Here is a 46,743-nt window from a genome sequence, read left to right on the forward strand (position 1 = left end):
CCGGCGATGGAGAGCAGCACCAACGCGAAGCCGGTGAGGGGCGGCACGGCGGCCGACTTTATGTCGTCGATCGATTTACGCATGCCGCCATTTTAGCCGAAAAGAGCCCCCGTAATGTGGAGGCCCCATGGGCGCGGGCGAGAACCCCCAACGAGGCAGGCGGAAACAAGGACAGGGAAACGCTTTTGCGGGACCGTGCAGATTTGGAGGGATATTTTGGCAGAAATCTTCAGTTCTTTGTCTTCTTAGCGGTGAGTTCACCTTTTTGGGCGGCTGACAAGAGCCGAATTCAGGTGTGGCGAATTATGCGACCTGGGGTTTCGTCGTCTGCTCTTCTTGAGGTCAAGGTGAACTTGCTTCTGCAACGAGCTAAGAAGACAAAGAACTGAAGATTTCTGCCAAAATCGCAGCGGAAAATTGCACGGAGCCCAACGAGACGAGACAAAACAGCAAATTGGCAAAGGAACAGCAAGAAATGCTTCGAAAGCGGAGGCGTGACCAAAACGTAAGGCACGTGCAAGGGTTGCGAAAGAGCGCCTCCCTATCCTTTTCAGCATAGGAATCCTACGATCTTGCGAGGTGCGCTCATGAGAAGATCCGCGAAGGTGGCCGTCGCCTTAGCCGTTGCCAGCCTCACCTGCCTGCTGATTGCCCGGCAGGTCCCCAAATTGGAGAAGGCGGCCGAAGCTCGCCCCTAGCTGGCGCCGCGGCCTTGGCCGCGGCGCCATAACGCTTCTTACCTCAGCTCCCTCTTGCCCGCTTCGGCTATCGGTCGAGGAGCAGCGCGTCGAAGTCGAGCTCCATCGGCCCCTCGACGCGGCAGACGTACTCGCCCTCGTCGTCGAGGTCGACCAGCACGTGGCTGCGGTCGCGCACCTCGCCGGAGATCACCTTCTCGGCGATGCAGTCGACCACCTGGCGCTGGATCAGGCGCTTCAGCGGGCGGGCGCCGTAGACTGGGTCGTACCCGTCGATCGACAGGTGCTCCATGGCCGCCGGCGTCACGTCGAGCGTGATGCGGCGGGTCGCCAGGCGCTCGCGCACCTCGTCGAGCTGCAGGTTCACGATGCTCTCGATGTTCGCGATGTTGAGCGCGTTGAACGTGATCACGTCGTCGATGCGGTTCAGGAACTCGGGCCTGAACGTGGTGCGCAGCGTGTCCTGCAGGCGGTTGGTGAAGTCCATCATGCGCTTGGCCGCGGCCTCCGGCGTCATGCTCGCCATCTGCTCGACCATCTCGCCCATGGTCTGGTTCTCCTGCGCGGCCTGCTCCTGGATGATCTGGCTGCCGATGTTCGAGGTCATGATGATGATGGTGTTCTTGAAGTTCACCACGCGGCCCTGCCCGTCGGTCAGACGCCCGTCGTCGAGCACCTGCAGCAGCACGTTGAACACGTCCGGGTGCGCCTTCTCGATCTCGTCGAGCAGCACCACCGAGTACGGGTGGCGCCGCACGGCCTCGGTGAGCTGACCGCCCTCGTCATAGCCCACGTACCCCGGAGGCGCGCCGATCAGGCGCTGCACCGAGAACTTCTCCATGTACTCGGACATGTCGATGCGCACCATGGCCTTCTCGGAGTCGAACAGGTACTCCGCGAGCGCCTTGGCGAGCTCGGTCTTGCCCACGCCGGTGGGGCCGAGGAACATGAACGAGCCGATGGGCTGGTTGGGGTCGGACAACCCCGCGCGGTTGCGGCGGATGGCGCCGGCCACCACGCTCACGGCCTCGTCCTGGCCCACGACGCGCTGCTTGAGCACGTCCTCCAGATCGACGAGCTTCTCCATCTCGCCCTGCATCATCTTGGTCACGGGGATGCCCGTCCAGCTCGACACCACGGAGGCGATCTCCTCCTCGGAGACCTCCTCCTTTAGGATGGCGCCGTCCTGCTGCTTGGCCTTGAGCGCCTGCTCGGCCTCGACGAGCTGGGACTGCAGGCCGGGGATGCGCGCGAAGCGCAGCTCCGACGCGCGGGCCAGGTCGCCCTCGCGCGTGGCGCGCTCCTCCTCGAGCTGCGCGGCCTCGAGCTCGGCCTTCAGGTTCTGCACGCCCGCGATGACGTCCTTCTCGTTCTGCCAGAGCGCCTTCTGGTGGTCGAGCGCCTCGCGCGCGTTCGCGATGTCGCGGCGCAGCCGCTCCAGGCGCTCGGCCGAGGCGGCGTCGGTCTCCTTCATGAGCGCCTGCTCCTCGATCTGCATCTGGATGAGCTTGCGCTCGGCGGCGTCGACCTCCTCGGGCATCGAGTCGATCTCGATGCGCAGGCGGGAGGCCGCCTCGTCCATGAGGTCGATGGCCTTGTCGGGCAGGAAGCGGTCGGTGATGTAGCGGTCCGACAGCTCGGCCGCCGCCACGATGGCGCCGTCGGTGATGCGCACGCCGTGGTGGATCTCGTACTTCTCCTTCAGGCCGCGCAGGATGGCGATGGTGTCCTCGACGGACGGCTCGCTGATGAGCACGGGCTGGAAGCGCCGCTCGAGCGCGGCGTCCTTCTCCACGTACTTGCGGTACTCGTCGAGCGTGGTGGCGCCGATGGCGTGCAGCTCGCCGCGCGCCAGCGCCGGCTTGAGCATGTTGCCCGCGTCGAGCGAGCTGTCGCCGCCCGCGCCCGCGCCCACGATGGTGTGCAGCTCGTCGATGAACAGGATGACGTTGCCGCCCGCCTCCTTCACCTCGCGCAGCACGGCTTTCAGGCGGTCTTCGAACTCGCCGCGGTACTTCGCGCCCGCCATCATGGCGCCCAGGTCGAGCGACACGATGTCGCGGTCGCGCAGGCTCGAGGGCACGTCGCCCGCCACGATGCGCTGCGCGAGCCCCTCCACGATGGCCGTCTTGCCCGTGCCGGGCTCGCCGATGAGCACCGGGTTGTTCTTGGTGCGGCGCGACAGCACCTGGATGGTGCGGCGAATCTCCTCGGAGCGGCCGATCACCGGGTCGAGCTTGCCCTCGCGGGCCTGCTGCGTGAGGTTCTGGCCGTACTGCTCGAGCGCCTCGAACTGGGTCTTGTCGGTCTGCGAGGTGACGCGCGTGTTGCCGCGCAGGTCCTCGTAGGCGCTCTCGATGTTCTTGCGCGTGACGCCCGCCGCAGTGAGCACGCGGCCCGCCGCGCCCTTGTCCTCCGACAGCGCGATGAGCAGATGCTCGCTCGTGGCGTAGCTGTCGCCGAGCTTCTCGGCGATCTTCACCGCGTTGTCGACCACGCGCATGAGGTCGTTGCCGGGGATGGCCATGGGCATGGCGTTGCCCGAGGCCTTGGCCATCTTGCCGATCTCGTCCTCCACGTTGCGCGCGAGCTGCGCCGGGTCGGCGCCGATGCGCTTGATGATGGCCGCGATGTTGTTCTCACCCGCGTCGAGCAGCGCCTTCAGCAGGTGGATGGGCTCGATGACGGCGGCCTCGGCGTCACCGGCCACGCCCATGGCGCCTTGGAACGCCTCCTGGGCGGTCAACGCCAGTTTGTCTAGTCTCATGGTTCCTCCTTAGGGAAGACGGCGCGCGGCAAAGGCGCCGCAGCGCCACGTGCTCCGCCGACGCCGACTTGGCGGCGCCCGCGGTTAGGGAAGGTAGCGCAGCGCGGCCGGCAGGTCCGACACGCGCACCAGGCTGTTCACGCTCTCGCGCGTCTCCAGCTCGTGCACGCGGTCGGCCAGGCGGCGCACGCGCTTGTGCAGGTCGTCGAGCTCCTGGTCGCGCTCGTCAAGGCGCCCCTGCAGATCGAGGATGCGAATGACGCCCGCCAGGTTGATGCCCTCGCTCGTCAGCTCGTTGATGAGCTCGAGGCGCTCGATGTCGGCCTGGGAGTACATGCGCGTGTTGCCGCTCGTGCGCTGGGGCGTGACCAGGCCCTTCTGCTCGTAGGCGCGCAGGGTCTGCGGGTGCACGCCCGCGAGCTCCGCGGCCACGCTGATCATGTACAGCGGGCGGTTGCGATCGTTTACTGCCATGTCCTCACGTCTTCCGTCGTGGCGGCCAGAAACGCCTCCATGGCCGCCTTCTGATTCTCGTTCATGTGCGCGGGCACCTTCACCTCGACCTCGATCTTCAGGTCGCCGAACGCGCCCTTGCGCTTCACGTCGGGGGCGCCCTTGCCCCTGATGGTGAGCATCGTGCCGTCCTGCGTGCCGGCGGGGACCTTCACGCGCACCTTCGCGCCGTCGGGCGCGGGCACCACGATCGACGCGCCGAGCGCGGCCTCGGCCACCGTGACGGGAAGCTTCACCACCACGTCGGCCTTGTCGCGGCGGTAGTAGGGGTGCGCGGCGATCTTGGTGGTGACGAGAAGGTCGCCCGGCTCGCCGCCGTTCTGGCTGAGGCCGCCCTTGCCCTTGAAGCGCAGGCGGCCGCCGTCGACCGCGCCGGCCGGGACCTTCACCGTGATGGTGTCGGAGGCGGACTTGCCGGGGATGCGCACGGTCACGCGCTTCTCGACGCCCTTGAACGCCTCGTCGAAGGTCACGTTGAGGGTGACGTTCATGTCCTGCCCGCGGCGCGGCCTCTGCTGGCCGCCGCCGAAGTCCCAGCTCGTCCCGAACGCGCCCTCGCCGTGGCGGATGCTCTCGAGGATGTCGGCCCAGCTGCCGCCGAAGCCCTGGCCGCCGCTGCCGCCGAAGATGTCCTCGACGGAGAAGCCCTGGCCGCCGGCCGCGCCGCCCCATCCGCGCGGGATCTGGTTCTCACTCGCGGTGCCGTACTGGTCGTACAGGGCGCGCTTCTTGTCGTCACTCAAGACCTCGTAGGCCTCGTTAATCTCCTTGAACTTGGCTTCGTCGCCGCCCGCGTCGGGATGGTGCGTGCGCGCGAGCTTGCGAAACGCCTTCTTGATCTCGTCAGCCGAGGCGGTGCGAGGCACGCCGAGCGTCTTGTAGTAGTCAGGCGTAGCCGCCATGCCTTCCACCTTTCTTTCTTCTGGTTCTGCAACGAGGGCGGACCAAAAGCCCGCCCTCGAAAGCTGTCATTGTCGGTAATGCCTCGGCGCTCCCGAGCGCAGCGTCGCCGCTACTCCTCTTCGGAGGGCTTCTCCCGCTTCGGGCCGCCCGTGGTGACCGTCACCATGGCGGGGCGGAGCACCTTGGCGCCCATCCGGTAGCCCTTCTGGTACACCTGCGCGACCGTCTCGTCGGGGACCGTCTCGTCGGGGACGGTAGCGACCGCCTGCGCCTCGAGCGCGTCGAACGCCTCGCCCGCGGGGTCGATGATCTCCACACCGCCCTTCACCAGCGTGTCGACGAGCTTGGCGTGCACGGCCTCCACGCCGCCGAGCAGGCCCACCTCGCCGTTGTCGTTGGCGTAGGCGATGGTGCGCTCGAAGTCGTCGAGCACGGGGAGCAGGCTCGTGACCAGCTTCTCAGTGGCGCGCGCCTTCTCGGCCTCGCGCTGCTCGTTGGTGCGACGGCGGTACGTGTCCCACTCGGCGTGCAGGCGCACGTACTTGTCCTTCCACTCGGCGACTTCCGCCTTGGCCTGGGCGACGATCTCGGACTCCGCGTCCACGCCCGCCACCGCGGCGTCGGCCTCGGCGGCGAGCTCGGGGTCGATCACCTCGGCTTCGACAGCCTCGGCCTCGTCGACGGCGCCGGCTTCGTCGGCCTGGGCGGCCTGGCCGGCCGGGTCAGCCGACCCGGCCGCGCCAGCGCCGTTGGCATCGGGCGTCGAGGGGGTCTCGCCCATGCCCGCGTTGTCCTCGGCGGAAGCGTCCACAACTTTGTCCTTGTCGGGCGTGGTCATGGCAGCTACTTCCTCTCGTTGTCGTCGTCGACTACCTCATAGTCGGCCTCGATGGTGTCGTCGTTCGCGGCAGCCGCGCCCGCGCCCGGAGCGCCCGCGCCAGCGGCGGCGTCAGCGCCCTGCGTGGAGTACACAACCTCGGCCAGCTTGTAGCCCGCCTGCTGCAGCTTCTCGGTGGCAGCCTTGATCGGCTCGACGTCGGTGCCCTCGAGCGCCGTCTTCGCCTCGGCGATGGCGGCCTCGGCCTGCGACTTCGCGTCGGCCGGCACCTTGTCGCCCAGCTCGTCGAGCGTCTGCTGCGTGGCGTTCACCAACGCGTCGGCGTTGTTGCGGATCTCGACCTCTTCCTTGCGGGCCGCGTCCTCGGCGGCATGCGACTCGGCGTCCTTCACCATGCGGTCGACTTCGTCGTCAGACAGCGCGGTGGAGCCGGAGATGGTGATCTGCTGCTGCTTGCCCGTGCCCAGGTCCTTCGCGGACACGTTCACGATGCCGTTGGCGTCGATGTCGAACGTGACCTCGATCTGCGGGACGCCGCGGCGCGCCGCCGGGATGCCGTTGAGCTGGAAGCGGCCGAGCGTCTTGTTGCCCGCGGCCATCTCGCGCTCGCCCTGCAGGACGTGGACCTCGACGGAGGGCTGGTTGTCAGCGGCCGTGGAGAAGATCTCGGTCTTGCGGGTGGGGATGGTGGTGTTGCGCTCGATCATCTTGGTCATGACGCCGCCCATGGTCTCGACGCCCAGCGACAGCGGGGTGACGTCGAGCAGCAGGATGCCCTGGACGTCGCCGGCGAGCACGCCGCCCTGGACGGCAGCGCCCATGGCCACGACCTCGTCGGGGTTCACCGACATGTTCGGGTTCTTGCCGGTCATGGTCTTCACGAGCTCCTGCACGGCGGGCATGCGGGTGGAGCCGCCGACGAGGATGACCTCGTCGATCTCGCCCGTCTTGAGGCCCGCGTCGCGCAGCGCCTGCTCAACCGGCTTCTTGCAGCGATCCAGCAGGTCGCGCGTGATGCGCTCGAACTCGGCGCGCGTCAGCGTGAGGTCGAGGTGCTTCGGGCCCGAGGCGTCCGCGGTGATGAAAGGCAGGTTGATGCTCGTCTGCGAGGTGGAGGACAGCTCCATCTTCGCCTTCTCGGCCGCCTCCTTCAGGCGCTGAAGGGCCATCTTGTCGGCGCGCAGGTCAATGCCGTTCTCGGCCTTGAACTTGTCAGCCATCCAGTCGATGACGCGCTGGTCCCAGTCGTCGCCGCCGAGGTGGTTGTCGCCGGCGGTTGAGGCAACCTCGAACACGCCGTCGCCAAGCTCGAGCACGGAGACGTCGAACGTGCCGCCGCCGAGGTCGAACACGAGGATCTTCTCGTCGTGGTCAACCTTGTCGAGGCCGTAGGCGAGCGCCGCGGCCGTGGGCTCGTTGATGATGCGCAGCACCTCGAGGCCCGCGATCTTGCCCGCGTCCTTGGTGGCCTGGCGCTGGGCGTCGTTGAAGTAGGCCGGGACGGTGATGACGGCCTGCGTGATGGGCTGGCCGACCTGCTTCTCGGCGTCGGCCTTCAGCTTCTGCAGGACCATGGCCGAGATCTCCTCGGGGGTGTAGTCCTTGCCGTCGATGTCGATGACCGCGCGGCCGTCCTTGCCGGCCTGCACCTTGTAGCTCACGGTCTTCTGCTCTTCGGAGGTCTCGCCGAAGGAGCGGCCGATGAAGCGCTTCACGGACGAGATGGTGTTCTCAGGGTTGGTGACGGCCTGGTTCTTCGCGGCCTTGCCCACGACGCGCTCGCCGTCCTTGCGGAAGCCCTCGACGGAGGGGGTGGTGCGGTCGCCTTCGGCGTTCACCAGAATTTCGGGCTCCGAGCCCTCCATGACGGCCATGGCGGAGTTCGTGGTGCCCAAGTCGATGCCGAGAATCTTAGCCATTGCAAGTTCCTCTCTTTCTTTCAGCTTTTCTCACAGATAGCCTGTCGGTTTCTTATTGCATGCTGTCAATATAAAATCTAAGTGTTTGATTGTCAAGTTTCCTTAATGGTTTGCGGTGAAATAACCTCGCACTGCGCACTTTACACACAATTGGCCCTGCAGACGCGGGCGGAAGGGGTCCGTTACGGGATGAGAAGGCGCGCGTTGACGGCGCGAGGCGGGGCCGCCACAAGGCGTCCACAGCGGGAAATGATCGGGGGGCAGGTGCGAGCGCCACGACGCGCGGGCGCGCGGCAATCCGCGAGCGTCGGGCAACTTGCACACGCCCCGTAGTCCGCGAGCGGTCCGCAGCCCGTGTGCGCCTGGCGGCCCGCGGACAGCGCGTCCGCGCCCGGCAGCCCGCGGACAGAGCGCGCATACCTATATAAAGAGGGCGCCCGGCTGGTGACCGGACGCCCTCTTCTTGAGCTTGTGTCTTCGACACGAGGCCGAGCCTCGCTGTACCTGCCGCAGCGGGCAGCACGTGGGGGTTCGACCGCGCTTGCGCGCTTCTTAGCGCTCGTCGCGTGAGCCGCGCGAGCTGCGCAAGCTATGAGCTGTGCTAGTCCTCGACGATCTCGGAGATAGCCCCCATCGGGCACTCCTCGACGCAGTCGCCGCACGCGATGCAGGCGTCCTCGTTGACAGCCTCAGCAACGCCGTTGACAACTTCGAGAACCTCTTGCGGGCACGCGTCTACGCAGATGCCGCAGCCGATGCACTCATCAGCCTCAATAACCGGGTGTGACATTAGCAACTCCTTCTCAGTCGAAAGCCCCCATGGGGTGTTCCCCACAACTTTCGTAGCGCAAGATACCATTAATAGGTCGCCGCGCAAGTGGAAACGGACATTTTCCAGACTACGGTAAAAAAAGCAAACGATTCGGCGTTACGGCTTTAGAGCAGGCTCCAAGGGAAAACGGGAGGGGAGGGACAGCGCCGAGGACCCCTCCCCTCCCGCCAGGCCGCACAGCTAGCAGATGCGGGGAAGCTGCTCGCCCACGAGCATGTCGAGGATGCGCGTCGAGCCGAAGGCGGTGCGCAGGAACACCTTCGGGCCACGCTCGGCCTTGGCCTCGGACACCTCGCCGATGATGGCCGCGTCGCGCCCGTAGCGGTTCGCGCGCATGGCCGCGAGCGCCGATTCGGCCTCCTCAGCGGGGACGACGCACACCATCTTGCCCTCGTTGGCCACCTGCATCACGTCGTAGCCGAGCATCTCGCACGCGCCGAGCACGGCGTCTCTCACCGGGACGCGCTCCTCCTCCACCGTGATGTCGACGTTCGCCTGGCTCGCCAGCTCGTTCAGGGTGCTCGCGATGCCGCCGCGCGTGGGGTCGCGGAAGCAGCGCGTGTGCGGGGCGGCCGCCAGCACGTCGGCGATCAGGTGGTTCAAGGGCGCGGCGTCGCTGGCGATGTCAGCCGAGAAGCTCAGCCCCTCGCGGCAGCTCATGATGGTGATGCCGTGGTCGCCGAGCGTGCCCGACACCAGCACCGCGTCGCCCGGGCGGCACTGCGCGCCGCCGAGCTCGAAGCCCGGCGCGAGCGCGCCCACGCCGCTCGTGTTGATGTAGATGCCGTCGCCGTGCCCGCGGTTGACCACCTTCGTGTCGCCCGTCACCAGCTTGACGCCGGCCTCCTTCGCCACCTCGGCCATCGACTGGCAGATGCGGCGCAGGTCGTCCATCGGGAAGCCCTCCTCCAGGATGAACCCGCAGCTGAGGTAGAGCGGGCGCGCGCCGCTCGTGGCCACGTCGTTCACCGTGCCGCAGATGGCGAGCCGCCCGATGTCGCCGCCGGGGAAGAAGTGCGGCGTGACCACGAACGAGTCGGTGGAGTACGCCAGGCGCTCGCCCGGCTCGAGCGCCGGGAGCACCGCCGCGTCGTCTCCGCGCAGAAGCTCATCGGTTCCGTACGCCGCGAAGAACACCTCGTCGATGATGCGCTTCATCATGGTTCCGCCGCTGCCGTGACCCAGCATGACGGTTGTGTCGTTTGCCACTGTGCTGCCTTCCTTACATATGCCGGCCGGTGGTGGTGAGGACCAGCCGGCCGTTCTGCACGCCCTTGGTGCCCAGGATCAGGTTCGCGATGTCCTGCACCAGCCCCGTCTCGCCGCGCATGACGATCACCTCGAGGCACATGTGCTGGTCGACGTGCACGTGCATCGTCGAGATGATGTACTCGAAGTAGTCGTGCTGGATGGTGTGGAGCTTCTCCTGCAGGTCGTTCGAATGGTGGTCGTACACGATGGTGAGCGTGCCCATGACCAGCGTGCCCGGCGTGGCGCACGCGTCCTCGACCAGCGCGTCGCGCACCAGGTCGCGCACTACTTCGCTGCGGTTCTTCGCCAGGCCCCGGCGCGCCACCAGCCGATCGAAGCTCATGAGCAGGTCCTCGGGCATGGCCACCGAGAATCGCATGAGGTCGTTGCTCATGGCAGGCCGCTACACGAGGCTGACCGTCACGCCCGCGGCGCTTTCCGCGTCGTCCTCGATGGCGTCCTTCGCCTCGTCGAGCATGGCGCGCACGTCGTCGAGCAGCGCCTGGGCTGCGTGGAGCTTCTCGGACACGGTCGCGAAGCCCGCGTCCTCGGCGTTGTGCGCCAGGTTGTGCGTCCAGCGGCGCTCAAGCTTGATGTGGTCGTCGATCTGCTCGATCATGAGCTCGAGCTGGCCGGTGTTGACTCCGTTAGTGCACATAATGACCTCCCTTGATGGAAACGGCTTCGCCGTTTGGATTAAACTAACTTAATACGGACGGCGCGCAACATCAAGGAGCGAGTGTGACTTTTCCAGCAAGAAGTAACATTTATGAGGTCAACGCCATGGGCACGCTCGCCGTATACGGAGACTTCGTGGAGGGGACGGGCAACGAGCTTCTGCTGGTGGCAAGCACGCGCGCGCTGGGCGGCGCGGCGAGAGAGGCGCTCGAGAAGTCGGCGGCGGCCCTCGGGTACGGCGCGCGGGGATGCGCGTACGTGGTCGCGGCGGTCGGCGGGGCAGCGGACGGGGGCGCGGCGGCCCCCGGGCTCGCGGACGCAGCCGACGGGGCTCCCGAGCCCGCTGGCACGGCGCTGGGCGCGCGGGACCTCCTGAGCGTGGTCGAAGGGCTCGACCCGCTGGCGATCGTGGCCGCCGACGCCGACGCCGCCTCGCTGCTCGGACGCGCCTACCGCTGCGAGATCGCGCTCGACGCCGCCACGCGCGTCATGGGCCGCACGGTGGCGGCCTTTCGCCGCTTCGAAGACCTGCTCGAGACCCCGGAAGAGAAGCAGAAAGCGTGGGCTCTGCTGAAAAAGATGCCCAAACTGGGATAATATGGGCTTCACCTGCGGCAGCGCCGCGGCGTGCACGCTCTTGATCGGAAAGGACCCCCTCATGGAAGACATGATGCAGCTGCTCGACCTGTGGATCGCCAAGGCGGACGACCCCGTCGTGCAGGAGCAGCTCCAACAGCTCAAAGCCGGTGACGAGACCGCCGTGCGCGACGCCTTCTACCAGGACCTCGCCTTCGGGACGGGCGGGCTGCGCGGCATCATCGGCGCAGGCCCCAACCGCATGAACGTCTACACGGTCGCGAAGGCCACGCAGGGCCTGGCGAACTACCTCAACGCGAGCTTCGACGCGCCCAGCGTCGCCATCGCGCGCGACAGCCGCAACATGGGCGAGACGTTCGTGCAGGTGGCGGCTGGCGTCTTGGCCGCCAACGGCATCCGCTCGCACCTGTACCCGCGCATCGAGCCCACCCCTGCGCTCAGCTTCGCCGTGCGCGACCTGGGCTGCGCGGCGGGCATCTGCATGACCGCGAGCCACAACCCCGCGCCCTACAACGGCTACAAGGCGTACGGCCCCGACGGCTGCCAGATCGCCACACAGGCGGCACACGACATCCAGGCGGCCATCAACGCCGTGGACATCTTCGACGACGTGAAGCGCATGCCGTTTGACCAGGCCCTCGCCGAAGGCTGGGCCAGCTACGCCGACGAGGGCACGCTCGACCGCTTCGTCGACGCCGTGTTCGCGCAGTCGCTCGAGGAGCCGGGCGCGAACGCCGACGCCGGCTTCAAGGTGGTCTACACGCCGCTCAACGGCACGGGCCTCGAGTGCGTGACGCGCATCCTCGAGCGCGTGGGCGTGACCGACGTGACGCTCGTGGAGGAGCAGACCGCGCCCGACGGCAACTTCCCCACCTGCCCCTACCCCAACCCCGAGATCCGCGAGGCGCTCGAGCGCGGGCTGGCGCTGTGCGAGGACGTGCGCCCCGACCTGCTGCTGGCGACCGACCCCGACGCCGACCGCGTGGGCGTGGCGGCGCTGCACGACGGCGAGTATCACCTGATCAGCGGCAACGAGATGGGCATCCTGCTGCTCGACTACGTCTGCCGCATGCGCGCCGCGCGCGGCGAGGACCTCTCGCGCGCCGTGGCGCTGACCACCATCGTGTCAACCGCCATGGTCGACGCGCTGGCCGCCGAGTACGGCTTCCAGCTGCGCCGCACGCTCACGGGCTTCAAGTACATCGGCGAGCAGATCGGCCTGCTTGAGGCCGCGGGCACGCCCGAGCGCTTCATCTTCGGCTTCGAGGAGAGCTACGGCTACCTCTCCGGCACGCATGTGCGCGACAAGGACGCCGTGAACGCCAGCATGCTCATCTGCCAGATGGCGCGCGATTGGAAGGCGCGCGGCGTTGACCTGGTGGAGGCCATGGACGCGCTGTACCGCAAGCACGGGTACCACCGCAACGCCACCATCAGCCTGGAGTACCCCGGCGCCGCCGGCGCTGAGAAGATGGCGAATATCATGAGCGGACTCTCCGCGAACGCGCCGCAGGAGGTGGCGGGGCTGCGCGTGACCGCGTGCGTCGACTACCAGCAGGGCGTGGCCATGCCGTACGTGGGCTCGGCGGGCGCCGACGGCGAAGCCGACGCGCCGCAGACGCTCCCCGCGGCGGGCGTGTTCGAGATGCAGCTCGAGGGCGGCAGCAAGCTCATCGTGCGCCCGAGCGGCACCGAGCCGAAGATCAAGGCGTACCTGTTCGCCGCCTGCCCCACCCCCGAAGAGGCTGCCGACCTGCTGGCGAAGATGGACGAGGCTGCCCGCGCGATCCTGGCATAGGCGCGCCCGTACAGCAGGCGGAAGCCCCCTGCGCGAGGACCTGGTCCCGCGGCCTCCCGACCTCCCGGCCCCGCGAAGACTCGCATCCTGCGATCTTCGCGGGGCCTTTTCGAACGAAGGATTTGCAGAGAAACTCACTGGGGGGACTTGCGGAGCACCTTGTGGAGAAATTGTAAGTATAGGCTAACTTTTGGCGACTGCGCCTTGCGCTGCGGAAGAAGTTGCCATAAGATAACTTTCGTCGAGAGGGAACGGCACCGAAGAGCAGCAGCCCGAGCGAGACGCCGCGAAGGGTGTGAAGCCCAAGAGGCGTCGCGAAGAGCCCAAAGCCCAAGAACGAGACTTCGCGAAGGGCGTGAAACCCAAGAGCGAGACGTCGCGAAGGGCGTGAAGCCCGAGGGAGCCCGAACCGATCGCAACTCCTCCTCTCTTTTGCTTTACTGGGCGGCGAAGCGTTCCTCGTCTTGCTTCGCCGCAAACAAGGTGAGCCCGCAGGATCCCCCTCCTTGCGGGCTCGCCTTGTCTTTGCCCCCGTGATGTTAGGACGAAGCGCGCTGTTGTCCCAGAGAGGCCGCAGCAACGCGTGCTGCTGCCCCAGCGAGACCGCAACAACGCGCGCTGTTGTCCCAGAGATGTCGCAGCAACGCGCGCTGCCGTCCTGGAGATCCGAAACGAACCTGTCGCCGCCCCGGCTCCCTCAGGGCTGTTTTGCGAAACGCGTTTCGCAAAACAGCCCCAGAAAGACAGAGCAAGGCAGTCAACCCAACTCGCCCGCCAAAATCTCCCGCCGAAACCTACCGAAACAAGCAAACGAAACCGTAGAGATTGCAAGAGACGCACGCTTCTGGCGCAAAGGCGAAAGGGTGCGGGAGCAAACACGGAGGCCGCGAGAGCAAACGAATGTTTCACGTGAAACATTCGTTCTTGAAACAGTCGAGCTACGCGCAGCCGATTTTCGAATCTGAATCCCCGAAGCGATGTGCGGCACCCCGTGCGGTGCCACCACGCACGACATCCTCTGAGACGGCATGCGTCCTGACGTAGAAAAAGCCGCTGGGGGAAGCGGCTTTTTCCACACGAGAGAAACGAGGAGAAGAAAGTGTCTTTGTCTTATTCCTTTTGTCTACGCGATTCATCATAATCGCTTTATTATTTCTAGTCAAGAATAATCTTGAGAAAATATTATATGGTGCGAATTTGCGCCTAGGGAGCCTGCGTCACCTGCATCACAGCGATCCGCATCTCAAAGGCCTGCGTCACAGAGACTCCCGTCACGTGCACCTGCGTCTCAGAAATCAACGTCACGAGAACCTGAGCTCCGCAGGTCCGCACCCCAAGGCGTCACGGGGATCTGTATCTCGGTAACGAACTCGGAGACATCGTTGGTCAGGCCGAAGTCGATCATGGTGACCTCCCTCGAGAAGCCCGCCACGCCCAGGCCGCGCTCGCGCGCGAACTCCAGAAGGCACGCGTAGTGCCGCGGCGCCGCCTCGTGCGAGCCGCGGAAGCGCGTGACCAGGCACGTCCCCTCGGGCAGCAGCACCGTGCCGCCGCGGTAGTCGTCCTCTTCGTCCAGCACGATGAAAATGAGCTCGTAGGGGTGGAAGCGCCCGCGCTCAAGCGACTCCTGCGAGAGCCCGATGCCCACCTTCCCCAGGAAGATCGCGGTGCTCTCCTCGTTGCGTTCGAGTTCGCGAATGTGAATCTCCAGGTCAAGCGCGCTCTCCACCGCGAAGCTCTTCTTGAGCAGCGCAATGCGGCGCGCCGGCACCCGCTCGAGCGAAATCGCGTCCATCTGCGCGCCCACGGCCTCGTCGATCTGCGCGAGGCGGTTGTCGATCTTGCGCTGGATCGCGCCTAGGCGCTCCTGGCGCTGCGCGACATCGTCCCTCTGCTGCAGCAGCATCGCGCGCACGCCTTCGATCCCGCGGTTCTCGATGAACTCTTGGATGCGCTCAAGGGGGATGTCGAGCTCGCGCAGGTAGCGGATGGTGTTGAGGCGCTCGAACTGGCGCGTGCTGTAGTAGCGGTACCCCGTCGCGGGGTCGACGACCTCCGGCGACACGAGCCCCAGCTTGTCGTAGTGCCGCAGCGTGCTCACGCTCAGGTGGAACAGCCGCGCGATCTCGCCTATCTTGAACAGGTCGCCCTCCATGCGCTCTCCTTCTTCGCCTCGCCGCGTCCTCCCACGCGGCGCTCCTGCACCCCCTGTGCCGCGGCTCCACCGCGCCACCTCGGCGTCCCATCACGCCGCTTCGCCCCACCGCTGCCAGCGCGCCACCTCAGCTTGCAGCGCCTTCCTTCCCGCCGCTTCGGCGTTTTCGCAGTTTCCGCTTGACTCTACATCTATTGTAGAGTTTTTAATACGTCTCGCACACGACAAATCACCGCGACCCGCACGCTCAGGCGCGTCGCCCGAAAGGAATCGCCATGATCGGAACCATCGTCAACGCAGGCTGCATCGCCGTCGGCAGCATCGTCGGCAGCGTGGTGAAGAAGGGGCTCGACGAGAAGCTCCAGAACGCCCTGTTCACAGCCATGGGCCTTGCCGCGCTCGGCATCGGCATCAACGCCGTGGTGCAGAACATGCCGAACAGCAACTACCCCGTCCTGTTCATCGTGAGCCTAGCGCTGGGAAGCCTGGCGGGCACCGCCGTCGACCTCGACGAGCGCTTCCAGCGCCTGAGCGAGCGCCTGTCGAAGGGCAAGAGCGAGCTGGGGCGGGGCCTCTCCACGGGCATCCTGCTGTTCTGCATCGGCACGCTGTCCATCCTGGGCCCCATCCAGAGCGCGCTGTACGGCGACCACACCTACCTGTTCGCCAATGCCGCGCTCGACCTGGTGACCAGCATGGTGCTCGCGTCGGCGTACGGCATCGGCATGATCCTGGCAGCCGGCGTGCTGTTCGCGTGGCAGGGCAGCATCTACGGGCTCACGCTGCTGCTCGGCAACTTCGTGACGCCCGACATGATGTGCGAGCTGTCCGTGGTGGGCGGCTTCCTCATCGCAAGCACCGGCATCTCGATCCTGGGGATCAAGGACCTCAAGACCATGAACATGCTGCCCAGCCTCGTGGTGCCCATCGCCTTCTGCGCCGCAGCAAGCGCGTTGGGCTGGTAAGGGGGGCGCGCTCGCGCGCGCCGCGCGCCGCACCGTCCGCAAGCCGCACCCCCCCGCGCGCCGCGCCGCGTATTCCTCCTCTACCGCGCTTATTTCCCAACAAATATTATTTCTCTACAGGTATAATTAGGCCGTCACCCACCGGCCGCGCACCGCACGCGGCGAACTTCAACACGAGGAGGAACGATGAGCGAACGAGCAGACGGAGCGAAGCGCCTGGAAAAGGCCGCGGCGTGGGAGCTCTACGACCGCCTTATCGAAGGCGTGCCCGCAGGCATCGCCGTGCGCGACTACTGCCTGGGAACGCGCTGGTCGTACGTGGAGGCCGACTGCGGCATGGGCGTCAGCTTCTCCTGCAAGGGCGGCGCCCCGTATGCCCTGAAGGACGACCTGCGCAAAGCCGACCTGCGCAAAGTGGCCGAGCTTGCCAAGTCGTGGTGCTTCGAGGATGCCTCGCTCGGCGTCGCCGCGCTCAACGCCTGGTACTCGCGACCGGAGATGATCGACGGGCTGGGCGCCCTCTACGACGACCCCGTGGAGCTGCCCGACGGCACCGTCCGCAAGCTGGACGCCTTCGGCGCGTGGCGCCCGCGCATAGAAGAGGCGCATCCCGACGGCGATGCGCGCGTCGTGGTGGTCGGCCACTTCCCCCACGTGGACCGCATCGAGGAGTATGCCCAGCTCACCGTGCTCGAACGAAGCTGCACGAGCCCCCTCGACACACCCGACCCCGCGTGCGAGTACGTGATGCCCCTCGCCGACTACGCCTTCATAACGGGCGTCACGATCATCAACAAGACCTGCCCCCGGCTGCTGCAGCTCGCGCAACGCGCCACCACCGTCATGACCGGCCCCTCAGTCGTCATGTCGCCCATTCTCTTCGAGTACGGGGCCGACACGCTGGCTGGCAGCGTGGTGGAAGACCCCGACAAGGTGCGCTTCGCCGTGAAGACGGGGAAGGGGCAGTTCTTCGGGGAGGCCCTGCGCATGTCAGGGGTGAGCCGCCCGAGCTGCTAGGAGGATGCGGCGCTAAACGATGAGCCACCGGCCTGATCGGGCGCGCCGCGCCGCCCGCAACCTATCTGAGCACACCACACCGCCCGCAGCCCGCCTGCGCGCGCCGTGCCGCTGGGCTTGCCTGAGCGCGCGGCGTCGTGGGCGAGCGCTATACTGGTCCTCGAGACGCATACCGAGCTGAGGAGGACGAACATGGAGTATCAGCAGCTGCAAGGCGAGATCAAGGCCGCCATGAAGGCGCGCGACAACCGCCGCCGCGACATCCTGCGCCAGGTGCACACCGAGCTCAAGGCCATCGAGGTGAACGAGCGCCGCGAGATCGCGGAGGCCGACGTGGACGCCATGCTCAAGCGCGTGATCAAGCAGACGAAGGAGACGCTCGACGGCTCCATCAAGGCCGGGAACAACCAGGAGCGCACCGACACGCTGGCCGCCCAGGTGGCCATCCTGGAGGAGTACCTGCCCCAGCAGGCGTCGGGCGAGGCGCTGCTCGCGCTCATCGACGAGACGCTCGCCGAGACGGGCGCGTCCACGAAGAAGGACATGGGCCGCGTGATGGGCGCGCTGACGAAGAAGACGGGCGGCAACTTCGACAAGGCCGCCGCAGCCGCCGAGCTGGGCAAGCGCCTGGGGTAGGCCGAAGGAACGCGGCGGGAAGACGGTGGCGGGAGCAGCGGGAGTTTCGGCAACTAGAAGCGAATCGGAAAAGGCCGCAAGCGCAACGGCATCCCTTTCGGCGGTTGGGGGGCTTTTGTGGGATTGGGAGCTTTCCGGCATGCCCTTTGCTATGCTGGTACAGCAAACAGACGTCAAGAGCAACTGAAGCATTAAGGAACCCGCTCTCATGAGACTGCCTGGCACCTCGCTGCCGCCCCATACCGCCGCGCGACCCCTTGCCGGATGCGCCGCGCAGGCCATCCCGCCTGCCGCGCCGTCGCGCCCCTTCGCACATCCCATCGCGACAGCCTGCGTTGCCGTGCTCGTCGCGCTCGCGCTCGCCCTCACGCCGCTCGGCACGACCGTAGGCGCGGGTGCGCTCACGCAGGCTCACGCCGTGACCACCGACATCGAAGCCGAGGCCGACGCGGCACAGCAGGCCATCGAGGAGTCGGCGCGCATCTACGACGAAGCCACCGCGCATGTCGCCGAGCTCGAGCAACAAATCGCAGACAACGAGAGCAGCATCTCCGCGATCGAGGAGCAGCTGCCCGCACAGCGCGAGCGCAGCGGCGCGGCGCTCGGCGAGCTCTACAAGATCCAGCGCGAAGGCTCCTCGCTCGTCGACCTCATACTCTCCGCCGAGAGCTTCCAGACCTTCCTCACCTCGGTCGACTTCCTCGGACGCGTCTATGGCACGCACATGGGCGAAGTGGAGAAGCTCCTGGCGATGACCTCCGAGCTCGACGCGCAGAAGGACGCGCTCGCCACGGCGTTCGAGCAGGCGCAGGAGGAGGAGGCGCGCGCGGCCCAGGCGCTCGCCGAGGCGCAGGAGGCGCGCGAGCGCGCGCAGCGGGAAGCCCAGGCACGCGCCGAGGAGGAGGCGCGCGCAGCTGCCGAGGCGCAGGCGAAGGCGGATGCCGAGAAGGCCGCAGCCGAAGAGCAAGCCGCGAAGGACGTCGCGTCAAGCGCGAACGGCTCGGCGGGCAGCGCGAGCGCCCCAAGCGCCGCGCCCGGGCCCGTAGCGCCACCCACGAACGACAACGCCGACTGGTCGAGCGACAAGACGTCGTTCGTAAACTCCTGGGCCGGGCGCATCAACGCGTATTTGGCAGGCTCGCCCCTCGCCGGCCAAGGCGCCACGTTCGCGGAGGCGGCGTGGAACTACGGCGTCGACCCGCGCTTCTCGCCCGCCATCTCGTTCGTCGAGAGCTCGAAGGGCGCGAACTGCTTCAGGCCGTACAACGCATGGGGCTGGGGCTCGGTAAGCTGGAACAGCTGGGAGGAGGCCATCGACGCCCACGTACGCGGCCTGGCGCGCGGCTACGGCTACACGCTCTCCGAGGCCGGCGCCAAGAAGTACTGCCCGCCCAACTGGCAGCACTGGTACAACACCGTGGCCGCCGAGATGAACAAGATCTGACGAGGGCAACTGCCTTCACTGTTACCTGCGGCGAAGAAGCGCGGTCGGCTTCGCTTTACTGCCGATGCTTACTGCCGATTTTCCCTTCGCTTCGTCGCCAGTAAACGCGCTACCTGCGGCGGCGGCGCATGCACACGACCGCGACCACGCAGACGCCCGCGGCGAGCACAGCCACGCCCGTCGCGATCGCCACGGGCAGCCCCAGGTCATCGCCTGTGTCGGCCAGCGGCGTCCCCGTCGTGGCCTCCGCCGGCGCAGGGGCGGGAGCGGGAGCAGGTGTCGGCCCAGGTCCGGGCTCAGGCGCCGGCCCAGGCTCGGGAGCAGGCCCAGGCCCGGGCTCCGGCCCGGGCTCCGGCCCAGGCGTCGGCCCAGGCTCCGGCGCAGGTGCTGGGTTTGCGTATGCCTTGATCGGGAAGTTGTCGAAGTCAACGTCTTCGCCCAAGGGGCCGGCAGCCGCGAAGTCAACCAGATCCACCGTGTACTCCCCGCTGTCCTCGCCTTGGATCAAAAAGCTCTCTTCGTAGTTGACGATGCCGCGCGCATACTTGGTCAAGACCCCTGGCTGCTCCTGCTCCTGCTTTTCCCAGCCGCTCCGGTTGATGCCGAGGTCGAACAGGAAAGGATAGACGGTCGATTCACCTGGTCCGTCAACTTTCGGCACGTCAACTTCCTGCGCTACCACAACCGTGTACCGCTGCCCTTTCTCCACGATCACGCTTTGAGGATGATGGAAGAGGTGATAGCCGCCATACTCATACGTCTCCGTGCCGGCAGCTGCGAGCTTGCCGTCCTTGGGCCCCGTCGAGGCGTCATCCAAAAGGTACACTTCGTACTTGACCGTCGTGCCAGGATCGGAAGTCTCGCATGACACCGCGGTGACGGCTTGGCGCTCATACGCTGTGAAGACGTTTGCCATGCCCGTCGGTATGACGTTCTTCAGCGCAAGCGGGCTGGGCGAAGGCATGAAGTCGTATTGATCGATGATGCGGTAATCCCCCTGGTGACCTCGAGCGGTCGTGTCATGTTTGGTCGTGTCGTAGTCGAGTGTCTCGACGTTGGTGATGCTCTGGTCGTAATAGGACAGGTAGAAGTAGCCCTTATCGCCCCAGTTGAATTTGTTGGGGAACGCTCCCGTCTGCGACCCCCAGCTGTTCTTGACGATCCAGGCGCCGGGACCAGGCGGCGGCGTGGCGCCCGGCACTTGCGCCGATGTCAGGAAGTTGCTCTGCGCGTAGCTGTCGTCCCACCCGACGATGGTGACGGCATGGTTCGGCGGGGCATCTTCGTAGGTGTAATGCGCCCACGTGTCGGCGTTGATGTACTTGGGGTCGACCGACGTGCCCGGCCGGGACTGGTCAGCGCAGAAGTTGATGCTCACCGCACGACCCTGGAGCAGTTCGCTCTTGATGGCGTCGACGCCGGGCTGGTTGAGACGGTAGGCGCCCTGCTCATCAGTACCGGCAGGAGAGGGCAGCATGTTGACATGCTCAAGCTGAAGGGCGGACGCAAAGCGCAGGCTCTCGTCAACCGACCAGCCGCCATCAGCGCTGTAGTAAACAGGATTGCCTTCCTGGTCTTTGACAGTGCTGCCGTTCTGGTTGCGGTAGGGCGCATCGGACTCACGGACAGGCCCGATGCCTGACGACAGCACCGAGGTGATGGTGGGAGGCGAACCGCCCTGGTTGAGGATGACGCTCGGGTCAAGGCTATGCTTCCCATCGGCGTCTACCGTATAGTAGCCCTCCCCCACCTGGCTTTGGTAGTTGGCAGAGCCTGATAAGTCAATAGCATCCTGGGAAAGCGGGGTGTAGGCGAACCATGCGAGGTGGAGCTCCGAGAGGTCCGACAGGTCAGGCTCTCGGGAAGCCGACTCGCTCAGCTCGCTCAAGATGCTCGTCTCCGACGCGGCAATCGCGCTGAAGCTCCAGCAGGTGCCCCAAGGGTTCTGCAGCTTGACCGGGGTCACCTTGTCCTGGGAGCGCAGATCGAACTTTGGAGGAAGCGCGGCTCGCGACGCGATGCCGTTCGTCGCACCGGATCCGTTGTTCGCGCGGTTGGTAAGGAGATCGTCTACGTTGCCCGTCGCGTTGTACTTTTGGACCATCTCGGCATAAGTCTCGTTGAATATGCACACTAGGCGGTCGAGTGATGCGCTGCTGTCGATCGCGCTGCCGTCGATCGCGCTGCTGCCGGCTGCCGCGCTGCTGTCGGTTGCGCCCGCATCCGCGGGATCGGCTGTGCTGCTGGCCGCGCTGCCGTCGGCTGCCGCGCTGCTGTCAGTTGCGGCGGTGTCTGCGCCCGCATCCGCGGGGTCGGCGAGGGCAGCGCCCGGCATCAGCGGCACGAGGGCGAAGACAAGCAGAAGGGCGAGGGCGACGCGGGTAAGGCGATTGGCGAAGGGGAGGGACTGCGTTTTCATCAGGACTCCTTGCGCGTAATGTGTTGCAAGCACGGGCAGAACAGAGGGTAGAGCCGGCGGCAGAGCAAAGGCGAAGCAAGGGGCGAAGCGGGGAAAGAGCAAAAAGCAAGAGATAGAGCAAGCAGAAGAGCAAGATGATGCGCAGCTGCGCGAAACTCGTTCGCAGCTTCTTCGATTCTACCTCATTTCGCAGGTCAAACGTCCCAGGAGCCTGCACTTTCTGCCCGAGGCCCGCAGGCTCGCAGGCAGCTCCTGGGTTTTCGCAAAGCTTTCGCGCCGACGCTCGCGTCACCTTTGAAGAAGGTGCTGCCTCCGTCCTCGGCGGCCACCGCTTGTCGTCGCAGCGGTTCATTACCCTTTTCTACATCTTCCCAACTGGAGATTCACAGGCACCTGAAAAGGGTTCAGGGGCTTTTTCGCGCTTGCTAGGATGGGCCGCAGCTTGGGAAGACGCGAAGGGCCGGGCGATGGCCGGCAAGGGGCAAGCGCAACCCCTTGCCGGCAGAAAGCCGGCCTGCCCGCAATGCGAACCCTTGCCGGCAGAAGGCCGGCCTGCCCGCGATGCGACGCGTTGCTCCGAAGCGAATGCGAGGAAATCGACGCCTAGATCGACACCTGTCAGGAGGTATGCCATGAATCCCTTCAACGAGAAGCCCAGCAAATCGATACTCGAGATGGTCCCCACCTGGAAAGAGCTCTCCCCCAAGCCCTACGACAAGATGGAGACCGACCCCTATACGAAGGCGCGCGTCATCCTGATGAACGGCATCGAGGTGGAAGCCGCCATGTTCGGGCACAACTTCCACCGCCACTGCGGCGACAACGACCTCCGCCGTGAGATAGCGCTGTGCCGCCGCATGGAGCAGATGCAGCAGAAGCACATCAACTGGCTGAGCCCGTCGGACGAGACGCAGCTTGAGACCACCATCGGCTACGAGCAGCTGGCGGTCGACCTGACGGCGTGGCTGGCCATGCACGAGCCTGACCCCTACGCCAAGGCGTGCATGGACTTCGCCCTCCTCGAGGACTTCGACCACCTGTACCGCTACGCCAACCTGCTGAAGGCCGACGAGGACCTCCCCGCTCACAAGCTGACGCTGGACACCATCGAGATCACGCCGGGTCGCCCCACCATCGCGCACCACCGCCACCCGTCCGACACGGTGCGCCGCGCCGCCGACGCGAAAGCCGCCGACATCCGCACGCTGATCAGCACCATGACGCTGACCGCCGGCGAGCAGCAGACCATGAACTACTACATGAACATCGGCAACACCGCCCCCGAAGGGGTTTCTCGCGACCTCTATCTGGAGATAGGCATGGTGGAGGAGCAGCACGTAACCCAGTACGGAGCGCTTCTCGACCCCACCATGACCTGGTTGGAGAACCTGCTTTTGCACGAGTACGTCGAAAGCTACCTCTACTGCTCCTTCGCCCAGTTCGAGACGGACCCCTCCATCAAGAAGATATGGGAGAGCTGCTTCGAGCAAGAGGTGGCGCACCTCCACAAAGCCTGCGAGCTTCTGGGCACGTACGAAGGCAAGGAGTGGCAGCAGGTGATCCCCGACGGCGAGTTCCCCGAGCTGCTCGACCTTCAGCCCACGAAGGAGTACGTGCGCGAGGTGCTGGCGGCAACGGCGGCCAACACCGCCGACAGGGAGGACTTCGCCGACGTGAGCGACTTGCCCGAGGACCACGAGTTCTTCGTCTGGAACGACCGCGTGAACGGCCGGGTGCAGGACGTTCCGAGCCATGTCGTCATCCGCGAGCAGATCGACCGGGACGGCGAGGACTATCGCCGCGAAGACGCCGAGAGCGCCGTCTCCGCGCTGCGCGACCGCACGAAGGACAACACCTCCCTCGGCCGCAAGCAGGAGAAATAGGACGCGCCCTGCTGCCGGCCGAGGGCCGGCAGCAGGGCAGAAGGCAACGTAGGCTTCTGAGGAAAAGCTCCTTCCGGCAATCGCCGGACCTTCATCTTCTCCACGTTCGCCACTGATAAAACTCGGTTTTTGCAATTAGAAGAGGTTGTTTGCCCTATATGAACTGGGCAAACAACCTCTTTCCTTATGACCTATCTTGCAGCGGAACAGCCTGGTTCCCTCGTTTTTTCACAACCGACATCAGCTTGCTCGTCTGCGACTTCGTCACGATCTGCGCTGCCCCCTGAAGACGGTCGGCGCGTTCTTGGGAGGCCGTTCTTTAGAGGAACGACCATCGCCATTCTGTTTTATTCCCTGGCTCCTGAACGATCTTGACGTTTCAGGCGGCAAGATTTAGGCTGATCTTGACGTATTGAACGACAAGATCAGAGGGGAAAGGAGGCCGTATGCATTCCGTGGTCGCCGAGAAGATCCAAGATTTTTTTGACGAGGGAATCCCCTCCGTATTCGAACGCGATATGTCACTGGGAGACGTGCTGCCTCCGGCGCGCGGCAATCTGGTGAAGGTGGTCACGGGGGTTCGCCGTTGCGGCAAGACGTTTCGCCTCTACCAGGAGATGCGCCGGATCGTCGATCAGGGCTATCCCGCAGATTCGATCCTGTACTTCAACTTCGAGGACGAGCGGTTGAAGCCCTATTCGAGTGCGCTGCTGTCGGAGGTGGTGGATACCTTCTTCGCAATGAACCCGAAGGCGAAAGAGCAGGGAGCGTTTTTCTTCTTCGACGAGATACAGGAAGTTCCCGATTGGGGCATGTTCCTGCGCCGCATGGTTGACACTCAGAAGGCAACCATATATGTGAGCGGGTCTTCCTCGAAGCTGCTCTCGGCGGATCTTGCGACGGAGTTTCGGGGAAGGGCCCTCTCCAAAGAGCTGTTTCCCATGAGCTTTTCCGAATATGCGCGATTCCATGGTGCGCCCGCCGATACGCTGGCTCCGGTCGGGCCGGCAGGAGAGCAAGACAAAGCCTTCGGAAGCGCGACGATTGCGAAGTTGAGGCATCTGCTTGGGGACTACCTGCTTCAGGGAGGGTTCATTGCCGTTCAGAGCTTAGAGCGCGCCGACGCCATCCAGCTTCTCCAGGAATATGCGCAGCGCGCGGTGAACCTCGACGTCGTTGATCGTTACGGTTTCAAGAACCCGCGTGTCGCGTCCCAGCTCCTTACGCGCAGCCTGCGAATGTCGGGACGGGAGCTGTCGCTGAACAAGCTGCACCAAGCGCTCAGGAGCGCGGGCGTTTCCGTGGCCCGCGAGTCGCTCTCCAACTTGCTGGGGTATTACGAGGAAGCCTACCTTGTGTTCACGCTGCGAGAGTTCTCGCGCGCGCTTGCCGACAACACGCGCTCGGTGTCCAAGGTGTATGCCGTTGATCCAGGGATGCTCGTGGCCTTCTCGCCCTCAATGGCGCGCGATGAGGCGCAGCGTTTGGAAACGGCCGTGTTCGTGAAGCTTCGCCGAGAGGCGGGCAGCCTGCGAGAAGGCGGGATCGCTCGTGCGCTCATTGACGATGGCGGGCGCCATGAGATTGACTTTGTCGTCGGCGATGCGCTGATGCAGGACGCCTTCCAGTTGATCCAGGTTTCGTGCGATGTGTCCAACGAAAGGACCCGACTCCGCGAGGTGTCGGCGTTGCGCGCCGGAATGCGACGTTTCGGCATCGGAGAGGGCACGATCGTAACGCTTAATGACGAGGAAACGATTGGGGTGTCGGAGGGGGTTGTCAACGTGGTGCCGGCCTGGAAGTGGCTGCTGTAATGATGCAATGCGACGCTTATGAGATAGGCGCCGCATTGGACCAGCATATTCGCGATCAAGGAATTACCTTGGCTCCGCTATTGCGCTAACTCGCCGCTTGCATTCGGGACGAGCAGATCACACTAAGCCATGCCACAGCAGCGTAGGATTTCGCGGAAAGCGCTGTCCGGCAACCGCCACATTACCATGTTTGCACTGAGAATTGCAGTCTTGAACTGCGCGCTCCTTCGCGGTATTAGACATTGTCCGCGATTTGACAAGGGGTGGTTCGCATGGACGAAAACGCATGGCTCTCGGTACCGGCGAGGGCACGGACGGATTCGACGCTTGCCGAGGTGAACGGGCGGCTGGCCGCAGGAGGGATCTCCATCTCCCGCGAAGACGCCCGGATGCTCGCCGAGCGCAGGGACGAGGCACTGAGGGAGATCGGGCGGGTGGAGTTCGGGGCTCCCGCGATCGCAGCCGTGGCGGAAGCCGTGGCGACGTCGCCCTGCCTCTTGCAGGAAGGAGTCGCCCAAGACCTCGCGGAGCTCCAAGACGCGTTCTACGCCATCCGAGACGAGCTTCCCGTCGACGTGCCCGACGCAGAGATCGCCGAGGCCCTGCGCGGCTGCCTGGACGAGTGGGGCGACGCCGCCACAGTCGCCTCGATGCCGGCGGAGGAGGTCATGGGCTTCTCCGCCGAGTACGTCCGGGCAGCTGGGGCGGAGAGTTGCGACGAGTACTGCATAGCAGACGACGAGGGGCGCACGTACTCCTTCGACCCCGCCGAGTGGGACTACGACGAGCAGGCCGACGGATGGGACGGAGAGGGGTGGGCCGATGGCTGGGACGATTAGCCGACAGGGGGGCGCCCCTGACCCCAAGCGAGCCTCGGACAACTTCGCGCGCCTGATGGCGCACGTCGCCAACTTGTACTGCGCGGGTGAGACGTCGAGCGTGTCCGCCTGCGAGGCACACGAGCTGGCGACGTCGGTGGCCTACGCGCTGGGCATCGCGGGCGCCGCGCCCGATGAGGCCGCCCGCGCGCTGGACGTCGAGGACCCCATCGCGCTCTGGAGGGCGGCCGTCCGTGCGCTGGAAGGGCGGGCGGACGACGCGCTCGTCCTCTGGCGCGAGGTGGTGGCAACCATGCCGCCCATTCGCAACGTGGCCCTTCGCGACACGTTGGCGAGCCTGGGCGAGGTGAGGAGGCGCTACGACGCGTACTTCGCCGCGCACGAGGCCCCCTGTGACATCGACTACCAGCTGAGCGAGCCCGTGGACCCGAGCCTCTTGGGGCTCGACTACGTAGAGGCGTGGCTGGCGCAGCTCCTCGCCGAGGCGCGCTGGATCGCGCGGTTCGACGTGGGCAGCTGCGTCACCGTGCTCGAGCGCGTCTGCCCCGACTACCGCGGCCTGCACGTGAACCTCTACGACCTGCTGCTTCCCCACGAGGGAGAGCTCATGCTCGCCGGGAGCACGGGCGCTCGCCGTCCGGACGGCACGGGCTCCTGGTGATCTCCGCGCGATCATGTTCCCGGGATCACACGCCTGCGTCAGCTGCTGTCGGCCCTCCTTGCCGACGACCGCCTTCCGAGGCGATGATGCCCATGTGCACAAGCAGGTCAGAGACGTCGACGCCGGGACGCACCGGCATGATGCCGCTCTCAAAAGTCCTTCTCTCTTGCGTCAGCCAAGGCAGCGTGTCGAGGCCGACGAAGCAATCCCGCTCGCCTCTCAAGCCGGAGAGCAGCCAAAGGCCGCAAGGAAGCCGCCCCGTCTCTCCGTCGACGACCCCCTTGAGGTACTTTCCGACGCACGCCTCCCATCGGGACTCGCTCTCCCCCGCATAGACGCGCGTCAGGGAGTCAGCCCGGCTGTACTTGGCGTCAAGGACGAAGGCGCTGCTCCCGGCACCGTCATTGACCTTTATCACGAAATCGGGCGTCACGGGGTTTGTCCCGCCCCGCGTCTTGTGGAGCGAGCAGCCGTTGAGCTCGCGCGCGTCGGGGTAAATCGCCGGCTCGTACCACATGCGGACCGCCACGTCCCCTCGCTCAAGCGCGAACACGTTCGCAACGGGAGACGGGTTCGCCGGGTACTTGGGCGTAGGGTCGTACGCCCCCGCGTAGACGGCCCGCTCGCCCTCCTTCGGCGCGAAGCCACATTTCTCCAAAGCGCTCAGCAGGCAGTACAGCACGTATATCTCGTAGAGCCTGTCCGCGCGCACCACCTCGATGGCAAGCCCGTCCGAGAAGTAGGGAGACTCGCCGAAGGAGAGGAACCGGTCGACCGCGGAGAAGATCTTCGAGTACGCATGGACCTCCCTGAACGTCGGAGTCCTTCGCAGGGGAGCCTGCGTGATGTCTATGCTGGTCACATGGGGGAGAACGGAGGAAAGGAGCTTTTTCGCCCGCAAGGCCCTGCCGCGCAGCCTCTTCGCCCTCTCGGCCCGAACGAGCCGGTTGCCTCTCAGGATGCGCAGCGCGATTCCGGAAAACGAACGGCTTGACCCCTCGTCATCTGCCGCGGCGTCCAGCGGCGAGAAGAGCCTGCTGTCGCAGCTGACCCTGTCGGCGAAGTCGGTCAGCTGGCAGATGGCCAGCGAAAGGAAGGCGAGGACAACCTGGTTCTCGTACACGTCGAAGCTGCGCTTCGCCTGCGCGGCCGAAAGGCTCTCGGGCGCGTATCTGCCGCCGCCGCAGGCGAGAGCCCGCTCCCCTGGGACAGCAGGCCGAAGCGCTTGCGGGTTTCGCGCCAGCCAGCGCGCCTCGCGGGCGCCGAAGCGGCGTGCCTCCCTTGCCGGAATGACCTTCTCCGACGGGACGATCCTACTCGCGGCATGCGCCTTCAACGAGGGGATCGCCGCCTCGATCGCGTCGAGGGCGTTCTCCGTCGCCACGAGGTAGGTGTCGACCGACCTTTCGGCGCCGCGCTTAAAGCCGCCCTCGATAACGGAGTAGCGGCCGCGCGCGCCGCGGCCCCCATCCGAAAGGAGCCATCGCAGCGCGACGTCCTTCGAGGGGTCGCCGAGCAAAACCGCCAGCATCTGCTCAATGTCCCTCGCATTGACCTCCTGGCTGCACTCGCACGTGATGTCCTTGGTCCGGAAGACGTCGACCTCGGCTCCCCGCTCGTCCAGGAAGGCCACTCGCAGGCGCACGTATCCGTAAGCCAGGGCGAAGAGGCGCAGCCTAGTGCCACGATCCTCCGATTTGAGCTGAAAGCCCTCGCAGACCTCGCTTCCCACGATGGTCTGCAGCAGGGCGCCTTCTTCCCGATAGAGGTCGAACGCCTCGTCGTTCACCTCGACGCGGAAGCGGCGCGCCGCAATCTGGCACCCCTTCGGAAAGAGGAGCGCTACCTCGTATTGCCCGTCTTGCGTGACGACGCCTTTTTGGAGGTGAAGCCTTCCGTCCTCTTCGCATCCGCGCAGCAAGGGCAGGTCGACCTGGCCCGTCCCGCCCTTCAGGCGAACGGCGAACCGCGAAGGGGCAGCCTGCGCCCCCTTAGCAGAAGAACTGGTAGAATCCATCGTCGTTGCCCTGGTCAAGCATGTGGGTAACCAACCTGCACGTCTTCGGGAGGGTCTTCTCGGACGCCTTCTTCAGCTCCTCGAGCAGCCTGCGGGTGACCTCGCCCATCCCGTTTATCGAAGGCAGGACGCGCTGCGCCACGGCGTAGTCCACAACCCTCGGCTCGCCCTTCGTCTTCAAAGCTCTCATCAGGGGCGTAGCCGTGGAAACGTAGCGCGCGATCGCCTGCTGGCACCTCCACGAAACAGGAGCCCGGTGCTCGGCGCAAACGGAGAAGACGCGCTCGAGCAGCTCGCGCTGGGACGGTTCGATCCTGTTGCCCGTCGGGCCGAAGGCGGCCATGAGGCGCCCGTAGCTGTACGCCCTCTCCTCGCCGAAGCCGGACCCGCGCCTCATGGCCTCGCCGAAGCTCGGGGCGACGGACTCGGTTGCGCCGGTGTCGACGACCCACGCGCGGTTGAGGAAGCGCGGCGAAAGCGCTTCGGTCGTATGGTCGAAGTTCACCGTCGCCAGCCATTTCACAGAAGCGGGCACGAGGAGGCTCTCCCCGCCCTGCATGTTGAGCGCAGTCGGCTTGGCCAGCGCGTCATCTGAATTCGCGATGAAGGGCGACCAGTAGTTTTCCATCGTCGAGAGGTTGGCCTCGTCGAGCAGGATCAGATGCGGGGGCAGGGCCTGTCCGTCTGCGGCGCGGCATTCGCCGTCGAGGAGCAGGATGTCGTCCATCACCGCTTGGTCGGTCGCTTGGAGCGCGCCGGTCAGCGGATTGTAGTAGCCGATGTAATCGCGGTGGCTCGTCCAGCCCTGCTCGACGTTGATGCGCGTGAAGCGGCGCGCGCCGTCCTGCCGGAGCCCCAGCGCCCCGGCGACGGCCTCGGCAAGCGAGGTCTTCCCCGTGCCGGGCAGCCCGGAGAGAACCGTGATGTTGCCGCTCATGATGCAGACCATGAGGTTCGCCACGTCCTCGCTCGCAACCTCGCGGCATGCGCCCACGTCAAGGGAGGAGACGATGTTCTGGACGATCTGCTCAGGAGAGAGCCCTTCCTCGTCCTCGCGCATTCGAGGAGTTGCGAGGCCTGATCTCGCCGTCTTCCTCGCCGTGCCGCGGGCGGTGCCAGCTGACGCGAGCGCGCCTCCCGCCAAGCGCCCTTCGAGCACGTTCTCCAGCAGGGAGCGCGCGTCTCCGTCGTACTTCGCAAGCACGGAGGCAGCCGCTTCCTCGAGCAGCGCAGCGTCTTCCTGCAGGCGCTGCTTCGCGGCGGCGAGCGTCTCCAACTCCCCACGCCCTTCCGCTATCTCCCGCTTTATCTCACCGAGCTCCTCCTGGGCGCTTCCCAGCGCCTCCTCGCGAATGCGCTGCGCGTCGGCGAGCGCGGCCTGCGCCTCCTTCTTGGCGGCTTCGGTCTGGCGCCTCTGCTCCTCCGCCTCGGCGCGGTAGCCCGCCATCTCCTGCTCGAGCTGCTCGGCGATCTCCTTCCTGTCCACCAGGAGCTCCTTCACCGAGGGCCAGTGCTCTTCTGAGGTGGCCAGCTCCATCAGGCGATCCGACATCTCGGGCGTGCGGAGCGCCGCGGCCAGGATCTCCGTGTACTCGAGCGCCTTGTCGGGCTTCGCCAGGAGCGCCCTCAGGCGCTCTTTCCTGCCCTCCGTCAGGGAAAACCCGGCGTCAGCCGAGCTGCTCTCGCCGATCGCCTTGATGGCTGCGCTGATCTCAGCCGGGCTCAACGTGAGCTCAGCCTGCTTGCGCATGATGTTTCGCAGGCCCTCGAGCAGGTCGGCGTCGCTCATCCAGTCGATGGCAGCGCTCGCCCGCCTCGAAAGCGCGTTGAACACGCTGAGCTTGATGAAGGACTTCGTCTCGCCGTACAGGTCGGTGGAGCAGCGAAGCGTGACGACGTCGCCGATCTCCGTCTCGGCCGCGAAGATGTTCTGCCGGTAGTCGTCCGTCGCCGAAAGCGCGATGCTTCCTTCCCCCGAGAAGCGGTACGCGAAGGGGCCGTAGCGAAGAAGCCGCGTTCCCTCGGTTTGCTCGACGGCGATGAGGTCGGTGATGGGAGGCTCGGCGCTCTTGGCTTCAAGGGCGTCCTTGAACGGGTGAGCGAAGTCGGCGTCGTCGATGACTTCGACTATCTGGATGAGGTTCCGGCCGAGCTTGTGGTCCTCGAAGGCCTCGAGCTCGATTTCGCCGCCGATGTAGTCGGGGTTGAGCTTCGCGAAGTACCGGTCGTCGTGGTCTTCCTCTTTGTTTCCGATGTCGCGTTTGTTTATCCTCGCGATGACGACCTCGCCGTACATGCCGCGGATCTTCCCGGCATCGTACTTCCCGTTGATGCTCGCGCATATGCATCCGCGGCTCGGGAAAAGACCCGGGTCGAGAGGCACGAGCTCGTCCCCCGACAAAACGTACTGCGGATAGACGAAGCAGACCTTCATCAGCTCGTATGTCGGATAGCTGACCCAGGAGAGCAGGTCCTTGCCGATGACGTCCTCAAGCTTTTCGTAGCTGGCCATAAGGCCCCCTTCAATTCGTGAGATGCCGCTTCGAGGATGATATCACGAGGCTCTCGTGTGAGGGGCGACTCAAGCACGCGACCGCAGGTCGATCAGCGCTTCTTGGGGGCGTAGTCTCGGTCGTAACCGGGGACGTCCATGTGCGATATCTGCCAGAAATACAGGCTCGCGACGGTGCAGTAGGGGCTGAAGCGCCGGCGGTACCGCTCGAACAGCTCCCTGCTGACGCTTCGGTGGTGGTAGACCATGCGGATCCCGCGGAGTATGCCGACGTCGTCGAAGGCGAAGACGTTCATCCTGTTCATGCTGAAGATCAGGGTCATCTCCGCCGTCCACCTCCCGACTCCCTTCAGCGACGTGAGCGCCCCGATGGCCTCCTCGTCGTCCATGGCCTCCAGCGCGTCGAGGTCGAACGCGCCCGACAGGACCTTCTCGGCGAAGGACTTGATGTAGCCCGCCTTGCGGAACGTCATGCCGCAGCTCTGGAGACCGTCGACGCCCAGGGCACTGACGGCCTCAGGCGTCAGGGGGTCGCCGGCCTTCCCCGAAAGGCGGCCGAGGACGGTCTTGAGCGCCGACGTCGAGATCTGCTGGCCGACGATGCTCTTCACGACCGAGGCGAACACGTCCCCGTCCGCAGGCCGGCGGATGCTGCCGACGGCCTCGATGGCGCGCGCCAGCTTCCTGTCCTTCGCCATCAGGTATTCGGTTGCCTCGGCGTCGTACTGGACGAAGCCGAGCTCGTTGCAGCTGTACATCACGCGCCTTCCTCTCAGGGTGCGACAACGGCGGCCTGCGCGCCCTTTCCCGCGGGGGCTCCCGCAGGGGCTTCCGGATGGGCCGGGCGGCGCGAGGCCTTCCGCAGGGCCGGGCGGCGCGAGGGCTTCCGCAGGGCCGGGCAGCGCGAGGCCTCGAAGGCTTTAACGTGTATCATCATAACCCTTAAACAACATGCTCCGTCAAGCTCGCTCTGGCTGGACACATCCCATCGCCCTCCTTCTGCCAACTCCGATTGGCGGCGCATTCGAGCGTTTCCGGAAAATAACTCTTGAACTTGGAGCATGGTTTAAGTCGATAATGGGCTTGTCGGCAAGCGAGATTGCGCGTTGGACGAGAAAAGGAGACCGATATGACAAAGGTAGTGCAGACGGCAGGACGTGGCCAGCTGGGAGACTTCGCCCCGATGTTCGCGGAGCTCAACGACGACGTCCTGTTCGGGGAGGTGTGGAGCGACGACGCGCTGACGCTCAAAATGCGCTCGGCCCTCACGATCACGACGCTGGTGGCGAAGGGGCTCGTGGACGCGTCGTTCGAGTACCACATCGTCACGGCGAAACAAAACGGCATCACGGCGGCGGAGATGGCGGCGATGCTCACCCACGTCGCCTTCTACGCGGGCTGGCCGAACGCTTGGGCGGCCTTCCGCATCGCCGTGAGGGTGTACGCCGACGACCCGCAGGGACTTGATGAGCCGCAGGCTCACGGCGGCGCGTTCGGACTCGGGGCGCCCAACGACGCCTACGCGCAGTACTTCACCGGAAGGTCGTACCTGAACCCCCTGACCGATCCGGACAAGACGCTGTTCGTCGCCAACGTCACCTTCGAGCCGGGCTGCCGCAACCACTGGCACATCCACCATGCCGACGAGGGCGGCGGGCAGATCCTGCTGGTGACCGACGGATGCGGCTGGTACCAGGAGTGGGGCAAGGAGGCGCGTGCGCTGCGCCCCGGCGACTGCGTGACCATTCCGGCGAACGTGAAGCATTGGCACGGCGCGGCCAAGGACAGCTGGATGAGCCACGTGGCCCTCGAGGCAAGCGGCACGAACACGAGCAACGAGTGGTGCGAGCCCGTGAGCGACGAGGACTACCTCGCGCTCTAGCTTGCCGGGTCGTGTGCGGCAACGCAAGCGCCGCCTGCGCCCCGTCAGAGCAGGCGCAGGCGGCGCAATGCCATGGAGAGACGGCCTATCAGGCCTCCTCCTTCGTCTCGGGGCGGAACGTGCCCGCGATCAGCTTCTCGCCTGGGCGGGCTATAGGTCCCACCAGCTCGTGAGCAACGTAGGGCTCCTCCAGATACTCCATCTCCTCCTTGGAGAGCCTGATGCCGACCGCGGCGATCGCATCGTCGACGCGCGCGGGCTTGGAGAAGCCGAGCGTGGGGCTCTCCACGCCCTTGTTGAGATGCCAGGCGATGGCGACTTGCGCCATGGGGACGCCGCGGTCCCTCGCCAGCCTCGCAACGCGTTCGATGATGGGCGTGTCGAGCGACTTGGCCCGATCGTACTTGTCGGCCATGACGAGGTCGGTCCTGCTGCGAAGGGAGTCGGCGTCCCACGCCTCGCGCGTCAGATGGCCGGAGGCCAGAGGGCTGTAGGGCGTGAGCGCCATGTCGAACTGGCGACAAACTGGTATCACCTCGCGCTCGGGCTCGCGGTAGAGCAGATTGTAGTGGCATTGCATGTTCGTAAACTTCGCCCAGCCGTTCCGTTCGGCGACCACCTGCATGTTGTGGAGCTGGTAGGCGAACATCTCGCTCGCGCCGATAGCGCGCACCTTGCCCGCGCGCACCAAACCGTCGAGCGCCTCCATGGTCTCCTCGACGGGCGTGTCGTAGTCGAAGCGATGGATCATGTAGACGTCCAGGTAGTCGGTGCCGAGGCGCCCGAGCGTGCCGTCTATCTCGCGGCCGATTGCCGCCTTCGAAAGGCCTCCCTCGTTGAAGAACACCTTGCTTTGCAGCACAACCTCGTCGCGGGGGATGCCGATCTTCTTGAGAGCACGACCTATGTACTCCTCGCTCGTGCCGCGGGAGTAGCAGTTCGCGCTGTCGATGTAGTTGATGCCGCCTTCGAAGGCGCGCCTGATGACCGCTTCGGTGCCTTCAGGGCCGATAGTCCACTCGTGGTTGGTTGCATCGGGCTCGCCGAAGCTCATGCCGCCGATGCAGATGTGGGAAACTTCTATCCCGGAGTGCCCGAGTTGCGCGTATTCCATATGACCTTCTTCCTTGGTCGAAATCAGTGCTCAGACTATTCTCGAACTTCAACCATGATTTAAGTCACGGAGGAAATCGCGCGAGCCCGAGCTAGCTGTTGGCATTCCCTCCATTGAGGAGGACACCGGAGCGAAGGGGACGCCATCATCCCCATCCCGCATGACGGATCCGGTCTTGGATCATTGCCTAGATATAAATAGAGCCAGTCCCAGTAGGACCGGCTCTTGCAAAGCCTCGAAGGCTTTAACATGTGCGGTTATATTCGCATCCTCACACGCTTTTGTCAATGAGACGCGCCAGAAAGCCGAGATACGACACGAAGGTGTTCTGCTCGCCATACTCCTCGCAGACCTCGCTGACGGAACTCTTTAATCCGCGCAGATCGTCTACGGAATACTGCGAGGACGCCGCACATCCCATCCGCTCGAACATGACCAGCGTTTCAAGAAGCTGCTGGATCCTTCTGTTGCGCAACTTGGCCTTGCGGGCACCACTTTGCTCCACGCCCTTGGAGTCCAGCCATTCGTAAGCGATGCTTGACGCGCGGGTGTCCGCGTCATACCCGGAGTCGAACCCGTTGATGACGCAGGCTCCATGGGAGCAGCAGTTGCGCACCGCCTTAACGCCCTTCATGGCGTAGTGTTCCTGTCGCATCTCCTCGTCGCTCCACCGTTCTGCGCAGAACAGGTAGAACGCCAGCAAAGCGCCGAACGACATGACCTCCAGGAAGACCCATACGGGCATATCGGATGCGTATCTCGCGATCAGCGCTCCCGCATAGGCGTCTTCCGCCATTCTCACCTTGAGGTTGCTCTCGATGCTGTTCCTGTACCGCTTCTGCTGCGACGCCATGAACTCCGCGACTATCGCGTAGCCGTCCTCCGACTCTTCGAGAGATATTCTCTCTATGGGCCTTGTCTTTGCCACGCGCTCTATGTCGTAGGCAACGGACTGGAAAGCACTTCTCAACCGTGCGTCCAGCGCATCCAGGTTGAGCAGGTCGGCGAAATCGAGCCGCACGTACTGGCCTTCCCTCTCTCCGTCCCGATGCTTTTGGAACAGCTTGCGGTAGGAGGCGATGTGCAGGAAGCTGCCACGTTTCGTCAGCGCGGCGATCGCCTTCGCCTCGTCGCAGCGCTCGAACGTGACGCCCTTGGCTTTCAGAAGCGCCACCTGTTCATCGGGTGTGAGCATGGGCTTGAGGTCACGCGCCTCGTGCACGCCGTCGCCTATGCCCCAGGCGGTGTATGTCTTGTCCACTTCCTCCATGCGGTCATTCTACAGCCTGGCGCACCGTCCCGATACCATGTGTTCCCGTTTGCATGACATCGCTGTATCGAGCGGCGTGACGTAGTCTTCCTCTGGAAGAAGGACCTATCGAGGAACGCCGCGAAGGCGAAGCTCCTCGCGCGCGCTCAAGAAGAGCAAGCCGCTGATAGACCCGCTGATGGCGGACGATGCCGCGAAGTTCCTCCACGGGGTGGAGAAGCCGCCCCCCTCGGCTACCTCAAGGTCACCCTCCTGCAGGCGGCCGCCTGGGACTCGAGCTGGGCGCCGAACTCGTGAGGATTCGCTGAAATGTCGGATGATTCGGAGAAAGTAGGAGTATAATGCTTTCCCATTGCGGGCGTGGTTCAATGGTAGAACTTGAGCTTCCCAAGCTGTTAGCGAGGTGGGCACCTGCGAAACACGCGAAATGTGCATTCGCTAAATCCCCAGTTCAGAGCATATTATTTTGAAACCTCTGAGCATCTTCGATTTCCTTCTCGATTTCTGCAACCCCGAATTTTCCAGTACGTTTCCAGTATTTTGCGAAACGTGCGGCCCATTCGCACATCTTTTGAATGGGCTGTCTGACCTCCACGACGTGGCTCATGCCACAGAAATGGAGGCGCACCATGACGTGCAAAACAATAGCGGTAGCAAATCAAAAAGGAGGGACGGGAAAGACTGCCACAACGCTCAGTCTTGGCATTGCTTTGTCCAAGTGCGATAAGCGCGTATTGCTGGTGGACACGGATCCTCAAGGCGATCTAACCAAATCGCTCGGCTGGTTCAACCCCGGTTCTTTAGAGATCACCGTCGCCAATCATATCCAGGCAGTGATTGACGGCATAGACATGCAAGCTGATGAAGGAATCCTTAGTCACAAAGAAGGCATCGATCTCATGCCTGCGAACATCGACCTTGCAAGCATGGAGATGAGCATCTTCATGGCGATGTCGCGTGAGCAGATTCTTAACTCCTGGCTTTCTGGCGTCAAGGAAAACTACGATTATGTCCTTATTGATTGCGCACCAACGCTGGGTATCTTGCCTGTGAACGCATTCGTCGCATCGGACAGTGTGCTTGTTCCCGTTTCTGCAGAATTCTTGCCAGCATCTGCGATGACCGAACTTCTGAAGACCATCAATAGGGTGAAGCGACAGATCAATCCTTCTCTTCAGGTTGAGGGGATATTGATCACGCTCTTCGACACCAGAAACAATCTTGCTCGTGAGGTGGAACAGACTATTCGCAGCCAATACGGAAAGACCTATCGCGTATTCGATTCCATTATCCCTCGGGCTGTATCAGCCGCAGAAACACCTGCCGTAGGGATAAGCATCTTCGCCTATGACAAACGAGGCAAAGTTGCATCCGCTTTTACCAGCCTCGCAGGTGAAGTGATCTGCAATGGCTAAGAAGAAAGTAAACATAAGCCTTCCGTCGGTAGACGATCTCTTCACTTCACAGCTTGAGCGAGACTCGAAGGGAAGCAGCATCATCCAATTGCTACCGTTAGCTTCGATCGTCCCGTTTCCCAAACATCCCTTTGGCGTGCGCGACGATCAAGATATGGAACAGCTCGTCGAGAGCATCCAAGAGCATGGCATCCTGCCACCCCTAGCCGTACGAGCTGCAAACGATGGAGTATTCGAGCTCATAAGCGGCCATAGAAGAAAGCATGCAGCTGAGGTGGTTGGGCTGACCGATGTGCCATGCATCGTTAAAGACCTCACCGATGATGAAGCTGTTATCGCAATGGTGGATTCGAATCTTCAGAGGGAGACCATCCTGCCGAGCGAACGGGCATTCGCTTATTCGATGCGCCTTGAAGCTATGAAGCGACAAGGTTTCCGCATCGACCTTGCCTGTGCGCAGTTTGCGCACAAGTCGGGCGGCAGGAAGTCGAGAGATATCTTGGCTGAAGAGTTGGGTGTTAGCAAGGATATGGTTCGACGCTATATTCGCCTTACTAATCTCATTCCAGGATTGCTAACTCTCGTGGATGCAGGGCGTATGAAGATGCAGCCAGCGATAGCGATCAGCTACCTCGAAGAAGCTGAGCAGCAATGGCTTCTCGAAGCGATTGGCTCTCAAGCCTGCACGCCGTCACATGCCCAAGCTGTGAAGATGCGCCGCTACTCGGAAGAGGGTACGTTAACAGCGGCCCTTGTCAGCTCGATCATGGAAGAGAAAAAACCCAATCAGATCGAGCAATTCAAGATTCCTAAGAAGAACATCTCGCGCTTCTTCAAAGCGGGCATGAGCAATGAAGAGATGAGCGCACGCATCATCAAAGCCTTGGAACTGCTTGAAGCAGCTGAGGCAAAACGCGACCGGCTGGCGAAGGAAGAGGTGCATGATGGGTAACATGATGCACCGTGGGAAAGGGTCGTTTACCCACGTCGAAAACACGGTCTTCTTCGATCACAGCTTAAGCCTTAAGGCAAAGGGGATCTACTGTCAGATTCGCTCGCTTGAGAACAACCTCGATTGGGTGTTCACCATCCGTGGCTTCGCAAAGCTTGTTAAAGATGGGGTGGATGCCGTGACAGCTGGGCTCAAGGAGCTAGAGAGCGCTGGGTACATAATCAGAGCGAGGAGGCGAAGCGGGAACGGGCGTTTCCTTAAAGCCGAAGAAGCCACGTGGGTCACGCTCGATGACCCAGCGATGTATGCGAATGTTGCAACCGAATTGAAGGAGGAGGGATATGCGATTCTCTCCGAATTCAAGCGCGACCCTACCAGCAACGCTGAGTTCGATCTGAGGAGCGATATTCCCGCTACGGGAAAAGGTGGCCCTAAGAATACCCAGGTCAGCACCAGAACGGGAAAATCCGTATCTGGAAATCCCGTATCTGGGAAAACCATATCTGGAAAACAAGACCCAATAAATTACTTATCTGATATACGGACTAATGAAAATAAACCCTTCTCTTGTCTCCCCGAAACAGAGCCAGACACAGACCGCAGAGAGGAGAAGGGCGATTTTGTAGCTTTCAGAAAAGGCGAGTTCACAGAGTCTTTCGAGAAGCTATGCGAGATGTCTATCAAGCCGGTCTCCTCGCTCAAGTTCAGACGCGATTGCTTCGAGGCATGGAAGCGAAAGGTCGCAGACGGATACACGCCAGAGCAGATAATCCATGCTTACGATGCCTATGCAAAAGCCTACTGGGTGAGAAACGCTGATGACAAGAAGCTCGCGAAGAACCTCATTCGCTGGCTTGAGGGAGAAGGCGGCCTTGAAGCGTTCGTTGACGAGCCCATACCGCCGAACCTTCTTGGACATGACGGCAAGCCACTCACCATGGAAGAACTGGCCGATGCTGACCCAGATTTCGCACCCCTCTGGAACAAGCTCAGGAGCGCTCGCTGCGTCGTGCTCTCGCTTATGGTTGCCAACACGGAAGAGCGGCCTTCGCAAGAGGAGTTGGACAAGGCGTGCGCTGAGGACAGGCAATTCCAGCGATGCCTAACAAGATGCAAGGAACGATACGACAGATACTTGAAGCTTTTCGAGCTATTTAACGGGGAGGGTGCGGATAGTGCTTAGTTGACGCTTTTGGCTTATATGCGAGCAACCCCGACGGCAATCTAGAGAATCTATGGTCCAGCTACTTCGATGGCAGCGTGAAGTCAAAGCGCACACAGGAGAAGTAAGGCTTTTTCTTCGTCACGCTTTGGAACATGAACATTGATGCCATCTAGCAAATCGATGACAACAAATGCCTGGTAGATGGCTTGTCGTCTGCTCAGTATATTGCGAAACAGTGCTCAGGAATTGGCGTAAGAATTAACCGGGTCGAGGGGCATCTTCCGTTTGGGTAATTGATTTACAATTCCCACAGGGTGACAACTGAGGTGGATGCCTCTCATCTGGCATTCACGGGGGCTACCATCATCCTTATCTCATGCAATGGAAAGGTGGCCCCTATGGCAGCGAATGAAGAGTACGCTCCTTCCAGAGAGCTCATCAATGCTATTGAACCGGTTGTCTGAGAAGCTGGAAGGTGCAGCATCACTTCTGACGATGCTCGAAGACAAGGCTGACCGTAAACAGATAACGGCAGCCGAGCTGGCCGCCGTCTGCTGTATAGTGGAGACCTGCGCAAGTGATCTCGATGAGGTCTTGGAAAAGCTTGATTTTTGACTATTTCTGTTGACCTTTTACGTCTTTACGAGCAAACGAAGTACTAATAAGCAGTAAGAGGATTTCGTTAACCAATCGCCCTCTGAAATTAACAACCGAAACATGTTGGGAGCGGTTGAGCTTTGACATTGACTCATCGCTGATTTCTTTATGCTTCGCATAAATCAAAACACCGCAGTCAGAGCATTTATTGGAAACGATTTCCTGCACCTTTTTCTCCCCGAGATATCCATACTCCAAAATGAGAAGCCGGGCGCCAGCCAAATCGCTAATCTGACCATCTGTTTTTACCCGAATATTTCTTTTCCTTAATATTCCCGAGCGCTCCAAATCGCCTTTAAGCTCCTGGCGAGTATTGTCATTGGCAACGATGAAGACCTTTTTCCATGCAATTCCTTTGCCGAATCTATAAGCCGGTCTAACCAAACCCATGACCGCTAGAACAACAAAACCAATCGCTAAAGCCCAGGGAACTATCGTTCCTATAGTTCCGACAAGGCTAAAAAAAGCATTAATGGCAGCCGCGGCTTGGTTAATATCTTCCATTGTCGTCCCTTTCTAAATAGTGGCAATGCCCATTCTTTATTAAAACAACCGATATGTATTGTGTTGGGTTATCCCTTCCTACTACGAGCAGAATAGGTTCTGGGCAGTTGTAACAAGACGATTTCGAGATGTCTTGCATCTGGTGGATGTCTTGGAAGCTTGGTACATGGTTTTTTCCTGGATGGCAATGCCATTCACCCAGATAGTATCTGCCTAGCTTGAATTCTTTATCTAATTCCTTTTGCAGCCCGGATGCCCTTCTTGTAAACGAAAACAGTCCGAGTACGGATTGTTTTCCAGGGCCGGAAGCGCTCAGAACTTTGGCAGTCAAATGATCTGATGAATACTGTCCGATAAGAATGCCACCCGTTTCACCTCTCTTGCGGATTACAACATGCTTCGTTATAGCACCGAAAGCCTCTTCGGCGATTTCTACACGCAAGCCTTCCATTGATTTCCAGATCACAGTTCAACTCTTTCTATTGCCGTCAAGATGCCATCGGCATCACGCTTGGTAATATATACGTAATTCGCTTTCGTCTTTCTTTTCTCGACTAAGCGATCAATACAGTCGACAACGATAGAGGCGGCTCTGCTGACATCTGAATTCTTGGCAGGAAAGACAGGAGACCAACACCCTACGCCCTCCCAAGGCAGCTCTTTTTCCCGCATCAAGTTCGCTTCCTCACGCATCAACTCTCTAAAAGTATCCCTGTATCTTTCAGAGAAGAAGGAGCTCAGAGTACTCAACGAAATATAGACTCTCTCTGCGGCATACCCAAACGAACACACAAATAGTGCCTGACCGCCTTCTAGGTTGTCGAGAGCGGCAAGAACAGACGGGGAGGAGCTGCAGTCAATAATGATGTCGAATCCCTTGAGAGTTGCTGCATTATCTTTATCTATCGCGCTTCTTCCTTTGACTTCTGCCATGGGACTCGTTGTGTTCAGCACAGCAGCTAGTGTAGCTGCCTTATCGGCACCGGCATCGCAAGCGCGAAGATGATGTCTGGTAACGTTACCAATACCGAAGCTATCTGAATCGAAAATGCAGAGATCGGTTACGCCGCCCCTAATCAAGCTATTGGCGACCATGCTTCCCAAAGAGCCTGCACCTATGAGGGCTATTCGGGAATCAGCTAGTTCTTCGCAAAGGCTACCACGTGAGAACATCTGATTTTTGGAACAGTTGGCGCTGTCGATCCAATCTACTAGTACATTGGGGGCAAAAGTTTTACATCCATCGACAGTCCTTAGAACCTTGCGCTTATGAACCCCTCCCTTTCCGAATTCCTTTTCATTGGCAAGAGCCGGCATTATCGCGACAAACCAGGATAGCGATACCGGTTCCTCTCCAACTACGCTTGAACATGGAACCCCAATTGCAAGATAATGCCTCAGTCCGTCTCTTAGCGTAGATCCGTTCCGGCCGATAATATCGTCCAGATCAAGCTTTTCTCCCTTTGCCCATTCGCGAAGTTCTCCGTATGTATTGGGTGATTGCCAGCATCGAACATGGGGAACTGAAGAGGCAAGGAACCATATCCCCCGGTCCGTCTTCTTCTGCCTGTCCCCCTCGAATATCGTCCCCCACCCAACGCCCCGCACGAGGCTGCTATCTGCTTCGTAGAAAGCGGACAGACATGTTTGTCCAAGGTTGTTTTCGGTTATCTCAACAACTCCGTCGCGGCAAGAGGGATGACTGTCCCAAATCATTTTTGAGACCTCGTCTTCGCAATAGAGAACGAGGTCTCTTCGCCTGATGTTCTGCATGGGAAATTCAGCATGATCGCCATCCTTCATCAAACGTCCCTCGTTGGCCGCCTCGAGCCACTGAAGGAATCGCTCCGCATGGGAGAGGAGTGTGAAATCGGAGCTTCCTCGCAGCCCCCACTCTGCATTCTCGGTGAACAAGCAAATGTTTCCTGACCGACAGTATTTGCCATGGCTCTCCATTCCATTGTTGGATTGATGAGGATGCGTATCTTCGATTCCGCCATCTAACGATGGATATATCTTGATCCTGCAGTCAGGATAGGCGGATGAAACCGAAAACACCCAGGACGTTATTTGAGGGACCCTGTCCGGGTGCTCCAAGCATGCAGTGAAGGAAAGGCACCACTCGGCAACCGACTCGTCCCATACCCAATCCCTAATCGCAATGAACGGAGCAAGCTCTTCAAGAGACCTGCGAGCGCGACGAAGTGACTCGGGAACCTCCTCGCTCATGCGAAGTTCGCCTCAGAAAGAACCGTCGTTGCTCCTGCTCTTGCCGTAAACGCAGCCTTATCCTCTGGCTTTGGCGCCAATGGGAACTCTTCTCCGAAAAGCTCTCGCCACTTTCCTGAAGCGCTATATGGGTCCTCGGCATCGAATGCTTCTCGTGCCAACAGGGCGGCTTCTGCGATGCATTTATAGAAAGCTTCATAATCGTCTTGAGATACTCGCGTCATAACATCGTTTGGGAGACCTCGGTCTAGCAAAACCGGCTTTGTGGGCCCCAGCTTCACGATGGCCTCGAATGTCGTTACTACGCCCTCAGCAACCGACTCTATTTCGTCAGGACAGCAATCCCCAACAAGGTGCTCCAACGGATAACCTTTCGGATATTTCTTATCCGGATGCTGTGTTCTCCACCACCATTTGACTGATTTTACGACGTTCACATAGTGACCGGAGCATCTTGCATTTTTCTCGGCCGTCCAGCTAATCTGGCTCAATGGATCCGTCGATTCCCATACATTCGCCTCACGATCGGGAATGCGCAGTGGGTCGTTCTTCCAATCACTACTCTCAATGATTGCACTTAGAGTCGCCGTAGTTCTCGATCCGTATTCCTTCGAAAGAGTATCCATGTTTGATAAAGCCTCGATATCGAGTGACGAGAATATCGCACTTCTTATCGCATCCGACTTCGATAGAGTTTCACTTGGGGCTGAGGTGGGAACGAGATCGATATCCGCTCCTTCAAGATGTATGCCCCAAGATCTACCCTGGCGCTCGTATTGATTCGGGTAATGATCTTCAAGGAATCCGAGGAAAAGGTCGAGGGCTTCTGCAGGCGTGTACTCTTCCTCGCTTATGTTTGTGACTACAACGACGTCAACATCAGAGCTCTGTCCTGCTGCCGGCTTGATAATAGTTGATCGTCTATAGCTGCCCTGGAGAAATGTGCCCACCAATATTTCATTAAGACTGCTGTCTGCATTAAGCATATCCCTCAACTGCGTATGGGCATCTACTAACGCTTTCTTTTGCTTTGCGCTTAGCCTGATGCTCTTAAGAAAATCCTCAAAATAGGAATTCATATGTGGTGTACCGGACATTATCTCTCCCTTCAACTGGAAGTTCCTCAATCGAGTTCTTTCAGATATTCAATATCGTTGCTGAACACCCAAGTAATCTTGCAAGGTATTCATGACTTCATATAATCGAGTGCATGGATTCATTTCCGAAGGGTTCGTTGCCCCTCGATTCTCGTGATATCTGCTGAGACTCTCTGCATTTGATACCGCATCTGAAAGCCGGCTAGAAAGATCTTCAAAAAGTTTCTCATCATTCTTTCTGTACGGCCTTTTTAGCCACTTGCGGAATGCTGCATCCGTTCTGGCAATCGCTTCGGCCGAGGTCATCTCAGCGGTAGTAAAACCGAAGTGCAACAGCATCCAGACTTCGACGCACGGATTCGACCATAATGAATGAAACGTTGTTGTGTCGTCTGAATTTTGCACACATTCTTCGGCAACCAAATCGAATTCGCTGCGGTCAAAATCGTCTCGATCGTAAGCTAGCCACACGTGATCGTAGCCGCCCGACAACCTGCTCTCTCTTAGCGCGTATTCGAGCAAGTCAACTGTATGGAGGCCGGTACCCTTCACGACGATGTGGATACGGCTTCTGAATTCTGACTTCAATGCATCGCGCATACCCTGAAAGTAAAGCGGCTCCGTTTTTTCGCCCTCGCAGACGATAAGGTGCCGCTCGGGCGCCAAGACGCGATAGCCCTGGCGCCGTCCCGGCTTTCGCCATTCACTCTTCGCTCGACCTCGCGCCATGCCTAATCCTCCTCCCAGTACAGAAGACGGTCGAGTATCGGATCGGCTCCGTATCTACCTGAGAGGTACTGCCTATCAAAAGCTGCATTCTTGCTCACGAGGTTGCCGTTCGGCTCGTGAATGTCGGACAGCGACCAGAGAGAGCTCGCCTCATTCTCATCACGGGCCGCAAACCAGATCTCATCACGGCGGAACACATCATTTCGCATAATGCTGACATCTTGCGAGGTGAACACGAGCTGTGCGCCGTTTCGATTGATGATAGGGTCTTGGAAGAGCATGATGATGAACCTGAGCAGTTTAGGATGAAGCTTGGAATCCAACTCGTCTATGACGAGCAGGTTTCCTTTCTTAATCGCGTCGTCGAGCGTGACCGCCATGCTCATCATCTTGCGCGTTCCGGCAGACTCCTTGTTTAGGCGGAGTTCGTAGGTCTCTCCATTTACAATATGGCGAACCCAGACGTGCCTGTTCTCGAAATCGTCTTCGTCACCTTCGACCCGAAAGCCGTCAATGCTTATTCCGGCTGCTTTGAGGATGCCGACGATGATATCTTCGTCCTCTTGCTCAAGCATCTTCTCAAGGATGAGCTCTTCGAAGCGAAAGTCAAAGTCGATGAACCTTGTCGAGGCGATCCACTCTGCGGCCATATCAACAAATTCGATGTCGTAGTTCAACGCGAGGAAGGACAGGTAGGGTATATCGAAGTTGAATGACGTATTCGCCCTGGCACGCTTGAGCACCGAGCCTAACTCAACCTCGTCACCTATCCGCTCGAACAGCATAGCGGTTCGCGTTCCTCCAACGTTCTTCCTCGTCAGACTCTCGGAGGTTATCCCTTCAGCGTCGAAGGAGAGCCTGTAGCGAAACTCCTGGCCCTTCGTCCTAAAGTAGACCTCGAAGTCGGAGGGCTCGTTCGGATGCACATCGTCGAAGCGGAATGCGTCGGCGCCTTTTACCTTGGGCCGCGGAACGCCCTTTGTTGCCTCGTCTTTACGGGAGAGGAGGTAAATCGGATATGAGACAGCATCAAACATTCTATGCATGGCGAGAAACAAGTTGGACTTGCCGCCAGCGTTCGGACCGAATATAACTGACACCGGAAGGAACGCTTGTCCGTCCTTCTCGTCAACGATCAAGGACTCCTTGAACTCTTTCATGGCGGAGGCTTGCATGTCGAATGTCGTCTCATCCCGATACGAGCGGAAGTTGTCGAATGTGAACTGACAGAGCATCGGGCTTCTCCTTATGTCTAGATAGTGCATTATTAACAAATCTTAACAGAAAATATTTATGATTTTACTGGATTATACGTTCAGATTCTACTCTATTCAAGAGATAAGTACGCTTGTGAGAAACACTCCATCAACCCAGTTACCAATTTGCCAGACGCGTCTAGCATTTCACTCGAGGTAACGTCATTCCGCTTCGCAAGCACCCCATGCGCCGCATAGTGGAGGCCTGCGTCGCCAATCTGGATGCGGACTGGGCAAGCGCTTAGACATAAATAGAGCCAGTCCCAGTAGGACCGGCCCTTGCAAAGCCTCGAAGGCTTTTTACGTACCATTACGCCCATCGAGTCAACCGTCTTTCCGTACTCATGACATGCAACAATCCGCAGCCTGCTCAGAAATCACTCCGAAAATTTTTTCATAGTAGCGCCGCTATTGGTTCTTAGCTATTATCCAGCGTCCGCGAGTGTCACCCTCGCGGACCAAAACGCCTTCTTTGCGAAGACCCGCCATCGCTCTCTCAATATGTCGCTTGCTCATTCCTAAGTTATCTGCGGTGCTCTGCGCGCTGATTTTCGAATCGCCTGCGATGAGGTGCAGCGCTTGTTCCTCAGTTGTCACGGCCCCACTACTAACATTACCGACATCATTCCCGTCAGAATCAACAGCAAGTGGCACGAAAATGCTCGACCGCTCAGGGTTTACCCGCTCATTTAGCACCGGACTTCCATAGCCAGCAGCTGTCCACTTCTCCACCATATTGGGAATGCCGCCCCCGGCACGCTCGCCGATGTTGATGAGCGCGAACATCTTCATCATCGTCTCGTTGTGCGGGTCGGAATTGCCACCGATGCAGGCATTCTCTATGCCGATGCGAAAGCCACCGGGGTTCAAGAGGCGCAGCCCCCCCCCAGGAAGACGACGCCGCGTCGCTCGTTGCAGTCCGCGTTAGTGAGGCAGTTCGCAATGGCTTCACGCAAGGCATCGTGCACCTCGGTTTCGCCGACGCGTATAAGCGTCGGACGAGGCACATGGGCTTCCTGCGGACGGCCACTTGGGCCGCCTGGGACTCGGGACTGGGCGCCGAACTCGTGAGGATTCGCTGAAATGTCGGGTGATTCGGAGAAGGTAGGAGTATAATGCTTTCCCATTGCGGGCGTGGTTCAATGGTAGAACTTGAGCTTCCCAAGCTGTTAGCGAGGTGGGCACCTGCGAAACACGCGAAATGTGCATTCGCTAAATCCCCAGTTCAGAGCATATTATTTTGAAACCTCTGAGCATCTTCGATTTCCTTCTCGATTTCTGCAACCCCGAATTTTCCAGTACGTTTCCAGTATTTTG

The 46,743-nt window shown here is 61.8% G+C and carries 39 protein-coding genes (1 of these 39 running past the window's edge); 15 read left to right on the forward strand and 24 right to left on the reverse strand.

The genetic code is table 11. From position 1 onward, the window contains the following. The 10 genes from G7Y50_RS00730 to G7Y50_RS00775 form a co-directional block, all read right to left on the reverse strand. Window positions 1-83, reverse strand: the 5' portion of a protein-coding gene (locus G7Y50_RS00730) for a hypothetical protein (RefSeq protein ID WP_165047304.1). The gene continues 55 nt to the left of window position 1, outside the view; the window shows 83 of its 138 coding nt (coding positions 1-83); its start codon is at window positions 81-83; its stop codon lies beyond the left edge, outside the window. A 682-nt stretch (window positions 84-765) separates the two neighbouring features. Next, entirely contained in the window at window positions 766-3,465 is a 2,700-nt protein-coding gene (gene clpB, locus G7Y50_RS00735) for an ATP-dependent chaperone ClpB (protein WP_165047308.1), read from the reverse strand. Window positions 3,466-3,549: 84 nt separating this feature from the next. Then, entirely contained in the window at window positions 3,550-3,939 is a 390-nt protein-coding gene (locus tag G7Y50_RS00740; protein ID WP_165047312.1) for a heat shock protein transcriptional repressor HspR, read from the reverse strand. Beyond that, window positions 3,930-4,880, reverse strand: a complete 951-nt coding sequence (locus G7Y50_RS00745; RefSeq protein WP_165047322.1) for a DnaJ C-terminal domain-containing protein — start codon at window positions 4,878-4,880, stop codon at window positions 3,930-3,932. Before G7Y50_RS00745 ends, G7Y50_RS00740 begins: the two co-directional genes overlap by 10 nt. A gap of 110 nt (window positions 4,881-4,990) precedes the next feature. Then, the gene (locus tag G7Y50_RS00750) at window positions 4,991-5,719 is read right to left on the reverse strand and encodes a nucleotide exchange factor GrpE (protein WP_165047329.1); all 729 of its coding nucleotides are present in this window, start codon (window positions 5,717-5,719) and stop codon (window positions 4,991-4,993) included. Window positions 5,720-5,724: 5 nt separating this feature from the next. After that, window positions 5,725-7,638 (reverse strand): molecular chaperone DnaK, encoded by a 1,914-nt coding sequence (gene dnaK / locus G7Y50_RS00755; protein WP_165047345.1) that lies wholly within the window; start codon window positions 7,636-7,638, stop codon window positions 5,725-5,727. Between the two features lie 601 nt (window positions 7,639-8,239). Then, on the reverse strand, window positions 8,240-8,428 hold the full coding sequence (locus tag G7Y50_RS00760) for a 4Fe-4S binding protein (protein WP_206214590.1): 189 nt from the start codon (window positions 8,426-8,428) through the stop codon (window positions 8,240-8,242). Between the two features lie 222 nt (window positions 8,429-8,650). Then, complete coding sequence (hypE, locus tag G7Y50_RS00765) at window positions 8,651-9,658, reverse strand: hydrogenase expression/formation protein HypE (protein WP_165047682.1); 1,008 nt, start codon at window positions 9,656-9,658, stop codon at window positions 8,651-8,653. Window positions 9,659-9,692: 34 nt separating this feature from the next. Beyond that, entirely contained in the window at window positions 9,693-10,115 is a 423-nt protein-coding gene (nikR, locus tag G7Y50_RS00770) for a nickel-responsive transcriptional regulator NikR (protein ID WP_165047355.1), read from the reverse strand. Window positions 10,116-10,124: 9 nt separating this feature from the next. Continuing rightward, the gene (locus G7Y50_RS00775) at window positions 10,125-10,379 is read right to left on the reverse strand and encodes a dynein gamma chain protein (protein WP_165047361.1); all 255 of its coding nucleotides are present in this window, start codon (window positions 10,377-10,379) and stop codon (window positions 10,125-10,127) included. A gap of 83 nt (window positions 10,380-10,462) precedes the next feature. On the opposite strand from G7Y50_RS00775, the gene G7Y50_RS00780 reads away from it, so the two are divergent. Then, a complete protein-coding gene (locus G7Y50_RS00780) occupies window positions 10,463-10,996 on the forward strand; it encodes a hypothetical protein (protein ID WP_241156399.1) in 534 nt (177 codons plus the stop codon). Between the two features lie 61 nt (window positions 10,997-11,057). Next, a complete protein-coding gene (locus tag G7Y50_RS00785) occupies window positions 11,058-12,794 on the forward strand; it encodes a phospho-sugar mutase (protein WP_165047367.1) in 1,737 nt (578 codons plus the stop codon). A gap of 1,288 nt (window positions 12,795-14,082) precedes the next feature. On the opposite strand, the gene G7Y50_RS00790 is transcribed toward G7Y50_RS00785, so the two are convergent. Further along, a complete protein-coding gene (locus G7Y50_RS00790) occupies window positions 14,083-14,949 on the reverse strand; it encodes a MerR family transcriptional regulator (protein WP_165047373.1) in 867 nt (288 codons plus the stop codon). 275 nt (window positions 14,950-15,224) lie between these two features. Here G7Y50_RS00790 and G7Y50_RS00795 point away from each other — a divergent pair, with 275 nt between their 5' ends. The 4 genes from G7Y50_RS00795 (at window position 15,225) to G7Y50_RS00810 (ending at window position 19,011) form a co-directional block, all read left to right on the forward strand. Further along, the gene (locus G7Y50_RS00795) at window positions 15,225-15,914 is read left to right on the forward strand and encodes a DUF554 domain-containing protein (RefSeq protein ID WP_165047377.1); all 690 of its coding nucleotides are present in this window, start codon (window positions 15,225-15,227) and stop codon (window positions 15,912-15,914) included. Window positions 15,915-16,100: 186 nt separating this feature from the next. Next, window positions 16,101-16,931 (forward strand): DUF364 domain-containing protein, encoded by an 831-nt coding sequence (locus G7Y50_RS00800; RefSeq protein WP_165047384.1) that lies wholly within the window; start codon window positions 16,101-16,103, stop codon window positions 16,929-16,931. Window positions 16,932-17,123: 192 nt separating this feature from the next. Then, on the forward strand, window positions 17,124-17,567 hold the full coding sequence (locus tag G7Y50_RS00805; protein ID WP_165047389.1) for a GatB/YqeY domain-containing protein: 444 nt from the start codon (window positions 17,124-17,126) through the stop codon (window positions 17,565-17,567). Between the two features lie 208 nt (window positions 17,568-17,775). Further along, on the forward strand, window positions 17,776-19,011 hold the full coding sequence (locus tag G7Y50_RS00810; RefSeq protein ID WP_206214715.1) for a hypothetical protein: 1,236 nt from the start codon (window positions 17,776-17,778) through the stop codon (window positions 19,009-19,011). A 109-nt stretch (window positions 19,012-19,120) separates the two neighbouring features. Here G7Y50_RS00810 and G7Y50_RS00815 read toward each other — a convergent pair whose 3' ends face one another. Further along, entirely contained in the window at window positions 19,121-21,430 is a 2,310-nt protein-coding gene (locus G7Y50_RS00815) for a C1 family peptidase (protein WP_165047396.1), read from the reverse strand. 632 nt (window positions 21,431-22,062) lie between these two features. Between G7Y50_RS00815 and G7Y50_RS00820 the strand changes: the two genes are divergently transcribed. The 4 genes from G7Y50_RS00820 (at window position 22,063) to G7Y50_RS00835 (ending at window position 26,627) form a co-directional block, all read left to right on the forward strand. After that, window positions 22,063-23,313 carry a hypothetical protein gene (locus tag G7Y50_RS00820; RefSeq protein WP_165047403.1) on the forward strand — a complete coding sequence of 417 codons (1,251 nt, stop codon included), beginning with the start codon at window positions 22,063-22,065 and terminating at the stop codon, window positions 23,311-23,313. Window positions 23,314-23,759: 446 nt separating this feature from the next. Beyond that, window positions 23,760-25,127 (forward strand): ATP-binding protein, encoded by a 1,368-nt coding sequence (locus tag G7Y50_RS00825; protein ID WP_165047409.1) that lies wholly within the window; start codon window positions 23,760-23,762, stop codon window positions 25,125-25,127. A 272-nt stretch (window positions 25,128-25,399) separates the two neighbouring features. Continuing rightward, complete coding sequence (locus G7Y50_RS00830) at window positions 25,400-25,966, forward strand: DUF6323 family protein (RefSeq protein WP_241159483.1); 567 nt, start codon at window positions 25,400-25,402, stop codon at window positions 25,964-25,966. After that, window positions 25,950-26,627, forward strand: a complete 678-nt coding sequence (locus G7Y50_RS00835; protein ID WP_165047421.1) for a DUF6179 domain-containing protein — start codon at window positions 25,950-25,952, stop codon at window positions 26,625-26,627. The genes G7Y50_RS00830 and G7Y50_RS00835 overlap by 17 nt, the downstream gene beginning before the upstream one ends. Before the next feature lie 25 nt (window positions 26,628-26,652). Here the strand turns inward: G7Y50_RS00835 and G7Y50_RS00840 are convergent, their stop codons facing one another. The 3 genes from G7Y50_RS00840 to G7Y50_RS00850 all read right to left on the reverse strand — a co-directional run bounded on the left by G7Y50_RS00840 (window position 26,653) and on the right by G7Y50_RS00850 (window position 31,914). Continuing rightward, on the reverse strand, window positions 26,653-28,644 hold the full coding sequence (locus G7Y50_RS00840; RefSeq protein WP_165047425.1) for a hypothetical protein: 1,992 nt from the start codon (window positions 28,642-28,644) through the stop codon (window positions 26,653-26,655). Then, window positions 28,619-31,156 carry an AAA family ATPase gene (locus G7Y50_RS00845; RefSeq protein ID WP_165047437.1) on the reverse strand — a complete coding sequence of 846 codons (2,538 nt, stop codon included), beginning with the start codon at window positions 31,154-31,156 and terminating at the stop codon, window positions 28,619-28,621. Before G7Y50_RS00845 ends, G7Y50_RS00840 begins: the two co-directional genes overlap by 26 nt. A gap of 92 nt (window positions 31,157-31,248) precedes the next feature. Then, window positions 31,249-31,914: a DNA-3-methyladenine glycosylase gene (locus G7Y50_RS00850; protein WP_165047444.1), complete on the reverse strand. Its 666-nt coding sequence runs from the start codon at window positions 31,912-31,914 to the stop codon at window positions 31,249-31,251. A gap of 371 nt (window positions 31,915-32,285) precedes the next feature. Here G7Y50_RS00850 and G7Y50_RS00855 point away from each other — a divergent pair, with 371 nt between their 5' ends. Continuing rightward, the gene (locus tag G7Y50_RS00855; protein WP_165047449.1) at window positions 32,286-33,038 is read left to right on the forward strand and encodes a carboxymuconolactone decarboxylase family protein; all 753 of its coding nucleotides are present in this window, start codon (window positions 32,286-32,288) and stop codon (window positions 33,036-33,038) included. Between the two features lie 88 nt (window positions 33,039-33,126). Here the strand turns inward: G7Y50_RS00855 and G7Y50_RS00860 are convergent, their stop codons facing one another. Together G7Y50_RS00860 and G7Y50_RS00865 are read right to left on the reverse strand one after the other, a co-directional pair. Further along, window positions 33,127-34,152 (reverse strand): aldo/keto reductase, encoded by a 1,026-nt coding sequence (locus tag G7Y50_RS00860; RefSeq protein ID WP_165047455.1) that lies wholly within the window; start codon window positions 34,150-34,152, stop codon window positions 33,127-33,129. Window positions 34,153-34,423: 271 nt separating this feature from the next. Continuing rightward, a complete protein-coding gene (locus tag G7Y50_RS00865; RefSeq protein WP_165047461.1) occupies window positions 34,424-35,422 on the reverse strand; it encodes an Abi family protein in 999 nt (332 codons plus the stop codon). A 629-nt stretch (window positions 35,423-36,051) separates the two neighbouring features. Between G7Y50_RS00865 and G7Y50_RS00870 the strand changes: the two genes are divergently transcribed. The 4 genes from G7Y50_RS00870 (at window position 36,052) to G7Y50_RS00885 (ending at window position 39,569) form a co-directional block, all read left to right on the forward strand. After that, entirely contained in the window at window positions 36,052-36,837 is a 786-nt protein-coding gene (locus G7Y50_RS00870) for a ParA family protein (protein ID WP_165047467.1), read from the forward strand. Further along, on the forward strand, window positions 36,830-37,789 hold the full coding sequence (locus tag G7Y50_RS00875; RefSeq protein WP_165047480.1) for a ParB/RepB/Spo0J family partition protein: 960 nt from the start codon (window positions 36,830-36,832) through the stop codon (window positions 37,787-37,789). The genes G7Y50_RS00870 and G7Y50_RS00875 overlap by 8 nt, the downstream gene beginning before the upstream one ends. Further along, window positions 37,779-38,972, forward strand: a complete 1,194-nt coding sequence (locus G7Y50_RS00880; RefSeq protein WP_165047484.1) for a helix-turn-helix domain-containing protein — start codon at window positions 37,779-37,781, stop codon at window positions 38,970-38,972. Before G7Y50_RS00875 ends, G7Y50_RS00880 begins: the two co-directional genes overlap by 11 nt. A gap of 390 nt (window positions 38,973-39,362) precedes the next feature. Next, window positions 39,363-39,569, forward strand: coding sequence for a hypothetical protein (locus tag G7Y50_RS00885; RefSeq protein WP_241159484.1), 207 nt, complete (start codon window positions 39,363-39,365; stop codon window positions 39,567-39,569). Here G7Y50_RS00885 and G7Y50_RS00890 read toward each other — a convergent pair whose 3' ends face one another. The 7 genes from G7Y50_RS00890 to G7Y50_RS00920 all read right to left on the reverse strand — a co-directional run bounded on the left by G7Y50_RS00890 (window position 39,570) and on the right by G7Y50_RS00920 (window position 46,296). After that, window positions 39,570-40,115 (reverse strand): hypothetical protein, encoded by a 546-nt coding sequence (locus G7Y50_RS00890; RefSeq protein WP_165047491.1) that lies wholly within the window; start codon window positions 40,113-40,115, stop codon window positions 39,570-39,572. Continuing rightward, window positions 40,102-40,581 carry a Mov34/MPN/PAD-1 family protein gene (locus G7Y50_RS00895; protein ID WP_165047497.1) on the reverse strand — a complete coding sequence of 160 codons (480 nt, stop codon included), beginning with the start codon at window positions 40,579-40,581 and terminating at the stop codon, window positions 40,102-40,104. The genes G7Y50_RS00890 and G7Y50_RS00895 overlap by 14 nt, the downstream gene beginning before the upstream one ends. Further along, window positions 40,578-42,344: a ThiF family adenylyltransferase gene (locus G7Y50_RS00900; RefSeq protein ID WP_165047502.1), complete on the reverse strand. Its 1,767-nt coding sequence runs from the start codon at window positions 42,342-42,344 to the stop codon at window positions 40,578-40,580. The genes G7Y50_RS00895 and G7Y50_RS00900 overlap by 4 nt, the downstream gene beginning before the upstream one ends. After that, window positions 42,341-43,456: a nucleotidyltransferase gene (locus tag G7Y50_RS00905; RefSeq protein ID WP_165047505.1), complete on the reverse strand. Its 1,116-nt coding sequence runs from the start codon at window positions 43,454-43,456 to the stop codon at window positions 42,341-42,343. The genes G7Y50_RS00900 and G7Y50_RS00905 overlap by 4 nt, the downstream gene beginning before the upstream one ends. Before the next feature lie 33 nt (window positions 43,457-43,489). Further along, window positions 43,490-44,170, reverse strand: a complete 681-nt coding sequence (locus G7Y50_RS00910) for an RloB family protein (protein WP_165047507.1) — start codon at window positions 44,168-44,170, stop codon at window positions 43,490-43,492. A gap of 2 nt (window positions 44,171-44,172) precedes the next feature. After that, window positions 44,173-45,405, reverse strand: coding sequence for an ATP/GTP-binding protein (locus G7Y50_RS00915; protein ID WP_165047511.1), 1,233 nt, complete (start codon window positions 45,403-45,405; stop codon window positions 44,173-44,175). Window positions 45,406-45,834: 429 nt separating this feature from the next. Further along, entirely contained in the window at window positions 45,835-46,296 is a 462-nt protein-coding gene (locus G7Y50_RS00920; protein WP_165047515.1) for an ATP-binding protein, read from the reverse strand. Window positions 46,297-46,743 lie beyond the last annotated feature (447 nt).

Source organism: Adlercreutzia sp. ZJ176, from assembly GCF_011038975.1.
Taxonomy (GTDB): domain Bacteria; phylum Actinomycetota; class Coriobacteriia; order Coriobacteriales; family Eggerthellaceae; genus CAAEEV01.

Excerpts from the sequence above, each read along its gene's own strand:
- G7Y50_RS00760 (WP_206214590.1), bottom strand. The coding sequence starts at position 8,428 with ATGTCACACCCGGTTATTGAGGCTGATGAGTGCATCGGCTGCGGCATC.
- G7Y50_RS00915 (WP_165047511.1), bottom strand. The coding sequence starts at position 45,405 with ATGCTCTGTCAGTTCACATTCGACAACTTCCGCTCGTATCGGGATGAG.
- G7Y50_RS00785 (WP_165047367.1), top strand. The coding sequence starts at position 11,058 with ATGGAAGACATGATGCAGCTGCTCGACCTGTGGATCGCCAAGGCGGAC.
- G7Y50_RS00790 (WP_165047373.1), bottom strand. The coding sequence starts at position 14,949 with ATGGAGGGCGACCTGTTCAAGATAGGCGAGATCGCGCGGCTGTTCCAC.
- G7Y50_RS00835 (WP_165047421.1), top strand. The coding sequence starts at position 25,950 with ATGGCTGGGACGATTAGCCGACAGGGGGGCGCCCCTGACCCCAAGCGA.
- G7Y50_RS00840 (WP_165047425.1), bottom strand. The coding sequence starts at position 28,644 with ATGGATTCTACCAGTTCTTCTGCTAAGGGGGCGCAGGCTGCCCCTTCG.
- G7Y50_RS00815 (WP_165047396.1), bottom strand. The coding sequence starts at position 21,430 with ATGAAAACGCAGTCCCTCCCCTTCGCCAATCGCCTTACCCGCGTCGCC.
- G7Y50_RS00875 (WP_165047480.1), top strand. The coding sequence starts at position 36,830 with ATGGCTAAGAAGAAAGTAAACATAAGCCTTCCGTCGGTAGACGATCTC.
- G7Y50_RS00795 (WP_165047377.1), top strand. The coding sequence starts at position 15,225 with ATGATCGGAACCATCGTCAACGCAGGCTGCATCGCCGTCGGCAGCATC.
- G7Y50_RS00825 (WP_165047409.1), top strand. The coding sequence starts at position 23,760 with ATGCATTCCGTGGTCGCCGAGAAGATCCAAGATTTTTTTGACGAGGGA.
- clpB (WP_165047308.1), bottom strand. The coding sequence starts at position 3,465 with ATGAGACTAGACAAACTGGCGTTGACCGCCCAGGAGGCGTTCCAAGGC.
- G7Y50_RS00870 (WP_165047467.1), top strand. The coding sequence starts at position 36,052 with ATGACGTGCAAAACAATAGCGGTAGCAAATCAAAAAGGAGGGACGGGA.
- G7Y50_RS00800 (WP_165047384.1), top strand. The coding sequence starts at position 16,101 with ATGAGCGAACGAGCAGACGGAGCGAAGCGCCTGGAAAAGGCCGCGGCG.
- G7Y50_RS00830 (WP_241159483.1), top strand. The coding sequence starts at position 25,400 with ATGGACGAAAACGCATGGCTCTCGGTACCGGCGAGGGCACGGACGGAT.
- G7Y50_RS00850 (WP_165047444.1), bottom strand. The coding sequence starts at position 31,914 with ATGTACAGCTGCAACGAGCTCGGCTTCGTCCAGTACGACGCCGAGGCA.
- G7Y50_RS00910 (WP_165047507.1), bottom strand. The coding sequence starts at position 44,170 with ATGGCGCGAGGTCGAGCGAAGAGTGAATGGCGAAAGCCGGGACGGCGC.
- G7Y50_RS00775 (WP_165047361.1), bottom strand. The coding sequence starts at position 10,379 with ATGTGCACTAACGGAGTCAACACCGGCCAGCTCGAGCTCATGATCGAG.
- G7Y50_RS00810 (WP_206214715.1), top strand. The coding sequence starts at position 17,776 with ATGAGACTGCCTGGCACCTCGCTGCCGCCCCATACCGCCGCGCGACCC.
- G7Y50_RS00865 (WP_165047461.1), bottom strand. The coding sequence starts at position 35,422 with ATGGAGGAAGTGGACAAGACATACACCGCCTGGGGCATAGGCGACGGC.
- G7Y50_RS00750 (WP_165047329.1), bottom strand. The coding sequence starts at position 5,719 with ATGACCACGCCCGACAAGGACAAAGTTGTGGACGCTTCCGCCGAGGAC.
- nikR (WP_165047355.1), bottom strand. The coding sequence starts at position 10,115 with ATGAGCAACGACCTCATGCGATTCTCGGTGGCCATGCCCGAGGACCTG.
- hypE (WP_165047682.1), bottom strand. The coding sequence starts at position 9,658 with ATGCTGGGTCACGGCAGCGGCGGAACCATGATGAAGCGCATCATCGAC.
- G7Y50_RS00820 (WP_165047403.1), top strand. The coding sequence starts at position 22,063 with ATGAATCCCTTCAACGAGAAGCCCAGCAAATCGATACTCGAGATGGTC.
- G7Y50_RS00805 (WP_165047389.1), top strand. The coding sequence starts at position 17,124 with ATGGAGTATCAGCAGCTGCAAGGCGAGATCAAGGCCGCCATGAAGGCG.
- G7Y50_RS00900 (WP_165047502.1), bottom strand. The coding sequence starts at position 42,344 with ATGAGCGAGGAGGTTCCCGAGTCACTTCGTCGCGCTCGCAGGTCTCTT.
- G7Y50_RS00880 (WP_165047484.1), top strand. The coding sequence starts at position 37,779 with ATGATGGGTAACATGATGCACCGTGGGAAAGGGTCGTTTACCCACGTC.
- dnaK (WP_165047345.1), bottom strand. The coding sequence starts at position 7,638 with ATGGCTAAGATTCTCGGCATCGACTTGGGCACCACGAACTCCGCCATG.
- G7Y50_RS00890 (WP_165047491.1), bottom strand. The coding sequence starts at position 40,115 with ATGGAAGATATTAACCAAGCCGCGGCTGCCATTAATGCTTTTTTTAGC.
- G7Y50_RS00855 (WP_165047449.1), top strand. The coding sequence starts at position 32,286 with ATGACAAAGGTAGTGCAGACGGCAGGACGTGGCCAGCTGGGAGACTTC.
- G7Y50_RS00740 (WP_165047312.1), bottom strand. The coding sequence starts at position 3,939 with ATGGCAGTAAACGATCGCAACCGCCCGCTGTACATGATCAGCGTGGCC.
- G7Y50_RS00845 (WP_165047437.1), bottom strand. The coding sequence starts at position 31,156 with ATGGCCAGCTACGAAAAGCTTGAGGACGTCATCGGCAAGGACCTGCTC.
- G7Y50_RS00860 (WP_165047455.1), bottom strand. The coding sequence starts at position 34,152 with ATGGAATACGCGCAACTCGGGCACTCCGGGATAGAAGTTTCCCACATC.
- G7Y50_RS00745 (WP_165047322.1), bottom strand. The coding sequence starts at position 4,880 with ATGGCGGCTACGCCTGACTACTACAAGACGCTCGGCGTGCCTCGCACC.
- G7Y50_RS00885 (WP_241159484.1), top strand. The coding sequence starts at position 39,363 with ATGAAGAGTACGCTCCTTCCAGAGAGCTCATCAATGCTATTGAACCGG.